This is a genomic window from Enterobacter cloacae complex sp. IR53030 (genome assembly GCF_049238365.1).
In the GTDB taxonomy this organism is placed as follows: Bacteria; Pseudomonadota; Gammaproteobacteria; order Enterobacterales; family Enterobacteriaceae; genus Enterobacter; species Enterobacter kobei.
In genome coordinates, this window is the sequence record NZ_JBMKHA010000021.1 from 56,689 (window position 1) to 107,213 (window position 50,525).

General features: G+C 55.9%; 44 protein-coding genes and 1 riboswitch (1 of these 45 running past the window's edge). Of the genes, 21 read left to right on the top strand and 23 right to left on the bottom strand.

The annotated features are described in order from the left end of the window. Together cpxA and cpxR are read right to left on the bottom strand one after the other, a co-directional pair. A protein-coding gene (gene cpxA, locus ACOTXR_RS19345) for an envelope stress sensor histidine kinase CpxA (protein ID WP_014885717.1) crosses the window boundary here: on the bottom strand, window positions 1–1,295 show its 5' portion. It extends 79 nt beyond the left edge of the window; only the first 1,295 of its 1,374 coding nucleotides appear in the window; its start codon is at window positions 1,293–1,295; its stop codon lies off the left edge, out of view. Then, the gene (gene cpxR, locus ACOTXR_RS19350) at window positions 1,292–1,990 is read right to left on the bottom strand and encodes an envelope stress response regulator transcription factor CpxR (protein WP_006179159.1); all 699 of its coding nucleotides are present in this window, start codon (window positions 1,988–1,990) and stop codon (window positions 1,292–1,294) included. Before cpxR ends, cpxA begins: the two co-directional genes overlap by 4 nt. Before the next feature lie 150 nt (window positions 1,991–2,140). Between cpxR and cpxP the strand changes: the two genes are divergently transcribed. From cpxP to ACOTXR_RS19380, 6 genes are all read left to right on the top strand, one after another. After that, window positions 2,141–2,647, top strand: coding sequence for a cell-envelope stress modulator CpxP (cpxP, locus tag ACOTXR_RS19355; RefSeq protein ID WP_421767067.1), 507 nt, complete (start codon window positions 2,141–2,143; stop codon window positions 2,645–2,647). Window positions 2,648–2,800: 153 nt separating this feature from the next. Next, window positions 2,801–3,694 (top strand): CDF family cation-efflux transporter FieF, encoded by an 894-nt coding sequence (gene fieF / locus ACOTXR_RS19360; RefSeq protein ID WP_014885715.1) that lies wholly within the window; start codon window positions 2,801–2,803, stop codon window positions 3,692–3,694. A 174-nt stretch (window positions 3,695–3,868) separates the two neighbouring features. After that, window positions 3,869–4,831: a 6-phosphofructokinase gene (gene pfkA, locus ACOTXR_RS19365; RefSeq protein ID WP_014885714.1), complete on the top strand. Its 963-nt coding sequence runs from the start codon at window positions 3,869–3,871 to the stop codon at window positions 4,829–4,831. 229 nt (window positions 4,832–5,060) lie between these two features. Then, window positions 5,061–6,050, top strand: a complete 990-nt coding sequence (locus ACOTXR_RS19370; RefSeq protein ID WP_023331605.1) for a sulfate ABC transporter substrate-binding protein — start codon at window positions 5,061–5,063, stop codon at window positions 6,048–6,050. Between the two features lie 107 nt (window positions 6,051–6,157). Continuing rightward, window positions 6,158–6,901: a CDP-diacylglycerol diphosphatase gene (locus ACOTXR_RS19375; RefSeq protein ID WP_014885712.1), complete on the top strand. Its 744-nt coding sequence runs from the start codon at window positions 6,158–6,160 to the stop codon at window positions 6,899–6,901. A 73-nt stretch (window positions 6,902–6,974) separates the two neighbouring features. Beyond that, complete coding sequence (locus tag ACOTXR_RS19380; protein WP_014885711.1) at window positions 6,975–8,279, top strand: SLC13 family permease; 1,305 nt, start codon at window positions 6,975–6,977, stop codon at window positions 8,277–8,279. A gap of 81 nt (window positions 8,280–8,360) precedes the next feature. Here ACOTXR_RS19380 and tpiA read toward each other — a convergent pair whose 3' ends face one another. Both tpiA and ACOTXR_RS19390 read right to left on the bottom strand, forming a co-directional pair. Further along, complete coding sequence (gene tpiA / locus ACOTXR_RS19385) at window positions 8,361–9,128, bottom strand: triose-phosphate isomerase (protein ID WP_003862019.1); 768 nt, start codon at window positions 9,126–9,128, stop codon at window positions 8,361–8,363. Between the two features lie 111 nt (window positions 9,129–9,239). Next, the gene (locus ACOTXR_RS19390; RefSeq protein WP_014885710.1) at window positions 9,240–9,836 is read right to left on the bottom strand and encodes a DUF1454 family protein; all 597 of its coding nucleotides are present in this window, start codon (window positions 9,834–9,836) and stop codon (window positions 9,240–9,242) included. 112 nt (window positions 9,837–9,948) lie between these two features. Between ACOTXR_RS19390 and ACOTXR_RS19395 the strand changes: the two genes are divergently transcribed. Continuing rightward, the gene (locus tag ACOTXR_RS19395; protein ID WP_023331602.1) at window positions 9,949–10,368 is read left to right on the top strand and encodes a DUF805 domain-containing protein; all 420 of its coding nucleotides are present in this window, start codon (window positions 9,949–9,951) and stop codon (window positions 10,366–10,368) included. On the opposite strand, the gene fpr is transcribed toward ACOTXR_RS19395, so the two are convergent. From fpr to ACOTXR_RS19415, 4 genes are all read right to left on the bottom strand, one after another. Then, entirely contained in the window at window positions 10,369–11,115 is a 747-nt protein-coding gene (gene fpr / locus ACOTXR_RS19400) for a ferredoxin--NADP(+) reductase (protein WP_014885708.1), read from the bottom strand. It abuts the gene before it with no gap. Between the two features lie 96 nt (window positions 11,116–11,211). Continuing rightward, window positions 11,212–12,222, bottom strand: coding sequence for a class II fructose-bisphosphatase (gene glpX / locus ACOTXR_RS19405; protein WP_023331601.1), 1,011 nt, complete (start codon window positions 12,220–12,222; stop codon window positions 11,212–11,214). A 123-nt stretch (window positions 12,223–12,345) separates the two neighbouring features. Further along, the gene (gene glpK, locus ACOTXR_RS19410; protein ID WP_014885706.1) at window positions 12,346–13,854 is read right to left on the bottom strand and encodes a glycerol kinase GlpK; all 1,509 of its coding nucleotides are present in this window, start codon (window positions 13,852–13,854) and stop codon (window positions 12,346–12,348) included. Between the two features lie 21 nt (window positions 13,855–13,875). Beyond that, on the bottom strand, window positions 13,876–14,721 hold the full coding sequence (locus tag ACOTXR_RS19415; RefSeq protein WP_014885705.1) for an MIP/aquaporin family protein: 846 nt from the start codon (window positions 14,719–14,721) through the stop codon (window positions 13,876–13,878). 399 nt (window positions 14,722–15,120) lie between these two features. On the opposite strand from ACOTXR_RS19415, the gene zapB reads away from it, so the two are divergent. Further along, window positions 15,121–15,360, top strand: coding sequence for a septal ring assembly protein ZapB (zapB, locus tag ACOTXR_RS19420; protein WP_008501806.1), 240 nt, complete (start codon window positions 15,121–15,123; stop codon window positions 15,358–15,360). Between the two features lie 584 nt (window positions 15,361–15,944). On the opposite strand, the gene rraA is transcribed toward zapB, so the two are convergent. From rraA to priA, 7 genes are all read right to left on the bottom strand, one after another. Further along, window positions 15,945–16,430 (bottom strand): ribonuclease E activity regulator RraA, encoded by a 486-nt coding sequence (gene rraA / locus ACOTXR_RS19425; RefSeq protein WP_014885702.1) that lies wholly within the window; start codon window positions 16,428–16,430, stop codon window positions 15,945–15,947. 92 nt (window positions 16,431–16,522) lie between these two features. Then, the gene (menA, locus tag ACOTXR_RS19430; protein ID WP_058690346.1) at window positions 16,523–17,443 is read right to left on the bottom strand and encodes a 1,4-dihydroxy-2-naphthoate polyprenyltransferase; all 921 of its coding nucleotides are present in this window, start codon (window positions 17,441–17,443) and stop codon (window positions 16,523–16,525) included. Window positions 17,444–17,511: 68 nt separating this feature from the next. After that, window positions 17,512–18,846, bottom strand: coding sequence for an HslU--HslV peptidase ATPase subunit (gene hslU, locus ACOTXR_RS19435; RefSeq protein WP_010436948.1), 1,335 nt, complete (start codon window positions 18,844–18,846; stop codon window positions 17,512–17,514). A gap of 9 nt (window positions 18,847–18,855) precedes the next feature. Continuing rightward, window positions 18,856–19,386, bottom strand: coding sequence for an ATP-dependent protease subunit HslV (hslV, locus tag ACOTXR_RS19440; RefSeq protein ID WP_008501802.1), 531 nt, complete (start codon window positions 19,384–19,386; stop codon window positions 18,856–18,858). Between the two features lie 94 nt (window positions 19,387–19,480). After that, window positions 19,481–20,473, bottom strand: coding sequence for a cell division protein FtsN (gene ftsN, locus ACOTXR_RS19445; RefSeq protein WP_058690347.1), 993 nt, complete (start codon window positions 20,471–20,473; stop codon window positions 19,481–19,483). Between the two features lie 93 nt (window positions 20,474–20,566). Further along, the gene (gene cytR, locus ACOTXR_RS19450) at window positions 20,567–21,592 is read right to left on the bottom strand and encodes a DNA-binding transcriptional regulator CytR (protein WP_014885699.1); all 1,026 of its coding nucleotides are present in this window, start codon (window positions 21,590–21,592) and stop codon (window positions 20,567–20,569) included. A gap of 119 nt (window positions 21,593–21,711) precedes the next feature. After that, window positions 21,712–23,907, bottom strand: coding sequence for a primosomal protein N' (gene priA, locus ACOTXR_RS19455; protein WP_014885698.1), 2,196 nt, complete (start codon window positions 23,905–23,907; stop codon window positions 21,712–21,714). Between the two features lie 200 nt (window positions 23,908–24,107). On the opposite strand from priA, the gene rpmE reads away from it, so the two are divergent. Next, window positions 24,108–24,320 carry a 50S ribosomal protein L31 gene (rpmE, locus tag ACOTXR_RS19460; RefSeq protein WP_003862040.1) on the top strand — a complete coding sequence of 71 codons (213 nt, stop codon included), beginning with the start codon at window positions 24,108–24,110 and terminating at the stop codon, window positions 24,318–24,320. A 48-nt stretch (window positions 24,321–24,368) separates the two neighbouring features. Here rpmE and metJ read toward each other — a convergent pair whose 3' ends face one another. Next, a complete protein-coding gene (gene metJ, locus ACOTXR_RS19465) occupies window positions 24,369–24,686 on the bottom strand; it encodes a met regulon transcriptional regulator MetJ (RefSeq protein ID WP_006179183.1) in 318 nt (105 codons plus the stop codon). A 275-nt stretch (window positions 24,687–24,961) separates the two neighbouring features. Here metJ and metB point away from each other — a divergent pair, with 275 nt between their 5' ends. The 4 genes from metB to katG all read left to right on the top strand — a co-directional run bounded on the left by metB (window position 24,962) and on the right by katG (window position 31,999). Beyond that, window positions 24,962–26,122: a cystathionine gamma-synthase gene (metB, locus tag ACOTXR_RS19470; RefSeq protein ID WP_048996433.1), complete on the top strand. Its 1,161-nt coding sequence runs from the start codon at window positions 24,962–24,964 to the stop codon at window positions 26,120–26,122. A 2-nt stretch (window positions 26,123–26,124) separates the two neighbouring features. Continuing rightward, window positions 26,125–28,557 carry a bifunctional aspartate kinase/homoserine dehydrogenase II gene (locus ACOTXR_RS19475; RefSeq protein WP_023338878.1) on the top strand — a complete coding sequence of 811 codons (2,433 nt, stop codon included), beginning with the start codon at window positions 26,125–26,127 and terminating at the stop codon, window positions 28,555–28,557. Between the two features lie 225 nt (window positions 28,558–28,782). Beyond that, complete coding sequence (gene metF / locus ACOTXR_RS19480) at window positions 28,783–29,670, top strand: methylenetetrahydrofolate reductase (protein WP_023331596.1); 888 nt, start codon at window positions 28,783–28,785, stop codon at window positions 29,668–29,670. Window positions 29,671–29,818: 148 nt separating this feature from the next. Beyond that, a complete protein-coding gene (katG, locus tag ACOTXR_RS19485; protein WP_023331595.1) occupies window positions 29,819–31,999 on the top strand; it encodes a catalase/peroxidase HPI in 2,181 nt (726 codons plus the stop codon). A gap of 92 nt (window positions 32,000–32,091) precedes the next feature. Here the strand turns inward: katG and gldA are convergent, their stop codons facing one another. The 5 genes from gldA to argE form a co-directional block, all read right to left on the bottom strand. Further along, the gene (gene gldA, locus ACOTXR_RS19490) at window positions 32,092–33,195 is read right to left on the bottom strand and encodes a bifunctional L-1,2-propanediol dehydrogenase/glycerol dehydrogenase (protein ID WP_058690348.1); all 1,104 of its coding nucleotides are present in this window, start codon (window positions 33,193–33,195) and stop codon (window positions 32,092–32,094) included. Between the two features lie 12 nt (window positions 33,196–33,207). Continuing rightward, window positions 33,208–33,870 (bottom strand): fructose-6-phosphate aldolase, encoded by a 663-nt coding sequence (gene fsa, locus ACOTXR_RS19495; protein ID WP_047343697.1) that lies wholly within the window; start codon window positions 33,868–33,870, stop codon window positions 33,208–33,210. Window positions 33,871–33,998: 128 nt separating this feature from the next. After that, window positions 33,999–34,760 (bottom strand): AraC family transcriptional regulator, encoded by a 762-nt coding sequence (locus tag ACOTXR_RS19500; RefSeq protein WP_023331593.1) that lies wholly within the window; start codon window positions 34,758–34,760, stop codon window positions 33,999–34,001. 56 nt (window positions 34,761–34,816) lie between these two features. Continuing rightward, window positions 34,817–37,468 (bottom strand): phosphoenolpyruvate carboxylase, encoded by a 2,652-nt coding sequence (gene ppc, locus ACOTXR_RS19505; RefSeq protein ID WP_014885691.1) that lies wholly within the window; start codon window positions 37,466–37,468, stop codon window positions 34,817–34,819. Window positions 37,469–37,775: 307 nt separating this feature from the next. After that, a complete protein-coding gene (gene argE, locus ACOTXR_RS19510; protein ID WP_058690351.1) occupies window positions 37,776–38,927 on the bottom strand; it encodes an acetylornithine deacetylase in 1,152 nt (383 codons plus the stop codon). 88 nt (window positions 38,928–39,015) lie between these two features. Here argE and argC point away from each other — a divergent pair, with 88 nt between their 5' ends. From argC to oxyR, 4 genes are all read left to right on the top strand, one after another. After that, on the top strand, window positions 39,016–40,020 hold the full coding sequence (gene argC / locus ACOTXR_RS19515; RefSeq protein WP_058690352.1) for an N-acetyl-gamma-glutamyl-phosphate reductase: 1,005 nt from the start codon (window positions 39,016–39,018) through the stop codon (window positions 40,018–40,020). Between the two features lie 6 nt (window positions 40,021–40,026). Further along, window positions 40,027–40,803 (top strand): acetylglutamate kinase, encoded by a 777-nt coding sequence (argB, locus tag ACOTXR_RS19520; RefSeq protein ID WP_086527814.1) that lies wholly within the window; start codon window positions 40,027–40,029, stop codon window positions 40,801–40,803. A 77-nt stretch (window positions 40,804–40,880) separates the two neighbouring features. After that, window positions 40,881–42,254 (top strand): argininosuccinate lyase, encoded by a 1,374-nt coding sequence (gene argH, locus ACOTXR_RS19525; protein ID WP_047365887.1) that lies wholly within the window; start codon window positions 40,881–40,883, stop codon window positions 42,252–42,254. A 326-nt stretch (window positions 42,255–42,580) separates the two neighbouring features. After that, window positions 42,581–43,498 (top strand): DNA-binding transcriptional regulator OxyR, encoded by a 918-nt coding sequence (gene oxyR, locus ACOTXR_RS19530; protein WP_014885686.1) that lies wholly within the window; start codon window positions 42,581–42,583, stop codon window positions 43,496–43,498. On the opposite strand, the gene sthA is transcribed toward oxyR, so the two are convergent. Further along, window positions 43,481–44,881, bottom strand: a complete 1,401-nt coding sequence (gene sthA / locus ACOTXR_RS19535) for a Si-specific NAD(P)(+) transhydrogenase (protein ID WP_014885685.1) — start codon at window positions 44,879–44,881, stop codon at window positions 43,481–43,483. The genes oxyR and sthA overlap by 18 nt on opposite strands. A 196-nt stretch (window positions 44,882–45,077) precedes the next feature. Between sthA and fabR the strand changes: the two genes are divergently transcribed. After that, the gene (gene fabR, locus ACOTXR_RS19540) at window positions 45,078–45,716 is read left to right on the top strand and encodes an HTH-type transcriptional repressor FabR (RefSeq protein WP_008501784.1); all 639 of its coding nucleotides are present in this window, start codon (window positions 45,078–45,080) and stop codon (window positions 45,714–45,716) included. Between the two features lie 9 nt (window positions 45,717–45,725). Continuing rightward, the gene (locus ACOTXR_RS19545; RefSeq protein WP_008501783.1) at window positions 45,726–46,085 is read left to right on the top strand and encodes a YijD family membrane protein; all 360 of its coding nucleotides are present in this window, start codon (window positions 45,726–45,728) and stop codon (window positions 46,083–46,085) included. 56 nt (window positions 46,086–46,141) lie between these two features. On the opposite strand, the gene trmA is transcribed toward ACOTXR_RS19545, so the two are convergent. Beyond that, a complete protein-coding gene (trmA, locus tag ACOTXR_RS19550; RefSeq protein ID WP_023331591.1) occupies window positions 46,142–47,242 on the bottom strand; it encodes a tRNA (uridine(54)-C5)-methyltransferase TrmA in 1,101 nt (366 codons plus the stop codon). Between the two features lie 104 nt (window positions 47,243–47,346). Further along, a riboswitch (cobalamin riboswitch) is annotated at window positions 47,347–47,522 on the top strand. A 66-nt stretch (window positions 47,523–47,588) separates the two neighbouring features. Here trmA and btuB point away from each other — a divergent pair. Beyond that, complete coding sequence (btuB, locus tag ACOTXR_RS19555) at window positions 47,589–49,436, top strand: TonB-dependent vitamin B12 receptor BtuB (RefSeq protein ID WP_078310242.1); 1,848 nt, start codon at window positions 47,589–47,591, stop codon at window positions 49,434–49,436. Beyond that, entirely contained in the window at window positions 49,381–50,232 is an 852-nt protein-coding gene (murI, locus tag ACOTXR_RS19560) for a glutamate racemase (RefSeq protein ID WP_058690354.1), read from the top strand. Before btuB ends, murI begins: the two co-directional genes overlap by 56 nt. The last annotated feature ends 293 nt before the right edge of the window (window positions 50,233–50,525 follow it).

Here is a 50,525-nt window from a genome sequence, read left to right on the forward strand (position 1 = left end):
CGATGCTGTTGCATGGCGGTTTCAACAATTGCCAGACCCAAACCTGTACCGCCGGATTCACGGTCGCGCGCTTCGTCAGTACGGTAGAACGGACGGAAAATCTGCTCCCGATCTTCAGGGCTGACGCCAGGACCGTCGTCATCCACGATAACGGTGATCCCGTCTTTATCTACCGAGAACGCCACCTCAATCTTGGTATGCGAGTAGCGCAGAGCGTTACGCACAATATTCTCCAGCGCGCTTTCCAGCGTGTTGGGGTTGCCGTACAGCGGCCATGGACCCGGCGGGAAGTTGACTGTGAACGATTTGCCCATCTGTTCCGCTTCGAACGCCGCGTTGTCCAGCACCTCATGCCACAGGTGATTGGCTTTCACCGTTTCGCTGACCAGCGCGTTTTTCTGCTGGTTGCGTGACATCACCAGCAGGTCATTGATCATGCTGTCCAGGCGGTGAGCTTCCGTTTCAATACGTTCCAGCTCTTTACTTTCCCCACTGCGGCGGCGCAACAGCGCGGTGCCAAGCTGCAAACGCGTAAGCGGGGTGCGCAGCTCGTGCGAGATGTCCGATAGCAGACGCTGCTGTGCGGTCATCATCCGATCGAGGGCGCTGACCATCTGGTTAAAACTGGTCCCGGCGGCAAGGAATTCCTGTGGCCCCGCTTCCAGCTCAGGGTGTTGTCGCAGGTTACCCTGCGCCACTTCATCGGCGGCGTTTTTCAGCTTACGTGCGGGTTTTGCCAGACTCCACGCCAGCCATAACAGCAGCGGCGAGCTGACCAGCATGGTAACAATCAGCAGCAGGAGCGGACGGTCAAACAGCAGGTTGATGAAATCGGACTGGGAACTGCTCGCAGGGCGAATCAAATAGAGCTGGTAATTGTCTTCCCCATCCCGTACCGAGAAAGGACCGACCATCTCTACCCGACCATATTTCTTTTTCTGTGGGTGATCGGCATTATCCGCCTGGCCAATAAAGTTACGGATAATCTGCATTTCATTGCGATCGGCCCCAATGACGCGGCCTTCGCTGGTGACCAGCAAAAGGCGTTGCCCGGGCGGCGCCCACTTGTCGATAGCGCGAAACAGCCTGCGCCACCACATCAAATCGTTCGGCGGATCGTTTGCCAGCTCCGCTTCAACATGCTGCTCGATCATCACGCCTTGACGTTGCTCGCTGTCAAGAAGCTCCGTCATCTGGCGTGAGTCGAGTTTTGGCAACATCAACACGAGCATTAAAACCAGGGCCAGCGTCAGCCAGAAGATGGCAAAGATGCGGGCGGTTAAGCTGCCTATCATGAAGCGGAAACCATCAGATAGCCGCGACCACGCAGGGTTTTAAACCATGGGTGACCGTCTTTACGCTCCGGCAGCTTGCGGCGCAGGTTAGAGATGTGCATGTCGATGGCGCGGTCAAACGGGGTAAGACGTTTGCCCAGCACTTCCTGACTCAGGTGTTCACGCGATACCACCTGGCCGAGGTGCTGCGCCAGCAGATAAAGCAGGGTGAACTCTGTGCCGGTCAACTCCAGGGTCTGACCGTCGAAGCTCGCTTCCTGACGACCTGGGTTCAGGCTCAGGGAGTCCACTTCCAGCGTGGGTGAGCTGTTGTCGGTATTCTGCTGCTGCTCGCTCCAGTGGGAACGGCGCAGGATAGCGCGAATACGGGCCACCAGTTCACGATCGTTGAACGGTTTCGGTAAATAGTCATCCGCACCCAGCTCAAGGCCGAGAACGCGGTCAAGTTCGCTGCCGCGGGCGGTCAGCATGATAACGGGGGTCTGGTGTGTCTGGCGAAGCTCTTTCAGCGTATCAATACCGTTTTTCTTCGGCATCATGACGTCGAGCAAAAGTAAATCGATGCTGTCGTCAAGGAGACTCAGCGCCTGCTCGCCATCATGGGCAACCAGGACGTTGAAACCTTCCATGTCGAGCAACTCCTTTAAAAGGGATGTGAGCTCTCGGTCATCATCAACTAACAGGATTTTATTCATTGTTTAAATACCTCCGAGGCAGAAATTACGACATCAAGGCTATCTAATCCATGACTTTACGTTGTTTTACACCCCCTGACGCATGTTTGCAGCCTGAATCGTAGACTGTCTCTCGTTGAATCGCGACACGAAAGATTTTGGGAGCAAGTGATGCGCAAAGTTACCGCTGCCGTCATGGCCTCAACGCTGGCGTTCAGTGCGTTTAGCCAGGCCGCTGTAGCTATCAACGGCGATACCGGTCCCTCACCAGAGGGCGCAACGCAGCTCAGTAGCCAAAGCCATATGTTTGACGGCATAAGTTTAACCGAACATCAGCGTCAACAGATGCGAGATCTGATGCAGAGGGCACGACACGACCAGCCCCCTGTTAATGTTAGCGAAATGGAGACAATGCATCGCCTTGTCACCGAAGAAAATTTTGACGAAAGCGCTGTACGCGCTCAGGCCGAAAAAATGGCACAGGAACAGGTTGCCCGCCAGGTAGAGATGGCGAAGGTCCGTAACCAGATGTTCCACCTGCTAACGCCCGAGCAGCAAGCGGTTTTGAACACCCGACATCAGCAACGAATGGACCAGTTGCGTGAGGTTGCACGGATGCAGCGAAGCCTGGATGCGACGCTTTTCAGTAGCAATAGCAGTACCCGTAGTAACCAGTAAACCCTGTTTTCCTTGCCATAGACACCATCCCTGTCTTCCCCCACATGATGTGGGGGTTTTTTTTGCCCCGCATTCTGATTTGTTAACCGTTTATTCATCCTCCGTCCCCCTATGCTTCCGTTATACTAGCGGCAAGACATGACAGGAGCGTTTATGAATCAATCCTATGGAAGGCTGGTCAGCCGGGCCGCTATTGCGGCAACCGTTGTGGCGTCTGGCCTGTTACTGATTAAAATCTTTGCCTGGTGGTATACCGGTTCGGTCAGTATTCTGGCGGCGCTGGTGGATTCGCTAATGGATATTGCCGCCTCGCTAACCAACCTGCTGGTGGTGCGCTATTCACTGCAGCCCGCGGATGAAGAGCACACGTTTGGGCACGGTAAAGCGGAGTCGCTGGCCGCGCTGGCGCAAAGCATGTTTATTTCCGGTTCTGCACTGTTCCTGTTTTTGACCGGCATTCAGCATCTCGTCTCGCCGACACCGATGAACGATCCCGGCGTGGGCGTAGTGGTGACGGTCGTTGCACTTATAAGCACACTTGTTCTGGTAACGTTCCAGCGCTGGGTGGTTCGCAAAACGCAAAGCCAGGCTGTACGGGCGGATATGCTTCATTATCAATCTGATGTTATGATGAATGGGGCAATTCTTATTGCGCTGGGCCTGGCCTGGTATGGCTGGCACAGGGCCGATGCGCTATTTGCGTTAGGTATCGGCATCTATATTTTGTATAGCGCCTTACGGATGGGGTATGACGCGGTGCAATCGTTGCTTGACCGGGCCCTTCCGGACGCAGAACGCAATGAAATTTTTTCTCTTGTGACCTCCTGGCCTGGCGTCAGCGGTGCACACGATCTTCGAACGCGGCAGTCAGGGCCGACCCGCTTTATTCAGATTCATATTGAAATGGAAGACAACCTGCCACTGGTACAGGCTCACGTGATTGCTGAGCAGGTCGAGCAGGCAATTTTGCAGCGTTTTCCTGGTTCAGACGTCATTATTCACCAGGATCCCTGCTCGGTTGTACCCGGACACGTGGGGCTTTCGTAATTGGTTGTAAAAAAGTGAGCCAGGCCAGCATTTTGTGTATAAATTACCGCCATTTGGTCTGACCTGAATCAATTCAGCTGGAAGGGATTGATATACTATTTGCAGTATTCGTTGGTCGATAAGTTTCTTCCGGCAACAGATTTCAATTTTGCATTCCTAAGTTCAGAGGTAGTCATGATTAAGAAAATCGGTGTGTTGACAAGCGGCGGTGATGCGCCGGGCATGAACGCGGCAATTCGTGGTGTTGTCCGTGCAGCGCTGACGGAAGGTCTGGAAGTTTTTGGTATCTATGATGGTTACCTGGGTCTGTATGAAGATCGTATGGTTCAGCTCGACCGTTACAGCGTGTCCGACATGATTAACCGTGGCGGTACCTTCCTTGGGTCTGCGCGCTTCCCGGAATTCCGTGACGAACACATCCGTGAAGTGGCTATCGAGAACATGAAAAAACGCGGTCTGGACGCGCTGGTGGTTATCGGCGGTGACGGCTCTTACATGGGTGCAAAACGTCTGACCGAAATGGGTTTCCCGTGCATCGGTCTGCCGGGCACCATCGACAACGACATCAAAGGTACTGACTACACTATCGGCTTCTTTACTGCACTGGGTACCGTTGTTGAAGCGATCGACCGTCTGCGCGATACCTCGTCTTCTCACCAGCGTATCTCTATCGTTGAAGTGATGGGGCGTTACTGCGGTGACCTGACCCTGGCCGCGGCGATTGCCGGTGGTTGTGAGTTCGTGGTGGTTCCGGAAGTGGAATTCAGCCGTGAAGATCTGGTCGCTGAAATCAAAGCCGGCATCGCGAAAGGTAAAAAACACGCGATCGTGGCTATCACCGAACACATCTGTGACGTTGACGAGCTGGCGAAGTACATCGAAGCCGAAACCAAGCGCGAAACCCGCGCGACCGTACTGGGTCACATCCAGCGTGGCGGTTCCCCTGGCCCTTACGACCGCATTTTGGCGTCCCGTATGGGCGCGTACGCTATCGATCTGCTGCTGCAGGGTCACGGCGGCCGTTGCGTCGGTATTCAGAACGAAAAACTGGTTCACCATGACATCATCGACGCGATTGAAAACATGAAGCGTCCGTTCAAAGGTGACTGGCTGGACTGCGCGAAAAAACTGTACTGATCGGCTCTGTTGCCCGGTGGCAAGGTAAATGCAAAACGGTAACCCTTGGGTTACCGTTTTTTATGTTTGCTCCCTCTCCCGTGGGAGAGGGTTGGGGTGAGGGCATCTGGCTGCTCACATTCTTCTTTTTATTCCTCTACGTTATAGCCAATCTTTTTTTATTCTTTAATCATCGAATCGCTTTCTGGCACGCTGCATTCATCAAAACACTACACAAGAGAGCCGGGCGATGAATAAATGGGGCGTGGGTTTAACATTATTGCTGGTATCGGCCAGCGTTCTGGCGAAGGACATCCAGTTACTGAACGTGTCTTACGACCCGACGCGTGAGCTGTACGAGCAGTACAACAAAGCATTTGCAGCGCACTGGAAACAGGAAACTGGCGACAATGTCGTGGTTCGCCAGTCTCACGGCGGCTCCGGTAAACAGGCGACCTCCGTCATCAACGGTATCGAAGCCGACGTGGTGACCCTGGCGCTGGCCTACGATGTCGACGCCATTGCCGAGCGTGGTCGTATCGACAAAAACTGGATCAAACGCCTGCCGGATAACTCTGCGCCATACACCTCGACCATCGTCTTCCTGGTGCGTAAAGGCAACCCGAAACAGATTAAAGACTGGAACGACCTGGTAAAACCGGGCGTGTCAGTGATTACACCAAACCCGAAAAGCTCCGGCGGCGCTCGCTGGAACTACCTGGCGGCCTGGGGTTACGCGCTGCATCACAACAACGGCGACCAGGCCAAAGCGCAGGAATTCGTGAAGGCGCTTTATAAAAACGTTGAGGTGCTGGACTCCGGTGCGCGTGGGGCAACCAATACCTTCGTTGAGCGCGGTATCGGCGACGTGCTGATCGCCTGGGAAAACGAAGCCCTGCTGGCGACACACGAGCTGGGTAAAGACAAGTTCGAGATCGTCACCCCCAGCGAATCCATCCTCGCAGAGCCGACCGTTTCTGTCGTTGACAAAGTGGTTGATAAGAAAGGGACAAAAGCGGTGGCGGAAGCCTACCTGAAATATCTCTACTCGCCTGAAGGCCAGGAAATTGCGGCGAAAAACTTCTATCGTCCACGCGATGCGGCTGTTGCGAAGAAATATGAAGGGGAATTCCCGAAACTGAAGCTCTTCACCATTGATGATGTGTTCGGCGGCTGGACGAAAGCGCAGAAAGAGCACTTCTCTAATGGCGGCACCTTCGATCAGATTAGCCAGCGCTAAGCGTTATCAAACGGCACGGTGACCCGGTGTGAGAAATCCACCGGGTTTTTTATTTGGTCATCATTTTGCGTTACTCTTTCGCCTCTATCGAAAACAGGGAACGCGTTGTGAAAAAAATTATCTTATTGATCCTTATTATCATCGCCCTTGCCGCTGGCGGCGTGTACTGGATAAAAGCGGGTAATCCGAATGCGTTGCGTCATATCGTTCTCGACCAGTGCCTGCCTAATCAACTGCAACACCGTAACCCGGCACCCTGCGCACAGGTGAAGCCTGATGCGGGCTATGTCGTATTTAAAGACCGCAACGGGCCGTTGCAGTATCTGCTGATGCCGACATACCGCATTAATGGAACCGAAAGCCCGCTCCTGACCGAGCCTCACACGCCAAATTTCTTCTGGCTGGCGTGGCAGTCGCGCAGCTTTATGACCCTGAAGCGGGGATCTGAGGTGCCTGACAGCGCCATTTCACTGACGATTAACTCGCCGACTGGCCGTACGCAGAACCATTTCCATATTCATATCTCCTGTCTGCGCCCGGACGTACGTGAGAAACTCAATGCGGCACAGGGCGACATTAGCACCCAGTGGCTACCTCTGCCCGGTGGGCTGGAGGGGCACGAGTATCTTGCCCGACGGGTAACGGAGAATGAACTGGTCCAGCGCAGCCCGTTTATGATGCTGGCGGAAGAGCTACCCGAAGCGCGCGACCACATGGGGCGCTTTGCGCTGGCGATGGCGCAGCAGTCGGATGGTTCGTTTGTTTTGCTGGCGACCGAGCGAAACCTGCTCATGCTTAACCGCGCCTCGGCTGAGGAATTGCAGGATCATCAATGCACTATCCTGAAGTGACCCCACCATAAATAGCGTTTACTCGTCCTGTCTGTCGCCGTAGACTTGCTGAAAAAATCTACAGGAGACAGGTATGTCGCTCTGGTTATCTCATCCTCTGCTGCTGCCTTCGTTGATTGTTGGCGTCACCATCGTGCTATGGGCGACGTCGCTATTGCCAGAATTTATCACCGCGCTGCTGTTTTTCACGGCAGCGATGGCCGCCAGAATCGCCCCGCCGGAAGTCATTTTCGGCGGCTTTGCCTCGTCGGCTTTCTGGCTGGTATTCAGCGGTTTTGTACTGGGGGTGGCGATCCGTAAAACCGGTCTGGCTGACAGGGCCGCCCGGGCGCTGTCAGCAAAGCTTACCGATTCCTGGATATTGATGGTGGCGAGTGTGGTGCTGCTGAGCTATGCGTTGGCGTTTGTGATGCCGTCAAATATGGGGCGTATTGCGCTGCTGATGCCGATTGTTGCGGCGATGGCGAAACGCGCCGGTATCCCTGACGGTTCCCGCGCCTGGTTTGGTCTGGCGCTGGCTGTGGGGTTCGGCACTTTCCAGCTCTCAGCAACTATCCTGCCTGCTAACGTCCCTAACCTGGTGATGAGCGGTGCGGCGGAAGGCTCGTACGGCATCCACCTGAACTATGTTCCGTATCTGCTGCTGCACACCCCAGTGCTGGGCATTCTCAAAGGACTGATCCTGATTGGCCTCATCTGCTGGTTATTCCCCGGCAGCCCAAAACCGCCGAAGGATCTGGCGCCATCTGAACCCATGGGGCAGGATGAAAAGCGCCTCGCCTGGCTGCTGGCGGTGGTGCTGGTGATGTGGGTCACGGAGAGCTGGCATGGTATTGGGCCGGCATGGACTGGGCTGGCGGCGTCCGTCATCGTTATGCTGCCGCGCGTTGGTTTTATCACCGGGGAAGAGTTTTCTGCGGGGGTGAATATGCGTACCTGTCTCTATGTGGCAGGCATTCTTGGGCTGGCCATCGTGGTGACGCAAACCGGTATCGGTACGGCGGTGGGCGAAGCGTTGCTCCGCATTATGCCGCTGGACGCAGACAAACCGTTCACCAGTTTCCTGGCGCTGACCGGTATCACCACCGCGCTCAACTTCATTATGACTGCCAACGGCGTTCCGGCGCTGTATACCACCCTGGCACAGAGCTTCTCAGATGCCACCGGCTTCCCGCTGCTGTCGGTGATTATGATTCAGGTACTGGGTTATTCCACGCCGCTGCTGCCGTATCAGGCGTCGCCGATTGTTGTGGCGATGGGGCTAGGGAAGGTGCCTGCAAAGGCGGGGATGATGCTCTGTCTGGCGCTGGCCGTTGCGACGTATCTGGTGCTGCTGCCGCTGGATTATCTGTGGTTTAGCTTGCTGGGGAAAGTGTAGTCCGCCCAACCCTCTCCCGAAGGGAGAGGGAGGAGAAGAGCGTAGGGCGGGTTAGCGAAGCGCCACCCGCCGCAAAGGCAATTACGCCTGTTTAGCCGCTTCTGCCGCTTTAACGATCACCGCGAAAGCGTCAGCTTTCAGGGATGCACCGCCAACCAGCGCGCCATCGATGTCTGGCTGGGTGAACAGCTCAGCAGCGTTGGAAGCGTTTACGGAACCGCCGTACTGGATAATCACTTGCTCAGCCACTTTCGCGTCGGCTTTAGCAATGTGGTCACGGATGAATTTGTGCACGGCCTGAGCCTGCGCTGGCGTTGCAGATTTGCCGGTACCGATCGCCCAGACTGGCTCGTAAGCAATGACTGCACCTTCGAACGCTGCTGCGCCCTGCGTTTTCAGAACTGCGTCGATCTGACGTGCGCACACTTCTTCGGTTTTGCCCGCTTCGTTTTCTGCTTCGGTTTCACCGATGCACAGAACCGGGATCAGACCCTGCTCTTTCAGCACAGCGAATTTCTTCGCGATGAACTCGTCGGATTCTTTGTGGTAGGTGCGACGCTCTGAGTGGCCGATGATGATGTATTTTGCGCCGATATCTTTCAGCATTTCAGCGGAAGTTTCACCGGTGAACGCGCCAGACAGGTTAACGTCAACGTTCTGTGCACCCAGAATGATGTGGCTGCCGTCAGCGGCGCGTTTAGCCAGATCCAGGTACATATCCGGCGGAGCGATAGCAACCGCGCAGCCCGTTACGCCAGCCAGCTCTTTACGCAGGTTCGCAACCAGTTCGTTTACCATGTGGCGGCTGCCGTTCAGTTTCCAGTTACCCATCACTAAAGGATGTCGCATTTCAATTCTCCACGCTAAATAAGCGAATTAAGGAATATGGCCGCCCTGTCGGGCAGCATGGTCTGTGAATCAGTATAGAGATTTTCCCTCGAAAGGCTTTGCTTTTTGTCATTAATTCGCCCCGCCGAGGGTGTCAGATAGCGCCAGCTTAATCGGTTCAACTGCGAAGGTCAGTCCTTTTTCGCCGTTATCCGCCACCACATAGCGAATTGCCCCTTCAGTTGTGGCGTAGTACCGCTTGTTTTTACCCGCGGCCAGCAGCTTTTGCAGCTTTTGCTGGCTTTGCTTTTTCGTCAGCGCGGGCGTAAACGCCTGTAATACCGCGCTCATGTACTCCTGCGCCTTCGTTTTTGCCGCTTTCTGCTCTGGGCCCTGGATCGGTAGCCAGGTGATTTGCATGCTTTTGATTTTTAACGTCCCACGCTCCAGCGCCGTGGAGGCATACAAGTTTTCGTTTATCTTGCTCGCCGCGCGGGTCAGGGTTGGGGTATCACGAGAGCTATCAATCGCGCGAAACTCATCCAGCGGCAACGTAGGGTTGGTCTGATTGAAGGTTTCACGAAACTGACTGATGGATTGATCGAACGACGGCGCGCCTGCCAGCAAATAGGGTGCCGTGGTAGGGGCCGACGTGTCGGCGGCGTGCAGCGGAAAACCCGCGCCAAGCATCGCTATACACAGGAAGAGAGTGTGTGCCGAACTTTTCATCAACATTGCCCCTGGCCGTAAGTGCTCATGATTAAAACGATATCTGCCCGGCTTGTCAAAAGGTCACAACTCCAGGGTAAAATGCGGACTAAATGATAATAAGGAACCTTACATGACCATACAGCAGTGGCTGTTTTCATTCAAAGGGCGTATCGGACGCCGTGATTTCTGGGTCTGGATGGTGACGTGGGTTGTCGCCATGCTGCTTCTGTTTTTCGTTGCGTACAATGCCTGGTTGAGCACGCAAACGGCGGCTTTTGCGCTGGTCTGTTTGCTGTGGCCAACGGCGGCCGTGGTGGTGAAACGTCTTCACGATCGTGGCCGTTCCGGCGCGTGGGCCTTTCTGATTATTCTGGCGTGGATGCTGGTCGCAGGGAACTGGGGGATGCTGCCGTCCATTCTTCCCTGGGTGGTGGGCAGACTGCTGCCGTCCGTTATCTTCGTGATGATGATTGTCGATCTGGGCGCGTTTATCGGCACCCAGAGCGAAAATAAATACGGTAAAGACACCCTTGAGGTGAAGTACCGCTGATCACCAGTAGTGTTCGGCAGTCATATGACCCGGTCGGCGGCGAAGATGTTTCGTCATCTGCCGGGTATCCTTCAGAAGCTGTTGCGTATCCCGAACCATCTGCGGGTTACCACACAGCATGACGTGGCTGGTGTCGGCAGTCATCGGCAAACCCACTGCGTTTTCCAGCACACCACTCTCAATTAACGCCGGCACGCGACCGGTCAGCGTACCTGCTACGGTTTCGCGGCTGACGACGGTCTGAATTTTCAGCTTCCCGCCATATCGCTGTTCCAGCGCCTGCATCTGTGGCAAGTAGCTCAGGTCTGCGGCGTAGCGCGCAGCATGCACCAGCACGATGTTTTTAAAGCGCTCAAGGTCTTTGCCATATTGCAGAATGGAGAGGTAGGGGCCAATGGCCGTGCCGGTTGCCAGCATCCAGAGCGTGTCACAATCAGGGATCTCTTCGAGTACAAAGAAACCTGCTGCTTCACTCACAATTTGCACATCGTCACCGGGCTTAAGGGCGGCAAGGCGCGGGCTGAGTTTGCCGTCCGGGACGGTCACCAGATAGAACTCAAGATCCGGATTATCCGGCGCGTTAACGTAAGAGTAGGCGCGCTGCACGCGTTCGCCGTCGACATCCAGCCCCAGCTTCGCAAATTGCCCGGCCTTAAACGGGTGAACGGGAGCATGCAGGGTGAGACTAAATAGCGCATCGGTCCAGAACTCTATCTTTGTGACTTTACCTGTTACCCAGTCCGCCATGATCTTCTCCTGTGCTGTTTCTCTGTTCTATCTTCCGTACTTGTGGGAAACATTTCCAGCCCCTTCGGGCCGGAAAGCTCTATCGATCAAACGGTTTTACAGAATGTGCGTCTGTACGTCCGGGTCTTTACGATCGAGATAGTGGATGGACTGAATGCGGCGAATGGTGCGCGATTTACCGCGGATCAGCAGCGTTTCGGTGGTCGCCATATTGCCCTTGCGGGTGATGCCGTCCAGCAGGTCACCTTTGGTGATGCCGGTGGCGGAGAAGACAACGTTGTCGCTGCGTGCCATTTCATTCAGCGCGAGAACCTTATTGGCTTCGATACCCATTGCTTCGCAGCGCGCCAGCTCGTTTTCACCGATACGGCGGTTCTCGTCGCTGTCGCCTTTCACCTCATGGCGGGGCAGCAGGCGCGCCTGCATATCGCCGTCCAGCGCGCGGATCACTGCCGCCGAGACCACGCCCTCCGGCGCACCGCCGATGCCGTACAGCACGTCTACTTCGCTGTCCGGCATGCAGGTCAGAATTGAGGCGGCAACATCGCCATCCGGAATGGCAAACACGCGCACGCCGAGCTTTTGCATCTGCGCGATGGTGGCGTCGTGGCGCGGTTTTGCCAGAATCGTCACGGTCAGTTCACTCAGGGGTTTGCCCAAAGCTCTGGCGATGTTGCGCAGGTTCTCTTCCAGCGGCAGGCTGAGGTCGATTGCGCCCTTCGCACCAGGACCGACTATCAGCTTTTCCATGTACATATCCGGCGCGTTAAGGAAGCAGCCTTTATCGCCCACGGCCAGAACCGCAAGCGCGTTGGCCTGACCCATCGCCGTCATGCGGGTGCCTTCAATCGGGTCTACGGCGATATCCACCGCATCCCCTTTGCCGGTACCGACTTTTTCACCGATATAGAGCATTGGCGCTTCGTCGATCTCGCCTTCGCCGATGACGATAGTGCCGTCGATGTTGACCTGGTTAAGTACAATGCGCATGGCATGGACAGCAGCACCGTCCGCGGTATTTTTGTCGCCACGCCCCAGCCATTTATAGCCTGCGAGGGCGGCCGCTTCGGTGACGCGGGAAAACTCGATAGCAAGTTCACGTTTCATGAGGTACTCGTGCAATCAAAAGGAATTGCACGAAGTTTATCACAGAGTGGGGAGGGGAGAGGGGACCGGTGCTGTCTGGGCCCCTCTCCCTGACCCTCTCCCCATGGGAGAGGGAATATAGGATTACTCGTCGTGCTCTTCCCACGCCAGGGCGCGCTTCACTGCTTTCTTCCAGCCGCTGTAGCGGAAGTTGCGCTCGGTGGTTTCGATGCCCGGGCGGAACTCGCGTTCGATAACCGCTTTTTCCTGCAGCTCGTCCAGGTTCTGCCAGAAGCCTACCGCCAGACCGGCAAGATATGCCGCACCCAGCGCCGTGACTTCACGCACTTCAGGGCGCTCAACGCGGGTACCCAGAATGTCGGACTGGAACTGCATCAGGAAGTTATTCGCTACCGCGCCGCCGTCCACGCGCAGGGCGTGCAGACGAATGCCGGAGTCTGCCTGCATCGCTTCCAGCACGTCGCGCGTCTGGTAGGCAATGGATTCCAGGGTGGCGCGAATAATGTGGTTCGAGTTCACACCACGCGTCAGACCGAAAATCGCACCGCGTGCATAGGGATCCCAGTACGGTGCGCCCAGGCCGGTGAACGCTGGCACCACGTACACACCGTTGGTGTCCTTCACTTTGGTCGCAAAGTATTCGGAGTCGAAGGCATCGCTAATCAGCTTCATCTCGTCACGCAGCCACTGAATAGATGCACCCGCCATAAACACCGCACCTTCCAGGGCGTAGTTCACTTCACCGCGAGGGCCGCAGGCGATGGTGGTCAGCAGGCCGTTTTCTGATTTCACCGCTTTCTCACCGGTATTCATCAGCATAAAGCAGCCGGTGCCGTAGGTGTTCTTCGCCATCCCTTCTTTGACGCACAGCTGGCCGAACAGTGCCGCCTGCTGGTCACCGGCGATACCGGCGATAGGAATACGGGTGCCGCCTTTACCGCCGATGTTGGTCTGACCGTAGACTTCTGAAGACTTGCGCACTTCAGGCAGCATCGCGCGTGGGATATCCAGCGCGTCCAGCATCTTGTCATCCCACTCCAGGGTGTTGATGTTGAACAGCATGGTACGCGAGGCGTTGGTGTAGTCGGTAACGTGAACGCGTCCCTGGGTCATCTTCCAGATAAGCCAGGTATCAACGGTCCCGAACAGCAGCTCGCCGCGTTTTGCACGCTCGCGTGAACCTTCCACGTGGTCGAGGATCCACTTCACTTTGGTGCCGGAGAAGTACGGGTCAACCACCAGACCGGTGGCGCTGCGCACGTACTCTTCCATCCCGTCACGCTTCAGCTGTTCACAGATTTCTGAGGTACGGCGGCACTGCCAGACAATAGCGTTGTAGATAGGCTTACCGGTTTCGCGTTCCCAGACAATCGTCGTTTCACGCTGGTTGGTAATACCGATAGCGGCAATCTCGTCGGAACTGATATCGGCTTTCGCCAGTACTTCAACCAGCGTTGAGCTTTGTGAAGCCCAGATCTCCATTGGGTCATGTTCTACCCAGCCTGGACGAGGGTAAATTTGCTCAAATTCACGTTGAGACACGCTGACAATGTTCGCGTCATGATCCATTACGACAGCGCGGGAGCTGGTAGTGCCCTGGTCGAGCGCAACGATATATTTTTTTTCGGTCATGGTATGTGTCCCGTAGTCAGATTACAGCGAAGCTTTTTGTTGTGCGGTAGAAGTCGTTTCCTTCTCCTCTTCCACACAGGTGTCGCACGGTAAGTGGCGACCAATTAATTTGCGGTAGCTAAACGCGCCCAGCGCAGCCCCAACCACCGGCGCAAACAGCGGTACCAGGAAGTAAGGGATATCTTTCCCGCCAGTAAAGGCCACGTCGCCCCATCCCGCGATAAACGCGAAGGCTTTCGGTCCGATATCACGCGCCGGGTTCATCGCAAACCCAGTCAGTGGGCCCATGGATGCGCCGATCACCGCAATCAGCAGACCAATCAGCAAAGGTGCCAGCGGGCCACGCGGAATGCCGTTTCCGTCGTCGGTCAGCGCCAGGATAACGCCCATCAGAATAGCGGTAATCACCATTTCAACTGCGAACGCCTGCACAAAATTGATATGCGGGTTTGGATAGGTTGAGAAGATGCCTGCCAGATCCAGACTTTCGACGCTGCCGCGCACCATATGATGCGTCTGTTCGAAGTCGATGAAAAGATTGTAATAAAGCCCGTAAACTAACGCCGCTGCACAAAACGCGCCGGCAAACTGAGAAAGAATGAAGGGAACAACTTTGCGTCCGTCGAAGCACGCGAACAGCCAAAGTGCGATAGTCACCGCCGGGTTAAGATGTGCACCAGAAACCCCTGCAGTCAGGTAGATGGCCATCGCCACGCCCAGACCCCAGATGATACTGATTTCCCACTGACCAAAACTGGCACCCGCCACTTTCAGTGCAGCGACACAGCCCACTCCGAAGAATATCAACAACCCGGTACCAAGGAACTCGGCAATGCACTGGCCTTTTAAGGTTGATGTCTGACTCATAATCGGAATCCTGAAGAAATTGATGTTTATTGTTAGCGTGGTCGCCCGTGACAGCCACGATGCCCTGTAGACATAGTGTTAATTTATCGTTAACGAGCAAAAACGAGAAATATCGAAATCAAAATGTGTGGTCTGCGTCAATAAAATGAGCGTTTTCGCGCCATAAAGCGCGTTTTTGCGTCAGAAATGGAATGTGAGCTGAATCATTTCATTAACGAATGAGTTAACAACTTAGTGGTATATGCCGCGAACGCACCAGGACGAGACCGAAAAGTGTTGCAAACCGCGATCTGCGCGGCGTGTCGCTGGACACAGAGCGCCGCGCTCCATACAATCGATGGAATATGTCGTGCGCGTTTACGTTAAAGCGTCGCCTTGCAATTCAGGAGAGGTAGCATCATGTCTTTAGAAGTGTTTGAGAAACTGGAATCGAAAGTACAGCAGGCGATTGACACCATCACGCTGCTGCAAATGGAAATTGAAGAGCTGAAAGAGAAAAACAACAGCCTGGCGCAGGAAGTGCAGAACGCGCAGCACAGCCGCGAAGAACTGGAGCGTGAAAACAACCAGCTGCGCGAACAGCAGAACGGCTGGCAGGATCGCCTGCAGGCGCTGCTGGGACGTATGGAAGAGGTCTGATTCCCATTGGGATTAACTGACCAGGCCGGGTAAGGCGACGCCGCCACCCGGCTTTTTTATGGTTTCTGCTCACTGACATCAAACCATAAAAAAGGCCGCCATCGGCGGCCTTAACGCTACTTGTCCTGCGCTGTCATAGCAAAAGCGACAAATCCACTCGGTTCATCACTCTTTACAACGAGTACGCTGGCGACAATGAACGCGATACATAAATAGCGTTTCATCATGCGGTCCCTGCAGCTAACCGCTCCACCGTTCACCACCGGTGATAAGTCGGTGGACACAAGCCCGGTTAAAGGTTGCTTTACGGTTGTGAATACACCTTTCCCTGGACCGATGCCCATGTGCGAGATGGCGGAAAGGGACGATGCATCATAATGAGCAACAGCAGTGTAGTTAAGGTCTTCAGCGGAAATTAGGAATTTATAAAGGGTCGACGGGGGTTACCGGAGGGATGAACCAGGGTAAGATAAAAATCCTGGTTAAAGGTTGCAAGATAATCCAACGGACCGCGAATCCCGAGGGACAAAAAAACCGCCACATTGTTATTGGCGGTTTTTTTATGATTTACGCTTACTGTTTTATTACTCAATATCCAGCGGATCTTCCGAAAGAATAATCCCGGTGTTATCAGCGTAAAGATGGTCGCCGGAGAAGAAGGTCACGCCGCCAAAATTGACGCGGACGTCGCTTTCACCGATACCGTCACCTGCTGCGCCTACCGGAATGGCCGCAATCGCCTGAATCCCGATATCCAGGTCTTCGAGATCGTCCACCTGGCGCACGGAACCGTACACCACAATGCCTTCCCACTCGTTCTGCACGGCAATGCCGGCCAGCTCTGCATCTATCAGAGCGCGACGCACGGAACCGCCGCCATCGACGACCAAAACGCGGCCACGACCGTTCTGTTCGAGCAGATCGTACAGCAACCCGTTGTCCTCGAAACATTTCACCGTGACGATTTGTCCGCCAAACGACGACCGTCCACCAAAGTTGGAGAACAGCGGTTCAACGACGTTGACATCTTCCTGGTAGATGTCACAAAGCTCGGAGGTATCGTATTTCATAGGTTTACCGCTCAGTTGCTGCGAATGTGTTCAGTATATCGTGCTAAATGCGTTGTTGGCAAAATCATCAATTGTTAATTGATATTTGTCAGCTAACTGAGCGTCTGGCTTAAGACAATCCCAATGACGAACAACAGGTTAGTCAGCAGGGCGCCTTTTACCGTTCGTTCCAGCATCGGCGGCATCGCGGCCGGGCTAAGTTCACGCATGACGAAGCGGGCCTGCTTAATCAGCAGCGGCGCGGCGAGTATAAACAGCCAGCCCCATACGCTGTGCAGCGAGATCAGATTAAACAGTGCCAGACAAACCAGGGCACCAATCAGCAGGCAGGCATGATAGCGGCGCGCATTGACCGGCCCCAGACGTACCGCCAGCGTGTTTTTACCGTTCTCACGGTCACTGTCGATATCGCGCAGGTTATTGATGTTGAGTACCGCCGTAGCCAGCAGACCGCAGGCGGTTGCGGGCAGGAAAAGGGCAGGGATAACGGTATGCACCTGCAGGTACCAACTCCCCATCACGCTCAGCCAGCCGAAGAACACCAGCACGGAGATATCCCCGAGGCCAATATACCCGTAAGGACGCGTACCGACGGTGTAGGTAATGGCCGCGATAATTGCGAGCAAGCCCAGCACCAGGAAGCCGATGAAGTCGCTGGTGGTTTTCGAGGCGACCGCCACCAGTGCCAGACCCGATAAACAAATCAGTACCACGGTGATAATCAGCGCGCGCTTCATCTGTGCCTGGGTAATCACCCCTTTCTGCATCCCGCGCAGCGGTCCGATACGGTCAGGTTTGTCACTGCCTTTCACCGCATCACCGTAGTCGTTAGCGAGATTGGAGAGAATTTGCAGCAGCCCTGCGGTAATCAATGCCAGCGCAGCGACCAGAGGATCAAAATAACCTTGCCACCAGGCAAGTGCCGTGCCGACGATAATGGCGGCAAAGGCCAGAGGAAGCGTTTTAGGGCGTAGACTTTCGAGCCACGCCTGAGTACGGCTGATATCAGTCATAAGTATTTAGCCAATAAAAATGGGGGCATTAGCCCCCATTAACGGTGATGAGAATGCAATAACCGCGATTATAGGATAAAACGGCTAAGATCTTCATCTGCCACTAACGCATCAAGATGTTTGCTCACATATTCAGCGTCAATGGTAATGGTTTGACCGTTAAGGTCGCTCGCATCATAAGAGATATCCTCCACCAGGCGTTCCAGCACGGTATGCAGACGACGCGCACCGATGTTTTCGGTGGTTTCGTTAACCTGCCACGCGGCCTGGGCGATACGTTTGATACCGTCTTCGGTGAACTCCAGGTTCACGCCTTCGGTCGCCATCAGCGCTTTGTACTGTACGGTCGCAGAGGCGTTTGGCTCGGTCAGGATGCGTTCGAAATCTTCGGTGGTCAGCGCCTGCAGTTCAACGCGGATCGGCAGACGACCCTGCAGTTCCGGGATCAGGTCAGACGGGCTGGCAACCTGGAACGCGCCGGAAGCGATAAACAGGATGTGGTCCGTTTTCACCATACCGTGCTTGGTGGAGACGGTGCAGCCTTCAACCAGCGGCAGCAGGTCGCGCTGAACGCCTTCACGGGACACGTCCGGGCCGGAGCTGTTGCCGCCGCGCTTACAAATTTTGTCGATTTCGTCGATGAACACGATGCCGTGCTGCTCAACCGCGTCGATAGCATCCTGCTTCAGCTCTTCCGGGTTCACCAGCTTCGCCGCTTCTTCTTCAATCAGCAGCTTCATCGCGTCTTTGATTTTCAGCTTACGTGCTTTCTGCTTCTGGCCGCCCAGGTTCTGGAACATGGACTGCAGCTGGCTGGTCATCTCTTCCATGCCAGGAGGTGCCATGATTTCTACACCCATTGGCGCGGCAGCAAGATCGATCTCAATCTCTTTATCATCCAGCTGGCCTTCACGCAGTTTTTTGCGGAATGCCTGACGCGCGGCAGACGGTTCAGCCTGCTGCTCAGCCTGGCCCCAGTTGTTTTTCGCCGGTGGGATCAGCACGTCGAGAATGCGCTCTTCGGCCATCTCTTCCGCGCGATAGCGGTTTTTCTCAATCGCCTGGACGCGCACCATTTTGATTGCCGAGTCGGTCAGATCGCGGATGATGGAGTCCACTTCTTTACCCACATAGCCTACTTCGGTGAACTTGGTAGCTTCGACTTTGATGAAAGGCGCGTTCGCCAGCTTCGCCAGACGACGGGCAATTTCGGTTTTACCGACACCGGTTGGGCCGATCATCAGAATGTTTTTCGGCGTCACTTCATGGCGCAGCTCTTCGTCAAGCTGCATACGACGCCAGCGGTTACGCAGAGCGATAGCCACGGAGCGCTTGGCGTTATCCTGGCCGATAATGTGTTTGTTCAGTTCGCTGACAATTTCGCGTGGGGTCATTTCAGACATGGGAGATCCTTACGCTTTGGAGGTCAATTCTTCGATGGTGTGGTTATGGTTGGTATAGATGCAGATATCACCTGCAATATCCAACGCCTTCACCGCGATATCACGTGCGTTCATGTCGGTATTTTCCAACAGCGCGCGGGCTGCAGCCTGGGCATAAGGGCCGCCAGAGCCGATGGCAATCAGGTCATTCTCCGGCTGAATAACGTCACCGTTACCGGTGATGATCAGCGAAGCGGTTTCATCGGCTACCGCCAGCAGCGCTTCGAGCTTGCGCAGCATACGGTCGGTACGCCAGTCTTTTGCCAGCTCAACGGCCGCTTTCACCAGATGACCCTGGTGCATTTCAAGCTTGCGTTCAAACAGTTCAAACAGCGTGAAGGCATCAGCTGTACCGCCTGCAAAACCGGCGATCACTTTGTCGTTATAGAGACGACGGACTTTCTTCACGTTGCCTTTCATGACGGTATTACCCAGCGTGGCCTGGCCATCACCGGCGATTACCACATGGCCGTTACGGCGTACACTTACTATTGTTGTCACGAGCAGACCCCCTGGTTACAAATTCGGGAAACAGAAGCCCTGAGCCTGTGCTCAGGGCTGAATTAAATGATAGATGGGGGAGATTTTGGGGGTTTCAACCCCCGGAGGCGAGTCGAATGCAGTTTGTGTGGCCGGCCACTTTCAAACGAGAAAGGGTGCCATCGGCGTTTTCTTTGCCTTTGACCGGGCCAATCACCACGCGATTCCAGCCATTATTGGTGGTAATGCGTGAATCAAACCCTTCAAATGCCAGCTGAGCACGCACGGTTTCGGCCTGCTCCGCACCTTTAAACGAACCGCACTGTACCATCCAGCGACGTTCGTCTTTTTTCTCCGCCGTCTGCTTCGGCGCTTCGGTCTCTTTGGTGACCGGCGCGGCCTGCTGCATTTTCGGCTGCTGCGCGGTGGTATGCGCTGGTGTCTGGAGCAGATCCTGGTATGGCTGTGCCGCCTGTTTTTGCGGCTGTGCTTTCGGCTGTTGAACAGGCTGTGATTGTACCGTCCGCGCCTGCTGCTGCGGCTGCTGGTATGGCTGTGCCTTTGGCTGCTGTACCGGCTGAGTTTGCGTCCACTGCTGCTGCTGTTGCTGTTGCTGCTGAATTTGAGCCTGGCGCTGACGCTGCAGCTGCAACGTCTGCTGACGCTGCGCTGGCGTTTGTTCATTCCACGGCACTTCGTTCAACTGCGTCGGCTGCTGGCGCATATCGGCCTGCATTTGTGCCAGCAACTGGCGCTGCTCGTCCGTCAGCTGATCGGCATTCTTCACTTCGCCACCGGCAGAGGGCTCGGTAGGCGCACGCACGCCAGGCTGGCGGCTTTCCAGCTCTTTGATATAGCGCCAGCGCTCTTCAGGTTTCGGAGGAAGGCCATTACCGGCCACTTTACTGGCCTGAAGCGCCTCGGACTCTTCCTTTTTATGGTGCGTGATGAAGTACAGACCACCAATAAAGGCGACGACAACAGCCGCAGCAATAGCGACCATTGCTGGCGAGACAGCAGGCAGGCTAGGTTGCTTTTTCCTTGAGCTACTCTTTTTGCGTCGCGAAGGTGCCGGCTGGCCGCGACGTACATAATCTCGTTGTGCCACTATCGTTTCGCTGTATTTATTCGTTCGTCAGCCCGCCATGTTACTTAAGCGGCGGGGCTTTGACCAGATAAGGGTGTCCTAAAGACGTTTACGTTAAGTCAATGCCTGGGTAGAGCCCCGGACTATCAGTTCGCAGTCCAGCAACCGCGAGCCGCTGCTAACTGTTTGACCGTGAAGCTGATCCAGCAGAAGCAGCATCGCTTCGCGACCGATTTGATAGCGCGGTTGCGCGACCGTTGAGAGCGGCGGATCGCAAAATTCTGAAAGCGAAATATTATCGAATCCGATGATGGATAAATCTTTCGGTATGCGCAGTCCGCGGCGTTTGGCGTACGATAACGCGCCCAGCGCCATCACGTCGCTGTGACAAAATACGGCGGTTGGCGGTTCAGGCAGGTCCAGAAGCTTCTCCAGCGCCTGGCCACCGGCTGCGAAGGTAAAATCACCGCGGGCAATGTAGTGCGGATCGACGGTAACGCCAGTACGGCGCAGTGCCTGAACGTAGCCCTGCAGGCGGTAGTGGCACAGCGGCATCTCTTCTGGCCCGGCAATACAACCAATGCGCTTATGCCCCAGCTCCTGAAGATAGTTCACCGCGTTGAATGCGGCGGTGAGGTTATCGATATGGACCGTCGGCAACTCCAGTTCAGGGGCAAACTCGTTAGCCATGACCATCGGCGGTAAATTACGCTGCTCTTCAATGCTGGCGTCAAACGGCAGGCGCGAGCCAAGCAGCAGCATGCCGTCGATCTGCTTGGTGATAATAAGGTCGATAAAGGTCTTTTCCTGCTGGTTCTGATGGGCGCAGTCGCCAATCAGAACGAGGTAGCCTTGTTCCGCTGCCGTCACTTCGATACCGCGGATAATCTCACTGAAGAAGGGATCGCAGATGTCCGGCACAATCACAAGGATTGTGCGTGATTCATTGCGTTTGACGTTGCGCCCCATCGCCTGTGGGAAATAACCCACTTCAAGCGCAGCCTGCTCTACCCGGTTGCGGGTCGCCTGGGAGACTTTATCCGGGTTCATTAATGCGCGGGACACGGTTGCCGTTGAGACTTGTGCTTTCTCGGCAACGTCTTTCATGGTCGCCGTGGCAACCTCTTTCCTGGACTTCAACGTCTTCTCCTCGCCTGAACACCGAACTTCTGACATCACCATTTTTACAGATAGTTAATGGAATCGGTTACAGAATTTTCATAAAAAGTGTGAGGAGCGTTAAATTTTTCGATCCGTCTTCAGCCTTCGATGGGATCGACGTCCAGCACCCACTTCACTTTACGTGCTTCAGGCAGGGTGTTGATCAGCGCCAGCGTGCCGCTAACAATGTGCTGTAAACGGATCCGCGAAGGATGCTGGAGCAAAATTTGCCAGCGGAAACGTCCGCCGCGTTTCGGCGCCAGCGCCGGTACCGGCCCCAGGATCCACAGCTGATTATCCACCAGGGGGCTGGCCTGCAGGAGATTTCTCAGCTGCTGCAGGAAAAGCGGTGCCTGCTGGTTGTTATGATCTTCCGCGCGGATGATGACGTGGCTGGTCCACGGTGGCAGCTGCATGGTCTGTCGTTCGGCCAGCGCCTGCTCGGCAAAAGCGTCATAGCCTTTGTGCAGCAGGGTTTGCAGCAGCGGGTGCTCAGGGTGGTGCGTCTGCAGAACCACTTCGCCCTGTTTGCCTGCGCGCCCTGCCCGTCCGGCCACCTGGGTATAAAGCTGGGCAAAACGCTCGGCCGCGCGGAAATCCGCAGAGAACAGCGCGCCGTCCACGTCCAGCAGGGCGACCAGCGTGACGTCCGGGAAGTGGTGCCCTTTTGCCAGCATTTGGGTACCAATCAGAATGCGCGCCCCGCCGCGATGTACTTCCGCGAGCTGCTGTTCCAGCGCGCCCTTGCGGCTGGTGGTGTCTCTGTCGATACGAGAGATTGGAACGTCAGGGAAGAAGGGCGCCAGCGCCTGCTCAAGCTGTTCCGTTCCTAGTCCGACCGGCACGATATGCGTTGACCCGCACGATGGACACTGGCGCGGCACCGGACGCTGGCTGTCGCAGTGGTGACAACGCAGGTGGCGCTGTGCCTGATGGAAGGTGTAGTAGTGGTCACAGCGTGGGCATTCCGCAATCCAGCCGCAGTCGTGGCACAGCAGGGCGGGTGCAAATCCGCGGCGGTTGAGAAATAGAATCACCTGGTTGCCCGCCTGCAAATGCTGACGCATGCGGGTAATCAATGCGGGTGCTAGCCCGGCCTGAACCTGCTGACCTTTTAGATCGAGCACGTGCTGAATGGCCGGACGGGCATTCCCGGCACGGCGCGTCAGACGCAGCATATGATATTTGCGCTGGCGCACGTTGTGCAGGGTTTCGAGCGCAGGGGTGGCGGAGCCGAGAATGATCGGAATTTGCTCGCTGTGGGCGCGATAAACTGCCAGATCGCGGGCATGGTAGCGCCAGCCTTCCTGTTGCTTATAGGAGCTGTCGTGCTCTTCGTCGATCACGATCACGCCAAGATTTTTAAACGGCGTAAACAGCGACGAGCGGGTGCCGATCACAATCGCCGCTTCGCCATTTTTCGCTTTCAGCCAGGCGCTGAGGCGTTCGCTGTCGTTCAGACCGGAGTGCAGGACCTCAACCGGCGCGTTAAAGCGCTCGCGGAATCGAGCGATGGTTTGAGGGGTTAAGCCAATTTCCGGCACCATGACCAGCGCCTGTTTGCCCTGCGCGAGCACGTTTTCCAGCACGCTCAGATACACTTCGGTCTTACCGGAACCGGTGACGCCCGCCAGCAGCCAGGCAGAAAAATTGTCCGAGGCGCTGTGAATGGCGCCGACCGCGGTGGCCTGTTCGGTATTCAGGCGCAGACGATCCCCTGAAACGGAGAAGCCGTCGCGCCAGTCGTGAAGGGCTGGGGCCTGGCTTGCCAGCTCGCTCAGACCTTTCTTTCTCAGGGCCTGTAAAGCGGCTTCGCTCACCTCAAGTTCGTCGACCTGATGCCGCCAGATGTTACCCTGGCGCAGAGCGGCCAGCGCCTGCTGCTGTTTCTGCGATCGTTTGAGGCTATTAATGTCTACGGCTTGCCCTTGCTCGGTGGCAAACCAGTACCACATCGGCGCATGGCTGGCGCTCTTACCCTGGCGCAGCAGGATGGGCAGGGCGTGGAACAGGACATCCCCAATCGGATGATGGTAGTAATCAGCCGCCCACAGTAGCAGTCGCCAGGTGCTGGTGGAGTAAACCGGTTCGCTGTCCAGTACCTCAATGACCGATTTCAGCTCATTAAGGGGGAGTTCGCTTTTATCGCTGACGGAAACAACGATCCCCACACGCTGTTGTTTGCCAAACGGCACGGTCACGCGACAGCCCGCTTTGGCGCTCATGCTGTCGGGCAGCAGGTAGTCAAAGGTGCGGGGAAGCGGAACGGGCAGGGCAACGTGAGCGACGGGCATCGAATCTTCCTGACTTGAAAAGTGGCGCGTTAGTATACACATTAGTGAAAGCGGCGTGCGGATCAGTTTGCATACGTTGGTCAAATTCTGTATGATTCGCCGCCTTTGGTGTACTTTACGCCAAAGAACTTACATTCAACATCGCGTGGTGTCTGGCGTTAGGGCTGGAAGAGCGACGCGGCCTTAACTGAGGTTCTCCCATGAAAAAAGATATTCACCCGAAATACGAAATGATTACTGCAAACTGTTCTTGCGGTAACTCTATCCAGATCCGCTCCACCGTGGGTCACGATCTGAACCTGGACGTGTGCGGCAAATGCCACCCGTTCTACACTGGTAAGCAGCGTGATGTTGCAACCGGTGGCCGTGTTGACCGCTTCAACAAGCGTTTCAGCATCCCGGGCGCTAAATAAGTTTCCCGAAAAAAAGGCACCGCAAGGTGCCTTTTTTGTATCCGCTTCTCAGTATTCCCACGTATCCGGGTCAATACCCAGTTCACGCATGATCACCTTCGCCTCTTCCGGGATTTCGTCGCTACGCTCTTTGCGCAGATCGTCATCGTTTGGCAACGGTTGACCGGTAAACGCATGCAGGAACGCTTCGCACAGCAGTTCGCTATTGGTCGCGTGACGCAGGTTGTTCACCTGACGACGCGTACGTTCATCGGTGAGGATCTTCAACACCTTCAGAGGAATGGAAACCGTAATTTTCTTTACTTGCTCACTCTTCTTACCGTGCTCAGCGTATGGGCTGATATATTCGCCGCTCCATTCAGCCATGAGATACCTTTAATCCTCTCAGTCATTAATCTAAAGGTGCAAACCGGTCACTGCCCGTTTTGAACCGTAATCTTGCGTAGTTTACCGTAGAGACGATACCGTGGCACGGATATTGCCGCTGCAGCGTGCACTAAAGCATATAATTTTAACGGCTATTTGCGCATTGCTCAATCTATACGCAAAGAAGTTTAGATGTCCAGATGTATTGACGTCCATAATTTGAATGTTTACTCTGGTGCCTGACTTTTCACCTCATTCGCCAGGAAGCCCTCACCATGACGCGTAAACAGGCCACTATTGCAGTGCGTAGCGGATTAAATGATGACGAGCAGTACGGCTGCGTTGTCCCGCCGATTCATCTTTCCAGTACCTACAATTTCACCGGATTTAATGAACCCCGCGCGCACGACTACTCGCGTCGTGGCAACCCTACGCGTGATGTGACCCAGCGTGCGCTGGCCGAGCTGGAAGGGGGCGCAGGGGCCGTATTGACCAACACCGGGATGTCTGCGATTCACCTGGTGACGACGGTATTTCTGAAGCCGGGCGACCTGCTGGTGGCCCCGCACGACTGCTATGGCGGCAGCTATCGCCTGTTTGATAGCCTGGCGAAACGCGGCTGCTATCGCGTGCTGTTTGTCGATCAAAACGACGAACAGGCGCTGAAACAGGCGCTGGCAGAGAAACCAAAGCTCGTTCTGGTGGAAAGTCCAAGCAATCCATTGTTGCGCGTTGTCGATATTGCGAAAATTTGTCAGCTCGCAAGGGATGCGGGAGCGATAAGTGTAGTGGATAATACATTCCTCAGTCCGGCCCTTCAGAACCCACTCGCACTGGGTGCTGATCTGGTATTGCATTCATGCACTAAATATCTGAACGGCCACTCTGACGTGGTAGCGGGCGTGGTGATTGCAAAAGATCCCGACGTTGTCACGGAACTGGCATGGTGGGCCAATAACATTGGCGTCACCGCCGGGGCGTTCGACAGCTACCTGCTGTTGCGCGGCATCCGTACGCTTTCTCCGCGTATGGAGGTGGCGCAGCGCAATGCCCAGGCCATTGTCGATTTCCTGAAAACCCAGCCGCTGGTGAAGAAGCTTTATCACCCGTCGCTGCCGGAAAACCAGGGGCACGAGATTGCCGCGCGCCAGCAGAAAGGGTTTGGCGCGATGTTAAGTTTTGAACTGGACGGCGACGAGCAAACGCTGCGTTGCTTCCTGAGCGGGCTGTCATTGTTTACGCTGGCGGAATCATTAGGTGGGGTTGAAAGCTTGATCTCCCACGCCGCAACCATGACGCACGCCGGTATGGCACCGGAAGCACGTGCCGCCGCCGGGATTTCCGAGACGCTGCTGCGTATCTCGACCGGTATTGAAGATTCTGAAGATTTAATTGCCGATCTGGAAAATGGCTTCCGGGTCGCAGCCAAGGGGTAATCATGAGTGTGATAGCGCAGGCAGGGGCGAAGGGTCGTCAGCTGCACAAGTTTGGTGGTAGTAGTCTTGCTGATGTGAAATGTTATCTGCGCGTTGCAGGGATCATGACGGAGTATTCACAGCCGGGTGACATGATGGTTGTTTCCGCGGCGGGCAGCACCACCAACCAGTTGATTAGCTGGCTGAAACTGAGCCAGACCGATCGCCTTTCTGCGCATCAGGTGCAACAGTCCTTACGCCGCTATCAGAGCGAACTGATTGCTGGCCTGCTGCCAGCGGACGTTGCCGACGGGCTGATCAGCGCTTTTACGCACGATCTTGAACGTCTGGCGGCCCTGCTGGACAGCGGGATCACCGACGCGGTGTATGCCGAAGTGGTGGGCCACGGTGAAGTGTGGTCTGCACGTCTGATGGCTGCCGTGCTGCAACATCTGGGTGTGGATGCCGCCTGGCTCGACGCCCGTGATTTCCTCCGCGCCGAACGCGCCGCACAGCCGCAGGTGGATGAAGGGTTATCCTATCCGCTGCTGCAACAGCTCCTGGTGCAGCATCCCGGCAAACGTATTGTTGTCACCGGCTTTATCAGCCGCAGCAACGCGGGCGAAACCGTGCTGCTGGGCCGTAACGGTTCTGACTATTCGGCAACGCAAATCGGTGCGCTGGCGGGCGTGTCCCGCGTGACCATCTGGAGCGATGTGGCCGGCGTTTACAGCGCGGACCCGCGCAAGGTGAAAGATGCCTGCCTGCTGCCATTGCTGCGTCTGGACGAAGCCAGCGAGCTCGCTCGCCTGGCCGCGCCCGTGCTGCACGCCCGCACGTTGCAGCCGGTGTCCGGCAGCGATATCGACCTGCAGCTGCGCTGTAGCTATACCCCGGATCAAGGCTCTACGCGTATCGAGCGCGTGCTGGCGTCCGGTACGGGCGCGCGTATTGTCACCAGCCACGACGACATCTGTCTGATTGAGTTCCAGGTGCCCGCGGGCCAGGATTTCAAGCTGGCGCATAAAGATATCGACCTGGTGTTAAAGCGTGCCCAGGTGCGTCCGCTGGCCGTTGGCGTGCATAACGACCGCCAGCTGCTGCAGTTCTGCTATACCGCTGAAGTGGCGGACAGTGCCCTGAAGATTCTGGATGAAGCGGGCCTGCCGGGCGAGCTTCGCCTGCGTCAGGGGCTGGCGCTGGTGGCGATGGTGGGGGCGGGCGTCACCCGTAACCCGCTGCATTGCCACCGCTTCTGGCAGCAGCTGAAAGGCCAGCCGGTTGAATTTACCTGGCAGTCAGAAGAGGGCATCAGCCTGGTCGCCGTGCTGCGTAAAGGGCCAACCGAAAGCCTGATTCAGGGTCTGCACACCTCCCTGTTCCGCGCGGAAAAACGCATCGGCCTGGTGCTGTTTGGTAAAGGCAACATCGGTTCCCGCTGGCTGGAGCTGTTCGCCCGTGAGCAGGTGACGCTTTCGGCACGTACCGGGTTTGAATTCATTCTCGCAGGCGTGGTGGACAGCCGCCGCAGCCTGCTGAATTACGAAGGGCTGGACGCCAGCCGGGCGCTGGCCTTCTTTAACGATGAGGCCGTCGAGCAGGATGAAGAGTCGCTGTTCCTGTGGATGCGCGCGCACCCGTATGACGATCTGGTGGTGCTGGACGTCACCGCCAGCGAACAGCTTGCGGATCAGTATCTGGATTTCGCCAGCCACGGTTTCCACGTCATTAGCGCCAACAAGCTGGCGGGGGCGAGCAGCACGGATAAATACCGTCAGATCCACGACGCGTTTGAAAAAACAGGCCGCCACTGGCTGTATAACGCCACCGTTGGCGCGGGCCTGCCGGTTAACCACACCGTGCGTGACCTGATTGAAAGCGGCGACAGCATTCTGGCGCTGAGCGGGATCTTCTCCGGCACGCTCTCCTGGCTGTTCCTGCAGTTTGACGGCACCGTACCGTTTACCGACCTGGTGGATCAGGCGTGGCAGCAGGGCTTAACCGAGCCTGACCCGCGTGTTGACCTCTCCGGTAAAGACGTGATGCGTAAGCTGGTGATTCTGGCGCGCGAAGCGGGTTACGACATCGAGCCGGATGCCGTCCGCGTCGAGTCCCTGGTGCCTGCTGGCTGTGAAGAAGGGTCTGTGGACCATTTCTTTGAAAATGGTGAAGAGCTTAACGAGCAGATGGTGCAGCGTCTGGAAGCGGCGAACGAGATGGGGCTGGTGCTGCGCTATGTGGCGCGTTTTGAGGCCAATGGTAAAGCCCGTGTCGGCGTCGAGGCGGTGCGACCTGACCATCCGCTGGCGGCGCTGCTGCCGTGCGATAATGTCTTCGCGATCGAAAGCCGCTGGTACCGCGATAATCCGCTGGTGATCCGTGGCCCGGGCGCGGGGCGCGATGTCACCGCCGGAGCGATCCAGTCCGACATCAACCGTCTGGCTAAGCTGCTGTAACGTCTACATTTCCCTCTCCCTGTGGGAGAGGGCCAGGGTGAGGGCATCGGACCGCGCTCACCCCATCATGAATTTGCTTCATCTTCCCTGAGCAAACCTCACCGTTATTGTTGATTATTTATGTTGACGTCCCTCCGCTTTTCCGTCATTTTTACATCTGGACGTCTAAACGTATAGAAGTTCACAATACAACAAACAATGACACGCGACAGATAGAGGTAAGGTATGAGCTTTTTTCACGCCAACCAGCGGGAAGCACTGAATCAGAGCCTGGCCGAAGTAAACGGCCAGATTAACGTCTCTTTTGAATTTTTCCCGCCGCGCACCAGTGAAATGGAGCAAACCCTGTGGAGCTCTATCGATCGCCTGAGCAGCCTGAAGCCAAAGTTTGTCTCCGTGACCTACGGTGCGAACTCCGGCGAGCGCGACCGCACGCACAGCATCATCAAAGGCATTAAAGACCGTACCGGTCTGGAAGCTGCGCCGCACCTCACCTGTATCGACGCCACCCGTGACGAGTTACGTGCCATTGCCCAGGACTACTGGAACAACGGTATCCGTCATATTGTCGCCCTGCGCGGCGATCTGCCGCCGGGAAGCGGCAAGCCGGAAATGTATGCCGCCGACCTGGTCGCGTTGCTGAAAGACGTGGCTGACTTTGATATCTCCGTCGCCGCGTATCCTGAAGTTCATCCGGAAGCGAAAAGCGCCCAGGCGGACCTGCTCAACCTGAAGCGTAAAGTGGATGCGGGTGCCAATCGCGCGATTACCCAGTTCTTCTTTGATGTGGAAAGCTACCTGCGTTTCCGTGACCGCTGCGTTTCCGCGGGTATCGACGTTGAAATTATCCCGGGGATCCTGCCGGTCTCTAACTTCAAACAGGCGAAGAAATTTGCTGATATGACCAACGTGCGCATTCCGCTGTGGATGTCCAAAATGTATGAAGGGCTGGATGATGACCCGGAGACCCGCAAGCTGGTGGGCGCTAACATCGCGATGGACATGGTGAAGATCTTAAGCCGCGAAGGGGTGAAGGATTTCCACTTCTATACGCTCAACCGCGCGGAAATGAGCTATGCCATCTGTCACACCCTGGGCGTTCGTCCGGCATAAAAAAATAGAAAGCCCTTATAAAATGAGGGCTTTTTAATCAAACAGATAGTTAAAAGGTATTAACTATCGAATCTGTGGATTATTTCAACTATATCTTATTGCTAGTGGTGTATATCGTAACGGTAACACTGTACAAGGGAGCATAGCGATGAGCACGTCAGACGAGACCAATAACGCAGCATCAGCCGGCAAATGCCCGTTCCATCACGGCGGCGCCGATCACAGCGCGGGAGCAGGTACAAGCAGCCGTGACTGGTGGCCAAAGCAACTCCGCATTGACCTTCTTAACCAACATTCCAACCGTTCTAACCCGCTGGGTGAAGACTTCGACTACCGCAAAGAATTTAGCAAACTCGACTACTCTGCCCTCAAAGGCGATCTCAAAGCGCTTTTAACCGACTCTCAGCCGTGGTGGCCTGCTGACTGGGGCAGCTATGCTGGCCTGTTTATTCGCATGGCGTGGCACGGCGCGGGTACTTATCGCTCCGTTGATGGACGCGGCGGGGCAGGACGCGGTCAACAGCGTTTTGCACCGCTGAACTCCTGGCCCGATAACGTCAGTCTGGATAAAGCGCGTCGTCTGCTGTGGCCGATCAAGCAAAAATATGGGCAAAAAATTTCCTGGGCTGACCTGTTCATCCTGGCGGGGAACGTGGCGCTGGAAAACTCCGGTTTCCGCACCTTTGGTTTCGGTGCCGGTCGTGAAGACGTCTGGGAACCGGATCTGGACGTGAACTGGGGCGATGAAAAAGCCTGGCTGACCCACCGTGACCCGGAAGCGCTGGCGAAGCGTCCTCTGGCCGCAACCGAAATGGGCCTGATCTACGTTAACCCGGAAGGGCCAAACGCCAGTGGTGAACCACTGTCCGCGGCGGCAGCCATCCGCGCGACCTTTGGCAATATGGGCATGAACGACGAAGAGACCGTGGCGCTGATCGCCGGTGGTCATACCCTCGGTAAAACCCATGGCGCAGGTGAAGCCACACATGTGGGCACCGACCCTGAAGCCTCACCGATTGAAGCGCAGGGCCTGGGCTGGGCGAGTACGCACGGTACAGGCGTTGGTGCAGATGCCATTACGTCCGGTCTGGAAGTTATCTGGTCACAAACTCCGACCCAGTGGAGCAACTACTTCTTCGAGAACCTGTTCAAATATGAGTGGGTCCAGACCCGCAGCCCGGCAGGTGCCATTCAGTTTGAAGCCGTGGATGCGCCTGAAATTATGCCGGACCCGTTCGACCCGTCGAAAAAACGCAAACCAACGATGCTGGTCACCGACCTGACGCTCCGTTTTGATCCGGAATTCGAGAAAATTTCTCGCCGCTTCCTGAATGATCCGCAGGCTTTCAACGAAGCCTTTGCGCGCGCGTGGTTCAAACTGACTCACCGCGATATGGGCCCAAAAGCGCGGTACATTGGTCCGGAAGTGCCGAAAGAAGATCTGATCTGGCAGGATCCGCTGCCTCAGCCGGTGTTCAATCCTTCGAAAGAAGACATTGAAAGCCTGAAAGCGGAAATCATTGCCTCGGGTCTCTCCGTGAGTGAGCTGGTTTCCGTTGCCTGGGCGTCTGCGTCGACCTTCCGCGGTGGCGACAAGCGTGGCGGCGCCAACGGTGCGCGTCTGGCGCTGGCGCCTCAGCGCGACTGGGATGTGAACGCCGCTGCCGTACGTGCATTACCGGCTCTGGAAGCCATCCAGCGCACCACCAATAAAGCCTCCCTGGCCGATATCATCGTGCTGGCGGGCGTGGTAGGCGTTGAGCAGGCGGCGAAAGCGGCAGGCGTTTACGTTACCGTACCGTTTACGCCGGGCCGCGTGGATGCGCGCCAGGACCAGACGGATATCGAGATGTTTAACCTGCTCGAGCCGATTGCCGATGGCTTCCGCAACTACCGTGCGCAGGTGGATACGTCAACCACCGAATCACTGCTGATCGACAAAGCGCAGCAGCTGACGCTGACCGCACCCGAACTGACGGTTTTGGTCGGCGGTCTGCGCGTACTCGGGGCAAACTTCGATGGCAGCAAGAATGGCGTGTTCACCGACCGTGAGGGCGTGTTGAGCAATGACTTCTTCGTGAACCTGCTGGATATGAATACCCAGTGGAAGGCGACCGACGACTCAAACGAGCTGTTTGCCGGTAGCGATCGCGCCAGTGGCGAAGTGAAATACACCGCGACCCGCGCGGACCTGGTGTTCGGTTCAAACGCCGTCCTGCGCGCGCTGGCTGAAGTCTACGCCAGCAGCGATGCACACGAGAAGTTTGTGCGTGATTTTGTTGCCGCCTGGGCGAGAGTGATGGATTTGGATCGGTTTGACGTGAAGTAACCAGTGTGCCGGGTGGCGGCTACGCCTTACCCGGCTTACAAAAGCGTGTCATTCGTAGGCCGGGTAAGCGTTAGCGCCACCCGGCTTTTTTATTACTCCCACTCCTGCAGGAACCGCTGTCCATACTGGTCAGCCACCAGCAGCGCCGCATACACCTGATCTGGCGTTACTCCGCCCGGCATGTTGTGAATAGTTTCCCCTTCCGCACAGGACGCTTCTGCGATCAGACGCATTTTGGCCGGAATATCCTCTTTAATATTCAGCTGCGCCAGCGTGATCGGCAGTCCCACGCTGTGGCAAAGCGCCGCGACGGCCTCTATTTCTTCTACCGGCGCATTTTCGAGCACCAGCTGCGTCAGCGTACCAAACGCTACTTTTTCACCGTGATAGAAGTGATGCGCATCCGGCACCGCCGTCATACCGTTGTGAATCGCATGTGCCGCAGCCAGTCCACCGCTTTCAAAACCTACGCCGCTGAGATAGGTGTTGGCTTCGATAATGCGCTCCAGCGCAGGCGTTACGACATGCTGTTCCGCCGCCAGCATGGCTTTCTCACCCTCTTCAAGCAGCGTGTTGTAGCACAGCTCCGCCAGCGCGAGTGCCGCCTGCGTGCATTTACCGCCCGCCATCGTCGTGGCACCGCTACGCGAGCAGGCGCGCGCTTCAAACCAGGTCGCCAGCGCATCGCCAATCCCCGCGGCAAGCAGACGAGCCGGCGCACCCGCGACGACTTTGGTATCCACAATCACCATGTTCGGGTTGTGCGGCAGCATCAGGTAGCGATCGAACTCGCCGCTGTCGGTATAGATTACGGAAAGTGCGCTGCACGGTGCATCGGTGGAGGCAATGGTCGGGGCAATCGCAACCGGCACGTCCATAAAGTGGGCCAGCGCTTTGGCGGTGTCCAGCGTCTTCCCGCCGCCGATACCCAGCACAGCCAGACAGTCGGCGCTATCGGCCAGTTTTTTCAGACGATCGATTTCATTTTGTGAACATTCGCCACCAAACGGTGCAATTTCTGCATGCAGCTCTGCGTGTTTAAAGCTCTGGCGCAAGGTTTCTTCAGCAAAACCCAGCACAAATTTATCGCCGACAACCAGCCAACGCGTTGCCAGCGGTTTCAGGTAGTCGCCGAGACGGGTAAGCACATCAGCGCCCTGGATGTATTTTCCCGGCGATTGAATGATACGGTCCATAACATTTCTCCCTTAGAGGTTGAGGTTACCAAACGCGTTTTTCCAGTCCTGCTCGAACTTCTCTATGGCTGACTCTACCGCCGGCGTGCCGAGCATTTGTTGCGCTACATCTAAAGGAAGCGTGATTGCGTCGCATCCGGCCAGCAGGCAGTCCAGCGCCTGACGTGGCGTTTTGAAGCTGGCGGCCAGCACCTTGCTCTCAGGGGCATGCATTTCCAGAAGAGACTGCAGCTCCTGGACCATGCGGATACCATCACCGCCCTGGGCATCGACGCGGTTCACATACGGTGCGACATACGACGCGCCCGCCAGCGCAGCCAGCAGACCCTGTGCGGCGCTGTATACGGCCGTCCCGAGTGTAGTGATCCCCTCGTTTTTCAATGCCTTAATCGCTACAAGTCCTTCTGCCGTTACCGGAATTTTCACCACGATATCCGGCAGGGCATTACTGAGACGTTTGGCTTCCGCCACCATTTCCCCGGCGTCACGGCTCATGGTCTGGGCAAACAGAGTGCCCCGGGGACCGATGGCTTTTTGCAGGCGCGGCAGCACGCTCCAGATGGACTCCCGGCTGGCGGCAATAATGCTCGGGTTAGTGGTCACACCCGCGATCGGGAATACCCGCGCCAGACGCTCAACTTCCGCCACGTTGGCGGTGTCCAGGTACAGTTCCATTATTTTTCCTTAAGTCAGAAAGGTTGAATAAAGGATAAGGCGCGGCAGAGTACGGCGGATACAGGTCAATTTTGCCAAATACTGGACAAATGTAATGTCCTTAGTGAAGTGAGAGAACGATCACAATGCTATTTTTTGGCGATCAGCTGGCTGTGATACTGACGACGATATTCGGAAGGGGAGCGCTCGGTGTGCTTACGAAAGAGACGGCAAAAGTAATTGCTGTCGGTAAATCCGCAGCGTGCGGCGATATCTTTAATTTTGAGGTCATAGCCTTTCAGCAGCTGGCGGGCGTGTTCCAGACGGGTCTGCGTCAGGTATTCATTGAACCCGACGTTCCCGGTCTTCTGAAAAAGGTGAGAGAGATAGTTAGGGGAAATATAAAATGCCCCGGCAACGGAATCCCGGGTCAGCGCCGAGGCATGGTTTTCGTCAATAAAGCGACGAACAGCTTCGAATAATGCGCGGCTGCGGCTATCAGTGTGGATATCACTGCCAAGCAGATCGCGGCAGTGGCTGAGCAGACTTAATATCACCAGCCTGGCCGTGTCCTGCTCAGTTGGCTGCATCTGCAGCTCATTGAGCGTTTGCAGGAGAAACGCGCCCGTCCGGGGTCCTCTTCTGGCAATCTGCTGCTGTTGTATAAGAGCGTTACCCCGGTAGAGCTGAAGCGTCAGCTGCTGTTTGCCGAAGCTTATTCTGAGCGAATTTGAAGAATGCAGCAGGACGTTCCCGGATGCGGAAAAGAAGGCTTCGCAGCGGGTTTCCAGGATAACTGAGAGACAAGGTGATGTGCGGTTATTCTCGGCAGGCGCGACAAAGTGCACTTGATCCAGGGGGAATGCGCCTTTAATCAGAGCCGTGAGGATGTGCGTAATATCGTGGAACATGTTTTGGATACCGGGGTATTGCCGGGTGGGCGCAAGCACCCCCCCGGCATAGCGGATTAGCCCGTGTTACGCATACCCGCCGCAACGCCCGCAATCGTCACCATCAGCGCCTGCTCAACGCGAGGATCCGGCTCTTTACCTTCTTCTTCCGCCAGACGAGAACGGTGCAGCAGCTCTGCCTGCAGGACGTTCAGCGGGTCGGTGTAGATGTTACGCAGCTGGATAGACTCGGCGATCCACGGCAGGTCCGCCATCAGGTGTGAGTCGTTGGCGATATCCAGCACCACTTTGATGTCGCCTTCCAGCAGTTCGCGCAGCTCTTTACCCAGCGCCCACAGCTCAGGCTTAACCAGACGCTGATCGTAGTATTCCGCCAGCCACAGGTCAGCTTTCGAGAAGACCATCTCCAGCATACCCAGACGGGTAGAGAAGAATGGCCAGTCGCGGCACATGGTTTCCAGTTCGTTCTGTTTACCGTCTTCCACCACTTTCTGCAGCGCGGCACCGGCACCCAGCCAGGCAGGCAGCATCAAACGGTTCTGCGTCCAGGCGAAAATCCATGGAATCGCGCGCAGTGACTCTACGCCGCCGGTCGGGCGACGCTTCGCCGGACGCGAGCCCAGCGGCAGTTTACCCAGTTCCTGCTCAGGTGTTGCCGAGCGGAAGTAAGGCACAAAATCTTTGTTTTCACGCACGTAGCCACGGTACAGATCGCAGGAGATCGCCGACAGTTCGTCCATGATATGGCACCAGGACGCTTTCGGCTCCGGCGGTGGCAGCAGGTTTGCTTCCAGAATGGCGCTGGTATAAAGCGACAGACTGCTGATGGTCACTTCCGGCAGGCCGTATTTGAAGCGGATCATCTCACCTTGCTCGGTCACGCGCAGGCCGCCTTTCAGGCTGCCCGGCGGCTGCGACAGCAGTGCCGCGTGTGCAGGCGCGCCGCCGCGGCCGATTGAGCCACCGCGTCCGTGGAACAGCGTCAGCTCAATACCGGCTTTCTCGCAGGTTTTAATCAGTGCATCCTGCGCCTGATACTGCGCCCAGGATGCCGCCATCACGCCCGCATCTTTGGCGGAGTCGGAATAGCCAATCATCACCATCTGCTTGCCCTGAATAAAGCCGCGATACCAGTCGATGTTCAGCAACTGGGTCATCACGTCGTTGGCGTTGTTCAGGTCATCGAGGGTTTCAAACAGCGGTGCCACCGGCAGGGCATAGTCGATGCCCGCTTCTTTCAGAAGCAGATGAACGGCCAGCACGTCGGATGGGGTCTTCGCCATGGAGATCACATAGGCGGCCACCGATCCTTTCGGTGCGTCCACGATCGCTTTACAGGTGTTGAGCACCTCGCGGGTTTCGTTGCTTGGCTCCCAGTTGCGTGGCAACAGAGGGCGCTTGGAATTCAGTTCGCGGATCAGGAATGCCTGTTTGTCGGCTTCGGACCAGCTTTCATAGTCGCCGATGCCGAGATAGCGGGTCAGTTCACCCAGCGCTTCGGTATGGCGGGTACTTTCCTGACGTACGTCGATACGCACCAGTGGCACGCCGAAACATTTCACGCGGCGCAGGGTGTCGAGCAGTTCGCCGTTAGCGATGATGCCCATCCCGCAGGCCTGGAGTGATTTATAACAGGCGTACAGCGGTTCCCAGAGCTGTTCGTTCTGGCTGAGCAGGCCTTCCGGCTTCGGCAGACGCTGGCCTTTCAGGCGCGCTTCCAGCCAGGCTTGAGTCGCCATCAGCTGACCGCGCAGTTTTTTCATCAGGAAACGGTACGGCTCGCTGGCACCTTCTTCACCAGCCAGCGCGCGCAGTTCCGGCGTCGCTTCGACCATCGACAGTTCGGAAATCAGCACCTGAATATCTTTCAGGAACAAATCGGTCGCTTTCCAGCGGCTCAGCAACAGAACGTGACGGGTGATTTCCGCAGTGACGTTCGGGTTGCCGTCGCGGTCGCCGCCCATCCAGGAGGTGAAGCGTACCGGCACAAAGTCGACCGGCAGGCGGTAGCCGAGGTTCTCTTCCAGCTGTTCGTTCAGCTCGCGCAGGTAGTTCGGCACCCCTTCCCACAGGCTGTTTTCCACCACCGCAAAGCCCCATTTGGCTTCGTCGACCGGGCTGGGGCGTTGCTTACGAATTTCGTCGGTATGCCAGGACTGAGCAATCAGCTGGCGCAGACGGCGCATCAGCTGGTTGCGTTCATAGTCGGCGATGTCTTTGTTATCCAGCTGCTTGAGGCAGTTGTTCACTTCCACCATTTTGTGGATCAGGGTTCGACGGGTGATCTCGGTTGGGTGAGCGGTCAGAACCAGCTCCAGCGAGAGAGACTCCACCGCTTTTTTGATGGTGGCTTCGGTGAGATCGGGCTGGTCTTTCAGTTTACGCAGCGTACGGGCAATCACTTCCGGGTTGCTGGCAGCTTCGCCATTAGGCGAAATGCTGTGGTATTGCTCAGCGGTGTTGGCCAGGTTCAGGAACTGGCTGAAGGCACGGGCAACGGGCAGCAGCTCATCGTTGGAGAGGTTCTGCAAGGTGGTGAGCAGTTCCTGACGGCTGGCCTCGTTACCGGCACGGGAAGATTTAGACAGCTTGCGGATGGTTTCAACGCGTTCGAGGATGTTTTCCCCCAACGCATCTTTGATGGTATCTCCAAGCACTTTGCCGAGCATACTGACATTACTACGCAACGCGGAATATTGTTCGTTCATAAAAACCCAGTCACCCCATCATTTTTGTTTATGCCCATGCGAAAATCTGCTGGACAATATTTTGTCATCTCCCTTTATAAAGCCACGTAAAACCCCCGTCGTCAATTGCTGCGAAAACGGTTCAGCAAACGAATAAATGCGGGCAATTTACGAAATTTAATTCGCATTGCGTCAGATAAGAGATGCTTATGGGAATGTGACGGAGATCGCGGGATTTACTCCCCTCACCCTGCCCTCTCCCCAAAGGGGAGAGGGTGTTCAAATTCCCTCTCCCCTTTGGGGAGAGGGGTAGGGTGAGGGGCAGTTTTTAATGCCAGCAGAAGTGGTGCACAACCTGGGTAATCAACTCGCGAGTGGGCTTGATGAAGCGGGTTTCCAGATACTCATCCGGCTGGTGCGCCTGGTTAATGGAGCCAGGGCCAAGGACCAGCGTCGGACACAGCGTCTGAATGAACGGCGCTTCGGTGCAGTAGTTCACCACGTCGGTTTTTTCACCAAGCAGTTTTTCCACCACTTCAACCAGCTGGTGATCCGGAGGGCACTCATAACCCGGGATCGGCGGATGCAGTTCGGAGACCGTCAGGCGGCCCGGCCAGCGCTCGCTCACCGGGGCCAGTGCTTCATTCAGCAAGCCGTCGAGATCGCTCAGCGTCATACCCGGCAGCGGGCGGATATCCATATGCAGTTCGCAGCAGGCGCAGATACGGTTGGAGGCATCGCCGCCGTGCAGGCTGCCGAGGTTTAGGGTCGGATACGGCACGGTGAACGCGTCATAGTGATAACGTTCTTTCAGCGAGTCGCGCAGGGTCATGATGCGGCCGATGGCGTCATGCATCAGCTCAATCGCATTTACGCCGCGCGCCGGATCGCTGGAGTGGCCGGACTGGCCCAGCACGCGCACGGCCGTCGAGATATGGCCTTTATGCGCGCGAATCGGTTGCAGTGAAGTCGGTTCGCCGATAATGGCGCAATCCGGGCGAATCGACGTGTTTTCAGAGAAGTAGCGCGCGCCCGCCATGCTGGTCTCTTCGTCGGCGGTCGCCAGAATGTAGAGCGGCTTTTTCAGTTTTGTCACGTTCACGTCACGCAGCGCGTCGAGGATAAAGGCGAAGAAGCCTTTCATGTCGGCGGTGCCGAGACCATAGAGTTTGTTGTCGTGCTCGGTCAGGGTGAACGGATCGCGAGTCCAGCGGCCATCGTCAAACGGCACGGTGTCGGTATGACCGGCAAGCAGCAGGCCGCCCGCACCGGTTCCGGTGCTGGCCAGCAGGTTAAATTTATGACGGGTTCCGGGGACGGGCTGTACCTCAACGTTAAACCCAAGATCGCTAAACCAACCCGCCAGCAGATTGATTAAAGACTCATTGCTTTGATCCAGCGCTTCTTCCGTTGCACTGATGGACGGTGTGGCAATCAGGGCGCGGTAGATCTCGATAAATGGCGGTAAGTTCATTTTCATTGTTGACACACCTTAGGTCGTGATAGTATCAATATTCATGCAATAAATGTGAATAAAAATACATTAACGTTGAGCATAAAGGAACCCGATGTTGAATACGCTGATTGTAGGCGCTAGCGGTTATGCGGGCGCAGAGCTTGTAAGCTACGTGAATCGCCATCCACATATGACCATAACCGCTTTGACCGTGTCAGCGCAAAGCAATGATGCAGGAAAGTTAATTTCCGATTTGCATCCGTGGCTTTTGGGCATTGTCGATCTGCCGCTGCAGCCGATGTCTGACATCAGTGAGTTCACCGACGGCGTTGACGTGGTGTTTTTAGCCACTGCGCACGAAGTCAGTCATGACCTGGCACCGCAGTTCCTGGCAGCCGGCTGCGTGGTGTTCGATCTCTCCGGTGCGTTCCGCGTTAACGACGGCGCGTTCTACGAAAAATATTACGGTTTCACCCATCAGCACCCCGATCTGCTTGAAAAAGCGGTTTACGGCCTGGCGGAGTGGAGAACAGACAAACTCAAAGAAGCGGATCTGATTGCCGTGCCGGGCTGCTACCCGACGGCGGCGCAACTTTCCCTGAAACCGCTGATCGACGCAGGTCTGCTGGATCTGAACCAGTGGCCGGTGATCAACGCCACCAGCGGCGTGAGCGGAGCAGGGCGCAAAGCGGCGATCTCTAATAGCTTCTGCGAAGTGAGCCTTCAGCCGTATGGCGTGTTTAATCACCGCCATCACCCTGAAATCACGACGCATCTGGGTACGGACGTCATTTTCACGCCGCATCTGGGCAGCTTCCCGCGCGGGATCCTTGAAACCATCACCTGCCGCCTGAAACCGGGCGTGACCAAAGAGCAGGTAAGCGAGGTCTTCACGCAGGCGTATGCGGATAAACCGCTGGTGCGTCTGTATGACAAAGGCGTGCCGGCGCTGAAAAACGTGGTCGGGCTGCCGTTCTGCGACATCGGCTTTGCCGTACAGGGCGAGCACCTGATTGTGGTCGCTGCAGAAGATAACTTACTCAAAGGCGCTGCCGCACAGGCAATGCAGTGTGCAAATATTCGTTTCGGCTTCCCTGAAACGCAGGCTCTTATTTAAGGTGTGATGATGAACCCATTAATTATCAAACTCGGTGGTGTACTGCTGGACAGCGAAGAAGCGCTGGAGCGTCTGTTTACCGCGCTGGTGAACTATCGTGAATCACACCAACGTCCGCTGGTGATTGTGCACGGCGGCGGCTGCGTGGTAGATGAGCTGATGAAAGGGCTCAACCTGCCGGTGAAAAAGAAAAACGGCCTGCGCGTCACGCCCGCTGACCAGATTGACATCATTACCGGCGCGCTGGCGGGAACGGCGAACAAAACGCTGCTGGCATGGGCGAAGAAACATCATATCGCCTCCGTTGGCCTCTGTCTGGGGGATGGCGACAGCGTAAAAGTGACCCAGCTCGATGAAGAGCTCGGCCACGTTGGACTGGCGCAGCCGGGTTCGCCTAAGCTGATTAACACGCTGCTGGAAGGTGGTTTCCTGCCAGTGGTGAGCTCTATCGGCGTGACCGAAGAGGGCGAGCTAATGAACGTTAACGCGGATCAGGCGGCAACGGCTCTGGCGGCTACGCTGGGCGCAGACCTGATCCTGCTTTCCGACGTGAGCGGCATTCTGGACGGCAAAGGCCAGCGCATCGCGGAAATGACCGCGGCCAAAGCCGAACAGCTGATCGCGCAGGGCATCATTACTGACGGCATGATCGTCAAAGTGAACGCCGCGCTGGATGCCGCTCGCACGCTGGGTCGCCCGGTGGATATCGCCTCCTGGCGTCACGCGGAACAACTGCCGGCGCTGTTTAACGGCACGCCGATTGGCACGCGTATTTTAGCGTAATCGATTTAATGTTTTGTAGGCCCGGTAAGCGCAGCGTCACCGGGCAGTGAAATTCAAAGATATTAAGGAAGCATGTTATGGCACTTTGGGGTGGGCGTTTTACACAGGCAGCGGATCAGCGGTTCAAACAGTTCAATGACTCTTTGCGCTTCGACTACCGCCTGGCCGAACAGGATATTGTCGGCTCTGTGGCCTGGTCCAAAGCGCTGGTGACCGTTGGCGTGCTGACCGCAGAGGAGCAGCTACAACTGGAAGAGGCGCTGAATAACCTTCTGGAAGAGGTGCGTCTGGATCCGCAGCAAATCCTGCAGAGCGATGCCGAGGATATTCACAGCTGGGTGGAAGGCAAACTTATCGACAAAGTCGGTCAGTTGGGTAAAAAGCTACACACCGGCCGTAGCCGTAACGACCAGGTTGCGACCGACCTGAAGCTGTGGTGTAAAGAGACCGTTGGCGAGCTGCTGGCAGCTAACCGTCAGCTGCAGAGCGCGCTGGTAGAGACCGCGCAGAACAACCAGGACGCCGTGATGCCGGGCTATACCCACCTGCAACGCGCGCAGCCGGTGACCTTTGCCCACTGGTGTCTGGCCTATGTTGAGATGCTGGCGCGTGACGAAAGCCGTCTGCAGGACACCCTGAAACGTCTGGATGTTAGCCCACTGGGCAGCGGCGCGCTGGCCGGTACCGCGTATGAAATCGACCGTGAGCAGCTGGCAGGCTGGCTGGGCTTTGCCTCTGCCACCCGTAACAGCTTGGACAGCGTGTCTGACCGTGACCATGTACTGGAGCTGCTCTCCAATGCGTCTATCGGGATGGTGCATCTGTCGCGCTTTGCCGAAGACCTGATCTTCTTTAACTCCGGTGAAGCCGGTTTTGTGGAGCTGTCCGACCGCGTGACGTCCGGATCTTCCCTGATGCCGCAGAAGAAAAACCCGGACGCGCTGGAGCTGATTCGCGGCAAGTGTGGCCGTGTGCAGGGCGCACTTACCGGTATGATGATGACCCTGAAAGGGCTGCCACTGGCTTATAACAAAGATATGCAGGAAGACAAAGAAGGGCTGTTCGACGCGCTCGACACCTGGCTGGATTGTCTGCATATGGGTGCGCTGGTGCTGGATGGCATTCAGGTGAAACGTCCGCGCTGCCAGGAAGCGGCGCAGCAGGGGTATGCCAACTCCACCGAGCTGGCGGATTACCTGGTCGCGAAGGGCGTACCGTTCCGTGAAGCGCACCATATTGTGGGCGAAGCGGTGGTGGAAGCCATTCGTCAGGGTAAACCACTGGAAGACCTGGCGCTTGCTGACCTGCAGAAGTTCAGTGCGGCTATCGGGGAGGATGTCTATCCGATTCTGGCGCTGCAATCCTGCCTGGATAAGCGTGCCGCGAAAGGCGGCGTGTCGCCGAAGCAGGTCGCGCAGGCGATTACGGATGCGAAAAACCGGTTGGTTTGATCGGTGCGGGTGGGTGCCCTCACCCCGGCCCTCTCCCACAGGGAGAGGGAGCAAACACTAAAAATGGCAACTTCGGTTGCCATTTTGCGTTTACCTCGGGCTTTTTTGCGCAAAAAAAAAGCGGACCACGGGGTCCGCAAAAGTTCACGTTGGCTTTAGTTGTTCGAGTTTTGAGAGAAACTCGATGACGGTGCGGGGACGTCAAGGGTCAAACACGTGCCGCCTCGTCTATGTGGTGTATTATTCAACAGAAAGCTTGATAGGGATAATCGTTCGTTGCTATGCTATCTATCGCCATGAACTATCGTGGCGACGGAGGATGAATAATGAATATTCGTGATCTTGAATACCTGGTAGCGCTAGCCGAGCACCGCCATTTTCGCCGTGCTGCAGATTCCTGCCACGTCAGCCAGCCGACGCTGAGCGGTCAGATCCGCAAGCTGGAAGATGAGCTGGGCGTGATGCTGCTGGAGCGCACCAGTCGTAAGGTACTGTTCACCCAGGCCGGTTTGTTGCTGGTGGATCAGGCGCGCACCGTGCTGCGCGAGGTCAAAGTGCTCAAGGAAATGGCAAGCCAGCAGGGGGAAGCGATGTCCGGCCCACTGCATATTGGCCTGATCCCAACCGTTGGCCCGTATCTTTTGCCGCACATTATTCCAATGTTGCACCAGACTTTCCCAAAACTCGAAATGTACCTGCATGAAGCGCAAACCCATCAACTGCTGGCGCAGTTAGATAGCGGCAAGCTTGACTGCGCTATTCTGGCGCTGGTGAAAGAGAGCGAAGCGTTTATTGAAGTGCCGCTGTTCGATGAGCCAATGATGCTGGCGATCTATGAAGATCACCCGTGGGCGAACCGCGATCGCGTGCCGATGGCCGATCTGGCCGGTGAAAAGCTGCTGATGCTGGAAGATGGCCACTGTCTGCGCGATCAGGCAATGGGCTTTTGCTTTGAAGCGGGTGCCGACGAAGATACCCATTTCCGCGCAACCAGCCTGGAAACGCTGCGTAATATGGTGGCGGCGGGAAGCGGGATTACGCTGCTGCCTGCGCTGGCCGTGCCGCGCGAGCGTAAGCGTGATGGCGTGGTTTATCTGCCGTGCATTAAGCCGGAACCGCGTCGCACGATCGGCCTTGTTTATCGTCCGGGGTCACCGCTGCGCAGCCGCTATGAGCAGCTGGCAGAGGCCATCCGCGGTGCGATGGATGGCCATTTCGATAACGCGTTAAAACAGGCGGTTTAAGCCGTTCAGCGCGGCGACCCGATAGGCTTCCGCCATAGTCGGGTAGTTAAAGGTGGTGTTAACGAAGTACTCAATGGTGTTACCGCCGCCTTTTTGCTCCATAATCGCCTGGCCGATGTGAATGATTTCCGCCGCGCGTTCACCAAAGCAGTGAATGCCGAGGATCTCTTTCGTCTCGCGATGGAACAGGATTTTCAGCGTCCCCACGCTCATTCCGACAATTTGCGCCCGCGCCAGATGTTTAAACTGCGCGCGACCCACCTCATATGGCACTTTCATTGACGTCAGCTGCTGCTCGGTTTTCCCTACGGAACTGATTTCCGGAATGGTATAGATGCCGGTCGGGATATCTTCGATCAGATGCGCCGTCGCTTCACCTTTCACCAGCGCCTGTGCGGCAATACGGCCCTGGTCATAAGCGGCAGAGGCCAGGCTTGGGTAACCAATCACGTCGCCGACCGCGTAAACGTGCGGCAGGGCAGTCTGGTACATGCTGTTGACCTTCAGCTGACCGCGGCTGTCGGTCTCAAGTCCGATATTCTCCAGCTGCAGGGAATCGGTGTTGCCGGTACGACCGTTGGCGTACAGCAGGCAGTCCGCTTTCAGCTTCTTACCGGACTTGAGGTGCATGATCACACCGTCGTCGCAACCTTCAATCTTCTCGTACTCTTCGTTGTGGCGAATCACCACGCCGCTGTTCCAGAAGTGGTAGGAGAGAGAGTCTGACATCTCCTGATCGAGGAATGCCAGCAGGCGGTCGCGCGTGTTGATGAGATCAACTTTGACATCCATTCCGCGGAAGATCGACGCATATTCGCAGCCAATGACCCCTGCGCCATAGATAATGACGTGGCGGGGTTCATGGTGCAGGCTCAGAATCGAGTCGCTGTCGTAAACGCGCGGGTGCGAGAAGTCGACGTCGGCAGGGTGGTAAGGGCGCGATCCGCAGGCAATCACAAATTTTTCGGCGGTGAGGGTCTCAACCGAACCGTCGTGGCATTCAAGTGCCAGGGTGTGTTCATCCACAAAATGCGCGTTGCCCTGCAAAATCTCACAGTGGTTACGCTCATAAAACCCCTGGCGCATGCGCGTCTGCTGGTTAATGACGGTATCCGCATGATTCAGGATGTCGGCAAAGGAGGAACGAAGAAGTCGGGAGTGGTCGCTGTAAAGAGGGTTCTGGTTAAATTCGATAATGCGGCTAACGGCGTGGCGGAGGGCTTTTGAAGGGATGGTGCCCCAGTGGGTGCAACCGCCGCCGACATTATGGTAGCGCTCAATGACCGCTACTCTGGCTCCCTGTTTCACGAGACCCATAGCAGCGCCTTCGCCGCCGGGGCCGGAACCAATAACTATTGCGTCGTAATCGTAGGAATGTGGCATGGTAAGGCTTACCTGTTCTTATACATAAAAGCAACAGAATCATAACATCATTGCCAGGGTAACCCAATTATCGTTGTGCTTTTTTCCGGCAGTGGAGCACAAACCGCACGTAAACAATCATTCACAAAGCCAGGCAAACAGATTAATTTTATTCTCTGGTATAGTGCCAGCAGGCCTTTGGAAGGATTCAACTATCGTGATGGGCGTAAGAGCACAACAAAAAGAGAAAACCCGGCGTTCGCTGGTGGAAGCCGCATTCAGTCAACTGAGTGCCGAGCGGAGTTTTGCCAGTTTGAGCCTGCGCGAAGTCGCACGCGAGGCCGGGATTGCGCCAACGTCCTTCTATCGTCATTTCCGTGATGTGGATGAACTGGGCCTGACCATGGTCGATGAAAGCGGTCTGATGCTGCGCCAGCTGATGCGCCAGGCACGTCAGCGTATCGCCAAAGGGGGGAGCGTGATACGCACCTCCGTGTCGACCTTTATGGAATTTATTGGCAATAACCCCAACGCGTTTCGTCTGCTTTTGCGCGAGCGTTCGGGCACATCGGCGGCGTTTCGTGCCGCCGTCGCGCGTGAAATTCAGCACTTCATCGCGGAACTTGCCGACTATCTTGAACTCGAAAACCATATGCCGCGTGCGTTTACTGAAGCACAGGCTGAGGCGATGGTGACGATTGTTTTCAGCGCGGGTGCCGAAGCGCTGGATGTCAGCATTGAACAACGCAAACAGCTCGAAGAGCGACTGGTATTGCAGCTCAGGATGATCTCCAAAGGCGCGTACTACTGGTATCGCCGTGAACAAGAGAAACTGGCACATCAAACCGAAGAGTGAAGGTGAGTAATGAAACAGTCAGGTCAGGATAAAGGGACGCTGTTGCTGGCATTGATCGCTGGCTTATCCATTAATGGGACGTTTGCCGCTATTTTTAGCTCAATTGTTCCGTTTTCGATTTTCCCGCTTATTGCGCTGGTGCTGACGGTGTACTGCCTGCATCAACGTTACCTGAACCGCACCATGCCGGTGGGGTTACCGGGGCTGGCCGCTGCCTGCTTTATTCTGGGCGTATTGCTGTATAGCACCGTGGTGCGTGCGGAGTATCCGGATATCGGATCTAACTTCTTCCCTGCGGTACTGTCTGTGGCGCTGGTATTCTGGATTGGCTCGCGCATGCGTAGCCGTAAGAGCCAGTTACCAGAGTAATGAATTATTTGTAGGGCAGGTAAGCGAAGCGCCACCTGCCAAAAACGGCCTACAGATTACCGTGCGGTCAGTAAAACGCCGCACTCCATATGGTGCGTATATGGGAACTGATCGAACAGCGCCAGACGTTCAACGTTGTGCGTCTGGCTTAATGTTTCGAGGTTCTTGCACAGCGTCTCCGGGTTACAGGAGATGTACAAAATGCGCGGGTACGCCTGCACCATCTTTTCGGTTTCGCTGTCCAGGCCACTGCGCGGCGGGTCGACAAAAATCGTCTCACACTGGTAGCTCTTCAGGTCGATCCCTTCCAGGCGGTTAAACGCCCGCACGCCGTTCATGGCCTGCGTGAACTCTTCTGCGGCCATACGAATGATCTGCACGTTGTCGATATGGTTAGCGGCAATGTTGTACTGCGCGGCGGCAACTGACGGCTTGGCAATTTCGGTTGCCAGAACGCGATCAAAGTTACGTGCCAGGGCCAGGGAGAAGTTGCCATTACCGCAGTACAGCTCAAGCAGGTCGCCTTTAGATCCTTCCGTCGCCTTGAGCGCCCACTCCAGCATCTGCACGTTCATCGCGGCGTTCGGCTGAGTGAAGCTGTTCTCGACCTGACGATAAATCATCTCTTTACCCGCTACCGGCAAACGCTCATCGACGTAATCCTGATCCAGCATGATTTTGGTTTTGGTCGCGCGGCCAATCAGGTGGACATTGATGTTCTGCGCACGCAGCGCATCGCGCAGGGCTTCTGCCTGTTCGCGCCATTCGTCGGTCAGCGCTTTGTGGTAGAGCAGAGAGACAATCGCCTGATTGCTTTGCGTGGTCAGATAGTCAATCTGGAACAGCTTATGACGCAGCACCGGATTATCGCGCACACCGTCAATGATCAGGGTCATCAGTTGGTTGATGAGCTCACTCGCCGCCGGGAAGCTGTCCACGCGAATGCGGGATTTCGTCTGCTGATCGAAAATGATGTGGTACAGGTCATCTCCGTCGTGCCAGATGCGGAACTCGGCGCGCATGCGGTAGTGGCTGACGGGAGAGCGGAACACCTCGGGAACGGGCGCGTTGAACGGCGTCATCATACTTTGCAGGCGGACGACTTTCTCTGCCAGCTGCGCGTCGTACTGTTCTGTCGGGAGGTGTTCTGGGGTCATGATGCGTCCTGAGTGATAAAGAATTACGCGGGGATTGTAGGCATTGTGCAGGGGATGTCCAGATTTAATGGCTCATAGCTGTCTGGACATCTATACGTGTCTAATTGTAGCATTCTGTTTCCGGTCTCCTGAGAGTGAAAAGGGAATCCAGTGTAATTCTGGAGCTGACGCGCAGCGGTAAAGACTGGCGGGATGAACGTTGTAGACACTGTGAAAATGGGAAGTCTTCATCCGTATAACGCCACCTAGCCCGAAGACCTGCCGGGATCACGTCGCATTTGGTTTCATCATCGCGTGCTATCGATGGGGCCTGCGGCATCCTTCTTATATTGTGGATGCTTTAACAATGATTAAAAAAGTATCGCTGTTGACGGCGCTGTCCGTCACGGCATTTTCGAGCTGGGCGCAGGATAGCGCCGACTCGTTGGTGGTGACGGCAAATCGTTTTGAACAACCTGAAAAAACTATTCTGGCGGCAACCTCCGTTGTCACGCGTGCCGATATTGACCGTTGGCAATCAACCTCAGTCCTGGATGTTATGCGTCGCCTGCCCGGTGTGGATACGGCGCAAAGTGGTGGGATGGGTCAACTCTCTTCTCTCTTTATACGTGGTACCAACTCCAGCCACGTCCTGATTCTCGTTGATGGCATCCGTCTTAACCAGGCGGGCGTCACGGGATCGTCCGATCTCAGCCAGTTCCCCATCGCTCTGGTGCAGCGTATCGAATACGTTCGTGGCCCGCGTTCGGCAGTGTATGGCTCGGATGCGATTGGTGGCGTAGTGAACATCATCACCACCCGCGCAAAGGACGGTACGACCCTGAATGCAGGCGTAGGATCGCACGGTTACCAAAACTATGGCGGCAGCACTCAGCAGACGCTGGGTGACAGCACGCGCGTCACGCTTGCGGGTGATTACACCTATACCAAAGGTTTCGATGTGGTCGCGGACGGCAACAATGGTGGCCTTGCCCAGACCGATCGCGACGGCTTTATGAATAAAACGCTCTATGGCGCAGTGGATCACGCATTCTCAGACCAGTGGAGCGGATTTGTTCGCGGCTTTGGCTACAGCAACCGTACGGCCTACGACGGTTATTACAGTTCATTTACGCCTGACGTACTGGTCGATACCCGTCAGCTCTATAGCCAGACCTGGGATGCAGGATTGCGCTTCAACGATGACATCTTCCATTCACAGCTGCTCACCAGCTATAGCCACAGCAAGGACTATAACTACGACCCGAGTTTGGGCCGTTACGATTCGACTGCGACACTGGATGAAATCAAACAGTACAACGTCCAGTGGCTCAACTCTGTTGATGTGGGTCACGGGAACATTGGCGCGGGCGTTGACTGGCAGAAGCAGAGCACTGAACCGGGTACAAACTATGTGACCAACGGCTATGACTTGCGTAACACCGGCGTTTACCTGACGGGGTTGCAGCAGTTTGGTGATGTCACTCTGGAAGGGGCAGTTCGCAGCGATGACAACTCTCAGTTTGGTCGTCATGGCACCTGGCAAAGCAGTGCAGCGTGGGAGTTCGTGGACGGTTACCGCTTCATTGCCTCTTATGGTACGGCCTATAAAGCACCGAATCTGGGGCAACTCTATGGCTTCTATGGCAATGACCATCTTGATCCCGAAGAGAGCAAGCAGTGGGAAGGCGCGTTTGAAGGCCTGACTGCGGGGGTGAGCTGGCGCGTTTCCGGCTACCGTAATGACGTTGATAATCTCATCGACTTCAATAATAACCTCCAGCAATATTACAACGTCGGTAAAGCACGCATTAAAGGTGTGGAAGCGACAGCATCGTTTGATACGGGTCCGTTGACGCATACTGTGGGCTACGACTATGTGGATGCCCGCAATGCAGCAACCAACGAACTTCTGGACCGTCGTGCTAAGCAGCAGGTGAAATATCAGCTCGATACGCAGATCTATGATTTCGACTGGAGCCTGACTTATCACTATCTCGGTACGCGTTACGACACTGACTTTGGTACTTATCCGTCAGAGAAAGTAAAAATGGGTGGTGTCAGCCTGTGGGATGTCGCAGTTTCGTATCCTGTCACCTCACACCTCACAGTTCGTGGTAAAATAGCCAACCTGTTCGATAAAGATTACGAGACAGTTTATGGCTACCAAACTGCAGGACGGGAATACACCTTGTCTGGCAGCTACACCTTCTAATCCGCGTCCCACCGTGCTGGTATTTGATTCCGGCGTCGGTGGGCTTTCGGTCTATGATGAGATTCGGCATCTCCTGCCGGATCTCCATTACATTTACGCTTTCGATAACGTCGCGTTCCCGTACGGGGAAAAGAGTGAGGACTTTATCGTCGAGCGCGTGGTTGAAATCGTCACTGCAGTGCAAAAGCGCTATCCCCTTGCACTGGCCGTCATCGCCTGTAATACGGCGAGCACCGTTTCCCTTCCCGCCCTGCGTGAAAAATTCCCGTTCCCGGTTGTGGGCGTCGTGCCTGCAATCAAGCCTGCGGCACGTTTGACGGCGAACGGCATTGTGGGGTTGCTGGCCACGCGAGGTACGGTAAAGCGCCCATATACCCGCGAGCTGATCGAGCGTTTTGCTAACGAATGCCAGATTGCGATGCTCGGTTCGGCAGAGCTGGTGGAGATGGCCGAAGCGAAATTGCATGGACAGGCGGTATCACTCGACGAGCTGCGTCGTATTCTTCGTCCATGGTTGCGGATGCTCGAACCCCCGGATACGGTTGTGCTCGGCTGCACCCACTTCCCGTTACTACAGGAAGAGCTGTTAGAGGTACTACCGGAGGGAACACGGCTGGTGGATTCCGGTGCGGCTATCGCGCGTCGTACGGCCTGGCTGCTGGAACATGAAGCGCCTGATGCGAAATCAGCCGATGCGAATATTGCTTTTTGTATGGCAATTACGAAAGAGACTGAGCAACTTTTACCCGTTTTACGCCGTTATGGCTTTCAAACGCTCGAAAAACTGGCGCTATAGCACGGTTTTGAGCAAAAAAGAGACGGTTGAAAGTTTTTTTTAAAAGAGGGGTTGTCAACGTCTGAGAACTCCCTATAATGCGCCTCCACTGACACGGAACAACGGCTTACAGGCCGCCGGGTTAGCGGGGTTCAGAGATGAGCGCCAACAGAGAAAAGCAAAAATAATCGCTTGACTCTGAATGAGGAAAACGTAATATACGGGACCTCGCAACGGTGAGCTGAAAGCCGCGTTGCAACTGCTCTTTAACAATTTATCAGACAATCTGTGTGGGCACTCAAAGTGACATGGAT

Coding starts and splice junctions, on each gene's coding strand:
- pfkA (WP_014885714.1), top strand. CDS start 3,869: ATGATTAAGAAAATCGGTGTGTTGACAAGCGGCGGTGATGCGCCGGGC.
- cpxP (WP_421767067.1), top strand. CDS start 2,141: ATGCGCAAAGTTACCGCTGCCGTCATGGCCTCAACGCTGGCGTTCAGT.
- metJ (WP_006179183.1), bottom strand. CDS start 24,686: ATGGCTGAATGGAGCGGCGAATATATCAGCCCATACGCTGAGCACGGT.
- hslU (WP_010436948.1), bottom strand. CDS start 18,846: ATGTCTGAAATGACCCCACGCGAAATTGTCAGCGAACTGAACAAACAC.
- ppc (WP_014885691.1), bottom strand. CDS start 37,468: ATGAACGAACAATATTCCGCGTTGCGTAGTAATGTCAGTATGCTCGGC.
- metB (WP_048996433.1), top strand. CDS start 24,962: ATGACGCGTAAACAGGCCACTATTGCAGTGCGTAGCGGATTAAATGAT.
- sthA (WP_014885685.1), bottom strand. CDS start 44,881: ATGCCACATTCCTACGATTACGACGCAATAGTTATTGGTTCCGGCCCC.
- glpX (WP_023331601.1), bottom strand. CDS start 12,222: ATGAAACGTGAACTTGCTATCGAGTTTTCCCGCGTCACCGAAGCGGCC.
- fsa (WP_047343697.1), bottom strand. CDS start 33,870: ATGGAACTGTACCTGGACACCGCCAACGTGGCGGAAGTTGAGCGTCTG.
- ACOTXR_RS19415 (WP_014885705.1), bottom strand. CDS start 14,721: ATGAGTCAGACATCAACCTTAAAAGGCCAGTGCATTGCCGAGTTCCTT.
- ACOTXR_RS19390 (WP_014885710.1), bottom strand. CDS start 9,836: ATGAAAAGTTCGGCACACACTCTCTTCCTGTGTATAGCGATGCTTGGC.
- cpxR (WP_006179159.1), bottom strand. CDS start 1,990: ATGAATAAAATCCTGTTAGTTGATGATGACCGAGAGCTCACATCCCTT.
- menA (WP_058690346.1), bottom strand. CDS start 17,443: ATGACTGATATCAGCCGTACTCAGGCGTGGCTCGAAAGTCTACGCCCT.
- ACOTXR_RS19380 (WP_014885711.1), top strand. CDS start 6,975: ATGTCGCTCTGGTTATCTCATCCTCTGCTGCTGCCTTCGTTGATTGTT.
- rpmE (WP_003862040.1), top strand. CDS start 24,108: ATGAAAAAAGATATTCACCCGAAATACGAAATGATTACTGCAAACTGT.
- murI (WP_058690354.1), top strand. CDS start 49,381: ATGGCTACCAAACTGCAGGACGGGAATACACCTTGTCTGGCAGCTACA.
- fieF (WP_014885715.1), top strand. CDS start 2,801: ATGAATCAATCCTATGGAAGGCTGGTCAGCCGGGCCGCTATTGCGGCA.
- ACOTXR_RS19545 (WP_008501783.1), top strand. CDS start 45,726: ATGAAACAGTCAGGTCAGGATAAAGGGACGCTGTTGCTGGCATTGATC.
- metF (WP_023331596.1), top strand. CDS start 28,783: ATGAGCTTTTTTCACGCCAACCAGCGGGAAGCACTGAATCAGAGCCTG.
- argE (WP_058690351.1), bottom strand. CDS start 38,927: ATGAAAATGAACTTACCGCCATTTATCGAGATCTACCGCGCCCTGATT.
- ACOTXR_RS19370 (WP_023331605.1), top strand. CDS start 5,061: ATGAATAAATGGGGCGTGGGTTTAACATTATTGCTGGTATCGGCCAGC.
- btuB (WP_078310242.1), top strand. CDS start 47,589: ATGATTAAAAAAGTATCGCTGTTGACGGCGCTGTCCGTCACGGCATTT.
- gldA (WP_058690348.1), bottom strand. CDS start 33,195: ATGGACCGTATCATTCAATCGCCGGGAAAATACATCCAGGGCGCTGAT.
- tpiA (WP_003862019.1), bottom strand. CDS start 9,128: ATGCGACATCCTTTAGTGATGGGTAACTGGAAACTGAACGGCAGCCGC.
- oxyR (WP_014885686.1), top strand. CDS start 42,581: ATGAATATTCGTGATCTTGAATACCTGGTAGCGCTAGCCGAGCACCGC.
- ACOTXR_RS19395 (WP_023331602.1), top strand. CDS start 9,949: ATGACCATACAGCAGTGGCTGTTTTCATTCAAAGGGCGTATCGGACGC.
- priA (WP_014885698.1), bottom strand. CDS start 23,907: ATGCCCGTCGCTCACGTTGCCCTGCCCGTTCCGCTTCCCCGCACCTTT.
- fpr (WP_014885708.1), bottom strand. CDS start 11,115: ATGGCGGACTGGGTAACAGGTAAAGTCACAAAGATAGAGTTCTGGACC.
- trmA (WP_023331591.1), bottom strand. CDS start 47,242: ATGACCCCAGAACACCTCCCGACAGAACAGTACGACGCGCAGCTGGCA.
- glpK (WP_014885706.1), bottom strand. CDS start 13,854: ATGACCGAAAAAAAATATATCGTTGCGCTCGACCAGGGCACTACCAGC.
- katG (WP_023331595.1), top strand. CDS start 29,819: ATGAGCACGTCAGACGAGACCAATAACGCAGCATCAGCCGGCAAATGC.
- ACOTXR_RS19500 (WP_023331593.1), bottom strand. CDS start 34,760: ATGTTCCACGATATTACGCACATCCTCACGGCTCTGATTAAAGGCGCA.
- zapB (WP_008501806.1), top strand. CDS start 15,121: ATGTCTTTAGAAGTGTTTGAGAAACTGGAATCGAAAGTACAGCAGGCG.
- rraA (WP_014885702.1), bottom strand. CDS start 16,430: ATGAAATACGATACCTCCGAGCTTTGTGACATCTACCAGGAAGATGTC.
- argC (WP_058690352.1), top strand. CDS start 39,016: ATGTTGAATACGCTGATTGTAGGCGCTAGCGGTTATGCGGGCGCAGAG.
- argB (WP_086527814.1), top strand. CDS start 40,027: ATGATGAACCCATTAATTATCAAACTCGGTGGTGTACTGCTGGACAGC.
- argH (WP_047365887.1), top strand. CDS start 40,881: ATGGCACTTTGGGGTGGGCGTTTTACACAGGCAGCGGATCAGCGGTTC.
- ACOTXR_RS19475 (WP_023338878.1), top strand. CDS start 26,125: ATGAGTGTGATAGCGCAGGCAGGGGCGAAGGGTCGTCAGCTGCACAAG.